The 57,671-nt window shown below is 29.1% G+C and carries 56 protein-coding genes and 1 pseudogene (1 of these 57 running past the window's edge); 21 read left to right on the forward strand and 36 right to left on the reverse strand.

The genetic code is table 11. From position 1 onward, the window contains the following. Positions 1–30: 30 nt before the first annotated feature. Complete coding sequence (metK, locus tag H2279_RS00790; RefSeq protein ID WP_337195269.1) at positions 31–1,230, reverse strand: methionine adenosyltransferase; 1,200 nt, start codon at positions 1,228–1,230, stop codon at positions 31–33. A 168-nt stretch (positions 1,231–1,398) separates the two neighbouring features. Between metK and H2279_RS00795 the strand changes: the two genes are divergently transcribed. From H2279_RS00795 to aat, 12 genes are read left to right on the forward strand one after another with little or no spacing between them, the layout of a single operon-like run. Beyond that, positions 1,399–2,280, forward strand: a complete 882-nt coding sequence (locus H2279_RS00795; RefSeq protein WP_337195270.1) for an aspartate carbamoyltransferase catalytic subunit — start codon at positions 1,399–1,401, stop codon at positions 2,278–2,280. Between the two features lie 9 nt (positions 2,281–2,289). After that, the gene (locus tag H2279_RS00800; RefSeq protein WP_337195271.1) at positions 2,290–4,002 is read left to right on the forward strand and encodes a M3 family oligoendopeptidase; all 1,713 of its coding nucleotides are present in this window, start codon (positions 2,290–2,292) and stop codon (positions 4,000–4,002) included. Then, on the forward strand, positions 4,002–4,439 hold the full coding sequence (locus H2279_RS00805) for a hypothetical protein (protein ID WP_137623441.1): 438 nt from the start codon (positions 4,002–4,004) through the stop codon (positions 4,437–4,439). Before H2279_RS00800 ends, H2279_RS00805 begins: the two co-directional genes overlap by 1 nt. Next, positions 4,436–6,478: an ATP-dependent helicase gene (locus H2279_RS00810; protein ID WP_337195272.1), complete on the forward strand. Its 2,043-nt coding sequence runs from the start codon at positions 4,436–4,438 to the stop codon at positions 6,476–6,478. The genes H2279_RS00805 and H2279_RS00810 overlap by 4 nt, the downstream gene beginning before the upstream one ends. Beyond that, positions 6,475–7,293, forward strand: a complete 819-nt coding sequence (gene truB, locus H2279_RS00815) for a tRNA pseudouridine(55) synthase TruB (RefSeq protein WP_337195273.1) — start codon at positions 6,475–6,477, stop codon at positions 7,291–7,293. The genes H2279_RS00810 and truB overlap by 4 nt, the downstream gene beginning before the upstream one ends. Beyond that, the gene (csrA, locus tag H2279_RS00820; protein ID WP_137623444.1) at positions 7,287–7,514 is read left to right on the forward strand and encodes a carbon storage regulator CsrA; all 228 of its coding nucleotides are present in this window, start codon (positions 7,287–7,289) and stop codon (positions 7,512–7,514) included. Before truB ends, csrA begins: the two co-directional genes overlap by 7 nt. Then, positions 7,511–8,275 carry a 4-(cytidine 5'-diphospho)-2-C-methyl-D-erythritol kinase gene (locus H2279_RS00825; RefSeq protein ID WP_337195274.1) on the forward strand — a complete coding sequence of 255 codons (765 nt, stop codon included), beginning with the start codon at positions 7,511–7,513 and terminating at the stop codon, positions 8,273–8,275. The genes csrA and H2279_RS00825 overlap by 4 nt, the downstream gene beginning before the upstream one ends. After that, positions 8,272–8,739 carry an SsrA-binding protein SmpB gene (gene smpB, locus H2279_RS00830; RefSeq protein WP_337195275.1) on the forward strand — a complete coding sequence of 156 codons (468 nt, stop codon included), beginning with the start codon at positions 8,272–8,274 and terminating at the stop codon, positions 8,737–8,739. The genes H2279_RS00825 and smpB overlap by 4 nt, the downstream gene beginning before the upstream one ends. Next, the gene (locus tag H2279_RS00835; RefSeq protein WP_337195276.1) at positions 8,736–9,341 is read left to right on the forward strand and encodes a TlpA family protein disulfide reductase; all 606 of its coding nucleotides are present in this window, start codon (positions 8,736–8,738) and stop codon (positions 9,339–9,341) included. Before smpB ends, H2279_RS00835 begins: the two co-directional genes overlap by 4 nt. Further along, positions 9,341–9,631 (forward strand): ATP-dependent Clp protease adaptor ClpS, encoded by a 291-nt coding sequence (locus tag H2279_RS00840; protein WP_137623448.1) that lies wholly within the window; start codon positions 9,341–9,343, stop codon positions 9,629–9,631. Before H2279_RS00835 ends, H2279_RS00840 begins: the two co-directional genes overlap by 1 nt. Further along, positions 9,628–11,748 (forward strand): AAA family ATPase, encoded by a 2,121-nt coding sequence (locus tag H2279_RS00845; protein ID WP_137623449.1) that lies wholly within the window; start codon positions 9,628–9,630, stop codon positions 11,746–11,748. The genes H2279_RS00840 and H2279_RS00845 overlap by 4 nt, the downstream gene beginning before the upstream one ends. Further along, positions 11,723–12,370 carry a leucyl/phenylalanyl-tRNA--protein transferase gene (gene aat, locus H2279_RS00850; protein ID WP_337195277.1) on the forward strand — a complete coding sequence of 216 codons (648 nt, stop codon included), beginning with the start codon at positions 11,723–11,725 and terminating at the stop codon, positions 12,368–12,370. The genes H2279_RS00845 and aat overlap by 26 nt, the downstream gene beginning before the upstream one ends. Positions 12,371–12,373: 3 nt before the next feature. Here the strand turns inward: aat and H2279_RS00855 are convergent, their stop codons facing one another. Together H2279_RS00855 and H2279_RS00860 are read right to left on the reverse strand one after the other, a co-directional pair. Then, complete coding sequence (locus tag H2279_RS00855; protein WP_137623480.1) at positions 12,374–12,979, reverse strand: MarC family protein; 606 nt, start codon at positions 12,977–12,979, stop codon at positions 12,374–12,376. A 35-nt stretch (positions 12,980–13,014) separates the two neighbouring features. Then, positions 13,015–13,368 (reverse strand): methionine-R-sulfoxide reductase, encoded by a 354-nt coding sequence (locus tag H2279_RS00860; protein WP_337195278.1) that lies wholly within the window; start codon positions 13,366–13,368, stop codon positions 13,015–13,017. 83 nt (positions 13,369–13,451) lie between these two features. Here H2279_RS00860 and H2279_RS00865 point away from each other — a divergent pair, with 83 nt between their 5' ends. Further along, positions 13,452–14,249, forward strand: coding sequence for a ferritin-like domain-containing protein (locus H2279_RS00865; RefSeq protein ID WP_137623451.1), 798 nt, complete (start codon positions 13,452–13,454; stop codon positions 14,247–14,249). On the opposite strand, the gene pssA is transcribed toward H2279_RS00865, so the two are convergent. The 18 genes from pssA to H2279_RS00960 all read right to left on the reverse strand — a co-directional run bounded on the left by pssA (position 14,246) and on the right by H2279_RS00960 (position 34,211). Continuing rightward, positions 14,246–14,968 carry a CDP-diacylglycerol--serine O-phosphatidyltransferase gene (gene pssA / locus H2279_RS00870; protein ID WP_137623452.1) on the reverse strand — a complete coding sequence of 241 codons (723 nt, stop codon included), beginning with the start codon at positions 14,966–14,968 and terminating at the stop codon, positions 14,246–14,248. The two genes, H2279_RS00865 and pssA, sit on opposite strands and share 4 nt — an antisense overlap. Before the next feature lie 10 nt (positions 14,969–14,978). Then, positions 14,979–15,593, reverse strand: coding sequence for a phosphatidylserine decarboxylase (locus H2279_RS00875; protein WP_337195350.1), 615 nt, complete (start codon positions 15,591–15,593; stop codon positions 14,979–14,981). Beyond that, positions 15,590–17,515: an ATP-dependent zinc metalloprotease FtsH gene (ftsH, locus tag H2279_RS00880; RefSeq protein WP_337195279.1), complete on the reverse strand. Its 1,926-nt coding sequence runs from the start codon at positions 17,513–17,515 to the stop codon at positions 15,590–15,592. The genes H2279_RS00875 and ftsH overlap by 4 nt, the downstream gene beginning before the upstream one ends. Further along, positions 17,515–18,360, reverse strand: a complete 846-nt coding sequence (locus H2279_RS00885) for a 50S ribosomal protein L11 methyltransferase (RefSeq protein WP_337195280.1) — start codon at positions 18,358–18,360, stop codon at positions 17,515–17,517. The genes ftsH and H2279_RS00885 overlap by 1 nt, the downstream gene beginning before the upstream one ends. A gap of 27 nt (positions 18,361–18,387) precedes the next feature. Continuing rightward, complete coding sequence (locus tag H2279_RS00890; RefSeq protein WP_337195281.1) at positions 18,388–18,780, reverse strand: chemotaxis response regulator CheY; 393 nt, start codon at positions 18,778–18,780, stop codon at positions 18,388–18,390. An 84-nt stretch (positions 18,781–18,864) separates the two neighbouring features. Next, entirely contained in the window at positions 18,865–19,755 is an 891-nt protein-coding gene (locus H2279_RS00895) for a PDC sensor domain-containing protein (protein WP_137623457.1), read from the reverse strand. Between the two features lie 2 nt (positions 19,756–19,757). Further along, positions 19,758–21,527, reverse strand: coding sequence for a UDP-N-acetylglucosamine 4,6-dehydratase (configuration-retaining) (gene pglF / locus H2279_RS00900; RefSeq protein WP_337195282.1), 1,770 nt, complete (start codon positions 21,525–21,527; stop codon positions 19,758–19,760). Between the two features lies 1 nt (position 21,528). After that, positions 21,529–22,689 carry a UDP-N-acetylbacillosamine transaminase gene (pglE, locus tag H2279_RS00905; protein ID WP_337195283.1) on the reverse strand — a complete coding sequence of 387 codons (1,161 nt, stop codon included), beginning with the start codon at positions 22,687–22,689 and terminating at the stop codon, positions 21,529–21,531. Positions 22,690–23,145: 456 nt separating this feature from the next. Beyond that, positions 23,146–23,733 carry a UDP-N-acetylbacillosamine N-acetyltransferase gene (gene pglD, locus H2279_RS00915; protein ID WP_337195284.1) on the reverse strand — a complete coding sequence of 196 codons (588 nt, stop codon included), beginning with the start codon at positions 23,731–23,733 and terminating at the stop codon, positions 23,146–23,148. Beyond that, positions 23,720–24,322 carry an undecaprenyl phosphate N,N'-diacetylbacillosamine 1-phosphate transferase gene (pglC, locus tag H2279_RS00920; RefSeq protein WP_137623461.1) on the reverse strand — a complete coding sequence of 201 codons (603 nt, stop codon included), beginning with the start codon at positions 24,320–24,322 and terminating at the stop codon, positions 23,720–23,722. Before pglC ends, pglD begins: the two co-directional genes overlap by 14 nt. Beyond that, positions 24,315–25,445, reverse strand: a complete 1,131-nt coding sequence (locus H2279_RS00925) for a glycosyltransferase family 4 protein (protein ID WP_337195285.1) — start codon at positions 25,443–25,445, stop codon at positions 24,315–24,317. The genes pglC and H2279_RS00925 overlap by 8 nt, the downstream gene beginning before the upstream one ends. An 11-nt stretch (positions 25,446–25,456) precedes the next feature. Next, positions 25,457–27,598 carry an STT3 domain-containing protein gene (locus H2279_RS00930; RefSeq protein ID WP_337195286.1) on the reverse strand — a complete coding sequence of 714 codons (2,142 nt, stop codon included), beginning with the start codon at positions 27,596–27,598 and terminating at the stop codon, positions 25,457–25,459. Positions 27,599–27,601: 3 nt separating this feature from the next. Next, the gene (pglJ, locus tag H2279_RS00935) at positions 27,602–28,699 is read right to left on the reverse strand and encodes an N-acetylgalactosamine-N,N'-diacetylbacillosaminyl-diphospho-undecaprenol 4-alpha-N-acetylgalactosaminyltransferase (protein ID WP_337195287.1); all 1,098 of its coding nucleotides are present in this window, start codon (positions 28,697–28,699) and stop codon (positions 27,602–27,604) included. Next, positions 28,687–29,616: a GalNAc(5)-diNAcBac-PP-undecaprenol beta-1,3-glucosyltransferase gene (gene pglI, locus H2279_RS00940; RefSeq protein ID WP_337195288.1), complete on the reverse strand. Its 930-nt coding sequence runs from the start codon at positions 29,614–29,616 to the stop codon at positions 28,687–28,689. The genes pglJ and pglI overlap by 13 nt, the downstream gene beginning before the upstream one ends. Beyond that, positions 29,609–30,685: a GalNAc-alpha-(1->4)-GalNAc-alpha-(1->3)-diNAcBac-PP-undecaprenol alpha-1,4-N-acetyl-D-galactosaminyltransferase gene (pglH, locus tag H2279_RS00945; RefSeq protein WP_337195289.1), complete on the reverse strand. Its 1,077-nt coding sequence runs from the start codon at positions 30,683–30,685 to the stop codon at positions 29,609–29,611. Before pglH ends, pglI begins: the two co-directional genes overlap by 8 nt. Next, complete coding sequence (pglK, locus tag H2279_RS00950) at positions 30,686–32,380, reverse strand: BC-type lipopolysaccharide transporter PglK (protein WP_337195290.1); 1,695 nt, start codon at positions 32,378–32,380, stop codon at positions 30,686–30,688. Further along, positions 32,374–33,360 (reverse strand): UDP-glucose 4-epimerase GalE, encoded by a 987-nt coding sequence (galE, locus tag H2279_RS00955; protein ID WP_337195291.1) that lies wholly within the window; start codon positions 33,358–33,360, stop codon positions 32,374–32,376. The genes pglK and galE overlap by 7 nt, the downstream gene beginning before the upstream one ends. 59 nt (positions 33,361–33,419) lie before the next feature. Beyond that, positions 33,420–34,211 carry a 3'-5' exonuclease gene (locus tag H2279_RS00960; protein ID WP_137623469.1) on the reverse strand — a complete coding sequence of 264 codons (792 nt, stop codon included), beginning with the start codon at positions 34,209–34,211 and terminating at the stop codon, positions 33,420–33,422. Between the two features lie 66 nt (positions 34,212–34,277). Between H2279_RS00960 and waaC the strand changes: the two genes are divergently transcribed. The 4 genes from waaC to H2279_RS00980 are packed head-to-tail and all read left to right on the forward strand — an operon-like array spanning position 34,278 to position 38,786. Then, entirely contained in the window at positions 34,278–35,306 is a 1,029-nt protein-coding gene (gene waaC, locus H2279_RS00965) for a lipopolysaccharide heptosyltransferase I (RefSeq protein ID WP_337195292.1), read from the forward strand. Next, entirely contained in the window at positions 35,296–36,183 is an 888-nt protein-coding gene (locus H2279_RS00970) for a lipid A biosynthesis lauroyl acyltransferase (RefSeq protein ID WP_337195293.1), read from the forward strand. Before waaC ends, H2279_RS00970 begins: the two co-directional genes overlap by 11 nt. Continuing rightward, positions 36,183–37,733 carry a glycosyltransferase family 2 protein gene (locus tag H2279_RS00975; protein WP_337195294.1) on the forward strand — a complete coding sequence of 517 codons (1,551 nt, stop codon included), beginning with the start codon at positions 36,183–36,185 and terminating at the stop codon, positions 37,731–37,733. Before H2279_RS00970 ends, H2279_RS00975 begins: the two co-directional genes overlap by 1 nt. After that, positions 37,734–38,786: a glycosyltransferase family 4 protein gene (locus H2279_RS00980; RefSeq protein WP_337195295.1), complete on the forward strand. Its 1,053-nt coding sequence runs from the start codon at positions 37,734–37,736 to the stop codon at positions 38,784–38,786. Here the strand turns inward: H2279_RS00980 and H2279_RS00985 are convergent. From H2279_RS00985 to H2279_RS01005, 5 genes are read right to left on the reverse strand one after another with little or no spacing between them, the layout of a single operon-like run. Further along, positions 38,775–40,004 (reverse strand): glycosyltransferase family 8 protein, encoded by a 1,230-nt coding sequence (locus H2279_RS00985; protein ID WP_337195296.1) that lies wholly within the window; start codon positions 40,002–40,004, stop codon positions 38,775–38,777. The genes H2279_RS00980 and H2279_RS00985 overlap by 12 nt on opposite strands. After that, on the reverse strand, positions 39,985–40,935 hold the full coding sequence (locus H2279_RS00990) for a glycosyltransferase family 2 protein (RefSeq protein ID WP_337195297.1): 951 nt from the start codon (positions 40,933–40,935) through the stop codon (positions 39,985–39,987). The genes H2279_RS00985 and H2279_RS00990 overlap by 20 nt, the downstream gene beginning before the upstream one ends. Continuing rightward, the gene (locus H2279_RS00995) at positions 40,928–42,172 is read right to left on the reverse strand and encodes a glycosyltransferase family 2 protein (protein WP_337195298.1); all 1,245 of its coding nucleotides are present in this window, start codon (positions 42,170–42,172) and stop codon (positions 40,928–40,930) included. Before H2279_RS00995 ends, H2279_RS00990 begins: the two co-directional genes overlap by 8 nt. 18 nt (positions 42,173–42,190) lie before the next feature. Continuing rightward, positions 42,191–42,973 carry a glycosyltransferase gene (locus H2279_RS01000; protein ID WP_337195299.1) on the reverse strand — a complete coding sequence of 261 codons (783 nt, stop codon included), beginning with the start codon at positions 42,971–42,973 and terminating at the stop codon, positions 42,191–42,193. Then, positions 42,974–43,777, reverse strand: coding sequence for a glycosyltransferase family 2 protein (locus H2279_RS01005; protein ID WP_337195300.1), 804 nt, complete (start codon positions 43,775–43,777; stop codon positions 42,974–42,976). A gap of 58 nt (positions 43,778–43,835) precedes the next feature. Between H2279_RS01005 and waaF the strand changes: the two genes are divergently transcribed. Beyond that, on the forward strand, positions 43,836–44,774 hold the full coding sequence (gene waaF / locus H2279_RS01010) for a lipopolysaccharide heptosyltransferase II (protein WP_337195301.1): 939 nt from the start codon (positions 43,836–43,838) through the stop codon (positions 44,772–44,774). Here waaF and H2279_RS01015 read toward each other — a convergent pair. The 5 genes and pseudogenes from H2279_RS01015 to H2279_RS01035 form a co-directional block, all read right to left on the reverse strand. Continuing rightward, a complete protein-coding gene (locus H2279_RS01015) occupies positions 44,764–45,528 on the reverse strand; it encodes a glycosyltransferase family 25 protein (RefSeq protein WP_337195302.1) in 765 nt (254 codons plus the stop codon). The genes waaF and H2279_RS01015 overlap by 11 nt on opposite strands. Then, a complete protein-coding gene (gene gmhA / locus H2279_RS01020) occupies positions 45,528–46,088 on the reverse strand; it encodes a D-sedoheptulose 7-phosphate isomerase (RefSeq protein ID WP_337195303.1) in 561 nt (186 codons plus the stop codon). The genes H2279_RS01015 and gmhA overlap by 1 nt, the downstream gene beginning before the upstream one ends. A gap of 1 nt (position 46,089) precedes the next feature. Beyond that, the gene (gene rfaE1 / locus H2279_RS01025) at positions 46,090–47,469 is read right to left on the reverse strand and encodes a D-glycero-beta-D-manno-heptose-7-phosphate kinase (RefSeq protein ID WP_337195304.1); all 1,380 of its coding nucleotides are present in this window, start codon (positions 47,467–47,469) and stop codon (positions 46,090–46,092) included. Then, on the reverse strand, positions 47,462–48,412 hold the full coding sequence (gene rfaD / locus H2279_RS01030) for an ADP-glyceromanno-heptose 6-epimerase (RefSeq protein WP_337195305.1): 951 nt from the start codon (positions 48,410–48,412) through the stop codon (positions 47,462–47,464). Before rfaD ends, rfaE1 begins: the two co-directional genes overlap by 8 nt. Then, positions 48,409–48,946: pseudogene (locus H2279_RS01035) on the reverse strand (D-glycero-alpha-D-manno-heptose-1,7-bisphosphate 7-phosphatase). The gene rfaD and the pseudogene H2279_RS01035 overlap by 4 nt, the downstream one beginning before the upstream one ends. A 137-nt stretch (positions 48,947–49,083) precedes the next feature. On the opposite strand from H2279_RS01035, the gene H2279_RS01040 reads away from it, so the two are divergent. Continuing rightward, positions 49,084–49,386 carry a c-type cytochrome gene (locus tag H2279_RS01040; RefSeq protein WP_137623495.1) on the forward strand — a complete coding sequence of 101 codons (303 nt, stop codon included), beginning with the start codon at positions 49,084–49,086 and terminating at the stop codon, positions 49,384–49,386. Between the two features lie 30 nt (positions 49,387–49,416). Here the strand turns inward: H2279_RS01040 and H2279_RS01045 are convergent, their stop codons facing one another. Together H2279_RS01045 and H2279_RS01050 are read right to left on the reverse strand one after the other, a co-directional pair. Continuing rightward, the gene (locus H2279_RS01045; RefSeq protein WP_137623496.1) at positions 49,417–49,620 is read right to left on the reverse strand and encodes a cbb3-type cytochrome oxidase assembly protein; all 204 of its coding nucleotides are present in this window, start codon (positions 49,618–49,620) and stop codon (positions 49,417–49,419) included. Beyond that, positions 49,613–51,973, reverse strand: coding sequence for a heavy metal translocating P-type ATPase (locus H2279_RS01050; protein WP_337195306.1), 2,361 nt, complete (start codon positions 51,971–51,973; stop codon positions 49,613–49,615). Before H2279_RS01050 ends, H2279_RS01045 begins: the two co-directional genes overlap by 8 nt. Before the next feature lie 137 nt (positions 51,974–52,110). On the opposite strand from H2279_RS01050, the gene rho reads away from it, so the two are divergent. Further along, the gene (rho, locus tag H2279_RS01055; RefSeq protein WP_137623498.1) at positions 52,111–53,409 is read left to right on the forward strand and encodes a transcription termination factor Rho; all 1,299 of its coding nucleotides are present in this window, start codon (positions 52,111–52,113) and stop codon (positions 53,407–53,409) included. A 2-nt stretch (positions 53,410–53,411) separates the two neighbouring features. Next, positions 53,412–54,941: a DNA polymerase III subunit gamma/tau gene (locus H2279_RS01060; protein WP_337195307.1), complete on the forward strand. Its 1,530-nt coding sequence runs from the start codon at positions 53,412–53,414 to the stop codon at positions 54,939–54,941. On the opposite strand, the gene H2279_RS01065 is transcribed toward H2279_RS01060, so the two are convergent. The 3 genes in view from H2279_RS01065 to H2279_RS01075 are tightly spaced (at most 2 nt apart) and all read right to left on the reverse strand, a layout consistent with a single transcriptional unit that may run on beyond the window. Then, complete coding sequence (locus H2279_RS01065) at positions 54,942–57,047, reverse strand: heavy metal translocating P-type ATPase (protein WP_337195308.1); 2,106 nt, start codon at positions 57,045–57,047, stop codon at positions 54,942–54,944. Between the two features lie 2 nt (positions 57,048–57,049). Further along, complete coding sequence (locus H2279_RS01070; RefSeq protein ID WP_337195309.1) at positions 57,050–57,244, reverse strand: heavy-metal-associated domain-containing protein; 195 nt, start codon at positions 57,242–57,244, stop codon at positions 57,050–57,052. Continuing rightward, positions 57,241–57,671 carry the end of a cation diffusion facilitator family transporter gene (locus tag H2279_RS01075; RefSeq protein ID WP_337195310.1) on the reverse strand. The gene runs 526 nt beyond the window's last position, so only the last 431 of its 957 coding nucleotides appear in the window; its start codon lies beyond the right edge, outside the window; its stop codon occupies positions 57,241–57,243. The genes H2279_RS01070 and H2279_RS01075 overlap by 4 nt, the downstream gene beginning before the upstream one ends.

Genomic DNA, 57,671 nt, shown 5'->3' on the forward strand with positions numbered 1-57,671 from the left:
GGCAAATAAAAGCCCATTTTTGCAGGACTTTTATTTTTTTAGTTTTTTAAATTGCTCCAATGCATCTAGTTTTTCCCAAGGATAATCCTTTTGACCAACTTGTCCTCTAGCTGCAACATCAGCATATAAAAAAGTTTCTTTACTTGGCTTATCTAAACCAAATTTATCGCGTATCCAATTAGGTGTTAAAGAGAAATTTTCCATTACAAAATCACTTAAAACCTCATCACTCACACTTGTATTAGTCCCCATGCAATCCACGCTTACAGAAGTTGGTCTTGCAACGCCAATAGCATAGCTTAATTGAACAATGCACTTTTTAGCAAGTCCAGCCGCTACAATATTTTTAGCAAGCCATCTACCCGCATAAAGTCCGCTGCGATCAACTTTAGTGTAATCTTTACTTGATTGGGCACCTCCACCGATTGGAGAATATCCGCCAAAACTATCCACAATAAGCTTTCTTCCCGTTAAGCCGCTATCATGCAATGAAGAGTGATTTACATATTTTCCAGTAGGATTGATTAAAATTCTTGTTTTTTCCGGATTAAAAAGTTCTTTTGGCAAATTCGTATCTAAAATAAGTTTCATCACCAAAGATCTTAAATCTTCAATTTTCATGCTTTCCACACAAGGAGCTGAAACAACTATAGTATGAATGCTTTGTGGCATACAATTTTCAAAATTCTCTTTTGTGTCGTAATCAATAGTCACTTGAGTTTTAATATCGACCCCAAGTTCGTGCGGATGAGCCTTTGCATAAGCATAAATCTTATCACAAAGCATTCTTGCGTAGGAAATGGCTGCGGGCATATATTCATCGGCTTCACAACTTGCAAAACCAAACATTATACCTTGATCTCCGGCTCCAGTTTCCCCATCTTCTTGATCAACGCCTTGATTGATATCAGGGCTTTGTTCATTTAAAAATACCATAACATCAATTTCATCAGGATGTAAGCACTGTTCTTTGCTAAAATGCCCTGCTCCATCATAACCAATATTTTTCAAAACATCTCTAACTAAATTATCGTAATCAGATTTACTGAGTTTGTGATTTGATTTTACCTCTCCTCCAATCACAATCTTATTTCCTGCGACAAAAACCTCACTCGCCACCCTTGAATTTTTGTCATTTTTCAAGAGTATATCCACTATTGTATCAGCGATTATATCCGCGCATTTATCAGGATGACCTGCGCTTACAACTTCAGAAGTGAATAGATACATAAAAAAATCCTTTAATTCTAAAATAAAGCACATTATTATAACTAAAAATAAATTTACACTACGTTAATTCAATAAAATTTATAAATATTAAGAAAAATTTCGATAAAATTAAGAATATTTTTTAGCTTAAAAATTTTAAAATTTTTGTTGATTTTTAGCGAGGCGAGCATGAAACATCTTATCACAACAAAAGATTTTAGCAATAGTGAGGTTATAGAGCTTTTTCAAGAAGCTAAAGAGTTTTTAGATGAAAAACCTAGAGACTTTCTTAAAGAAAAAAGCATTACGACTATTTTTTTTGAAAACTCTACTAGAACTCTTTCATCTTTTGAAAGTGCAGCTAGAAGATTAGGAGCAAGGGTTTTGCGCTTGGATGTTTCAAGATCGAGTTCAAGCAAAGGCGAAACACTTTATGATACTGCTGCAAATTTAGATGCAATGCATCCTCATGCTATTATTGTAAGGCATGCAAATTCTGGAGTACCTCGCATTTTATCTTCATGCGTTCATTGCCCTGTTGTTAATGGTGGAGATGGAAAACACGCTCATCCTACTCAAGCTTTGCTTGATTTATTTACCATTTATGAACATTTTCAAGGAGATATTGAAAATAAAAGAATTTTAATAGTTGGAGATATAAAAAATTCTCGCGTTGCCTCTTCAAATATTGAACTTTTAAGTCGCTTTGGTATAAAAATTACCCTAGTAGCTCCGCCACATTTTATGCCAAATACATCCTTGCCAAAATCTTATCATTTAAACGAAGAATTAATCGAAAACGCAGACATTATCATGAGTTTAAGAACTCAAGTTGAAAGACATGAAAAGATAGTTTATGCATCTCTAAAAGATTATGCTAATGATTTTTGCATCAACCCTAAACTTATAAAAGATAAAAAACTCATTTTACTTCACCCAGGCCCTGTAAATAGAAATATTGATATCAGCGATGAAGTTATGAAAGATCAAAGAGCTTTGATTTTAAAGCAAGTAAAAAATGGTGTTGCAATTAGAATGGCTGTTTTAAAAAAACTAATTTTAGAAAACTAAGGAAAAATAATGACTCAATGGGATCTTAGTATACTTTTTCAAAATGAAAAAGAATTAGAAAATTACACATCTTGCTGCATTAGTGAAACAGAATTATTTAAAAAAAACTATGAAAACAAGTTAGAATCACTCACAGCACAACATTTTTTAAACGCTCTTAAAGAATATGAAAATTTAAATTTAAAACTTTCCAAAATAATGACCTATGCTTATTTATGTTTTGCAAAAGACACTTCTAGGGGTTCTTTTTATGCTAAATATGAGCAAGAATGTCAAAAAGCAGAGGAAAATTTATTATTTTTCGAGCTTGAAATTTGTACAATTAGTGAAAATAAAACTCAAGAATTCATAACATTTTGTCAAGATTATCATTTTTATCTTACAAATTTAATCAAAAATAAAAAATATAATTTGAGCCAAAAAGAAGAACGGGTGATGCTTTATATGTCTAATACCGGAGCAAGTGCTTTTGGTCGTCTTTTTGATGAGAGTATGAGTTCTTTAAAAATATCTTTTGAGGAGCAAGAATTAAGCGAAGAAGAAATTTTAAGCAAACTCTATGATCATGATAGAAAAATCAGAAAAAAAGCAGCAAAAAAATTTACAAAAGCTTTAAATAAAAACATAAATTTACTTACTTTTATTCTCAATATGGTAAAAACTGAACTCAAAAATATTTGTACTTTGCGTGGCTATGAAGATGCAGAAACACCAAGACATTTAAAAAATCAAATTTCTAAACAAAGCGTTGATTCCCTTATAAAAATAACTCAAAAAAATTTCTCACTTGTAGAACGTTTTTATAAAAAGAAAAAACAAATCTTAGGGTATGATACTTTAAAAGATTACGATCGTTATGCTCCAATCGGAAAAGAAACCAATTTTAGCTTTGAAGAAAGTAAAAAAATTATCTTAGAAGCTTTTTATGATTTCTCACCTATTTTTGGAGATATAGCAAAAGAAGCCTTTGAAAAAGGATGGATTGATGTTTTTCCTCAAGATAAAAAGCAAGGAGGAGCTTTTTCTCACTCCGCTACACCAGATTCTCATCCTTTTATTTTGCTAAATTATACCAATAGAAGAAGGGATCTTTTTACACTTGCTCACGAGCTAGGACATACTATTCATCAAAAATTATCCTATAGTGTATCTTTTTTAAATCAAGATACCCCACTAACAACAGCCGAAACGGCTTCAGTATTTGCAGAAATGCTAGTTTTTGATTATGTTAAAAATAAATTAAAAAAAGAAGAACTCATCGCTCTTTATGCTGCAAAAATCGAAGATATTTTTGCCACACTTTATAGGCAAATTAATTTTACTTGCTTTGAAAGACGTATTCATAATCACAAGCACGAATTAAGCAGTGAAGAAATTTCTAAAATTTGGATGGAAGAATCCCAAAAAATGTTTAAAGAAAGCGTGGATTTAACTAAAAATTATGCACTTTGGTGGAGTTATATCCCACATTTTATCCATACTCCATTTTATTGTTATGCTTATGCATATGCACAACTTTTAGTACTTGCATTTTATGGACTTTACAAAAGAAAAGAAAAGCAAAATTTTAAAGAGCTTTATATCAAAATGCTTTCTTTAGGAGGAAGTGTTAGCCCAAAAGAACTTGTATCAATGTTTGGTTTTGATATAGAAAATGAAAATTTTTGGGAAATTGGTATGGCTGAAATTAAACAAATGATCGATGAATTTATGGAGTTGTGATGCTAGAAACTATTTTAAAAAATGAAAATTTTATCAATTTAATGCAAGATAATTGTTTTCGCGTTATACAAAATTTAATTCAAAATAATATAGAATTTTCGATAGTTGCCAATACTCAATTTATAGATTTTAATCCTGTTTTACCACCTGAATTAGATGTTAAAAAAAATCCTTATGCGCTTTTTGTTTTGGGTGGTTATACTTTTAGCTCTATAGAATTAGAAAAAGAATACTTGCAATTTCACGCTGGATTTGGTCCTAATGATTTTGACAGCTATGTTAAAGTTGATCTTGGAGCTATCACTCAAATTCAAGTTGAAAATAGCGTTATCTTTGTTAATTTTAGCCTTTATAAGCGTAAAAATAAGCAGAATTTACAAAATTCTAAAAATATTTTTCTACAAAACCCAAATAATTTAGATCTTTTAAAAAAATGAACTTATTTGAAGGTTTAAATTCTAGCCAAATAGAGGCAGCTTCACATATTGATGGAGCTATGCTTATTTTAGCAGGTGCTGGTAGCGGCAAAACAAAAACCATTACAACTCGCCTAGCCTACCTTATAAAAGAAGTAGGAATTCCAGCCTCAAACACCCTCACTCTAACCTTTACCAACAAAGCAGCAAGCGTAATGAGAACAAGGGCTTTGGCTTTAATCAATAATCATGCCAATCCACTCCTATGCACTTTTCACAAATTTGGACTTATGTTTTTAAGAATGCATATTGAAAAACTTAACCGAAAAAATGATTTTATTGTTATAGATAGCGATGATGCAAAAAAAATTTTAAAAGAAATGGTTGATGATTCCAAAGAAAATATTTCTACTATTTTGCATTTTATCTCCACTTGTAAAAATATCGCTAAAAATCCTGATGAAATTTTAAAAGATTTAAAAACGATAGAAAATTCAGATAAAACTTATATAAAATATTATCAAAAATATCAAGATTATTTAACAAAATACAATTTTGTTGATTTTGATGATTTATTACTTTTACCCTATCAAATTTTGGAAAATGATTTAGAATTTGCCAAAACTCAAAGTAATATTTATCAATACATCACCGTTGATGAATACCAAGATACCAATACTTTACAATATAAAATTTTAAAAAAACTTTGCAGTTCTCATGAAAATATTTGCGTTGTAGGGGACGATGATCAAAGTATTTATGGATGGAGGGGTGCTAAAATAGAAAATATTTTAAATTTTCAAAGCCAATTTAATAATGTCAAATTAGTAAAACTGGAACAAAATTATCGCTCCGTAGGATCGATTTTAAATGCTGCAAATATCTTAATTGAACACAATAAAAAAAGATTAGGCAAAACTTTAGTTTGCACTAAAGATCACGGAGAAGAAATAAAACTTCTTTATAGTGATGATGAAAAAAAAGAAAGCAATAGTATCTGTAAAAAAATCAAAGAATTGCTTAGCAACAATACCCCTGCAAACGAAATCGCTGTTTTGTTTCGAGTTAATGCGCTCTCACGCGCTATCGAAGAAGCTTTCATGCGTGAAAAAATTGCTTATAAATTACTTAGCGGTATGCGTTTTTACGAAAGATTAGAAATTAAAGATTTAATCGCTTATTTACGCTTTCTTGCTAATACCAATGATGATTTTTCACTAAAACGCATTATCAATCGTCCAAAAAGAGGTATAGGAGAAAGCAGTGTTAAAAAATTTGAAGAATATGCCAAAAAAGAAAAAATTTCTCTTTTTGAAGCATTATGCAATCCCAATATTATCAGCTCAAAAAAAACAAATCGTGAAATACAAAAATTTATCCACATTGTCTATGAATTATTAGAATGTAAAAATTTAAAACAACTCATTGATCAGTTTGAAGAAAAAATTAAATTGAAAGATTTTTATAAAGAACAAATCGATGCAGAAGATAGAGTTGCTAATATTTGTGAATTTTATGCCAATCTTAATGATAAAATCAAACAAGATGAAGATCTTAAATTAAATGATTTTTTAAATGAAATTTCGCTTTTGAGTGATCAAGATAATTTGGATGGTAATTGTGTTTATATTATGAGTATTCATGCAAGCAAAGGCTTAGAATTTGATCATGTTTTTATCATAGGCCTTGAAGAAGGTTTTTTTCCGGTAGATAATTCAGATATAGAAGAAGAAAGACGTCTTGCTTATGTTGCTATAACAAGAGCAAAAAAACAACTTCATTTAAGCGTTTCAAACTCAAGATTTTATCGTGGATCGAGAACTAAACTTTTTCCTAGTAGGTTTTTAGAAGAAAGCAAACTTAACCAAAACAAATCTCCTTATTCTATTTCTCAAAAAAATACATCAAATTATCAAAAAGGAGATTTGGTGAAACATAAAATTTTTGGTATAGGGAGAATTACAGGTGTCATTAAAAGCGGCAGGGAAGAAAGATTAAAAATCAATTTTGGCGGCATAGAACGCACCATTTTATCAAGTTTTGTAGAAGGTGCAGTGTGAATAGAATTTTTGCCGCATTTAAACCCGCAGAAATAAGCTCTAATCATTTTTTAAATCAACTCAAGAAAAAATACAATAATAAAAAAGCGGGATATTCTGGAACTTTAGATCCTTTTGCTAAAGGTGTTTTAATTGTCGCTTTTGGGCAATACACCAAACTTTTTCAATTTTTAAAAAAAACTCCAAAAATTTATCGAGCAACCTTATGGTTTGGTGTAAAATCTTTAAGTCTTGATAATAAAAACATACAAGAAATAAAGACTTTAAAACCTTTTAATTTATCAGCTCTTGAAAAAATCAGTGAAGAGCTTTTAGGCTTGATTGATTACTTCCCGCCTCAATTTAGCGCTAAAAAAATTGAAGGAAAAAGGGCCTATGAATTTGCAAAAAAAGGAGAAAATGTTGCGTTAAAATCTTGCACAATGGAAATTTTTTCTTGCAAAATTTTACATTATAATCATCCCTTTTTAAGCATAGAAATCAGTGTTAGTGAAGGATCTTATATTAGATCTTATTGCGAAATTTTTGCTAAAAAATTAGGCATTAGTGCTACTTTAAGTTCATTAGAGCGCATAAAAGAAGGAAAATTTGTCTATAATAACGAAAAAAAAATTAATGTGTTAGAATATCTTGATTTAAAACCTAATTTCATTTGTGATCTAAACAAGCTTGAAAACGGATCTAAGCTAAGTTTGGATGATCTTAAATATCAAGATAGCGGAAATTATTATATAGAAAGTGAAAAATATTTTAGCATTATTAATATTAATGAAAATAAGGTAAAATATCTTTTAAATAAGGTTGAAAAATGTTAATATTATCAAGAAAAGAAAATGAAAGTATTATTATCGGTGAAGGCATAGAGATTAAAGTGGTTCAAACCGGAAAAGGCTATGCAAAAATAGGTATCGATGCTCCAAAATCACTAATGATTTTAAGAAAAGAATTGATGACTCAAATTAAAGATGAAAACTTGCATTCTGTAGTTAAAAACGATATCAGCTTAGACGATCTAAGTAAAAAACTAATCAAATGAAAGCATACGCTAAAGCAAATATTTTCTTAAAACTTATTGGATTAGATACTAGAAGATACCATCTTTTAAGCTCTCGCTTTATATTACTTAAAGATCTTTATGATGAACTTTATTTAAGCGATGAAAAGACTCAAGAAGGTTTTGAAATCATTAGTGATTTTCACTGTGAAGACAATATTATCAAAAAAGCTTATCATTTATTATGCGACTATGGCTATAAAAATCAACTTGAAGAATTATTTAGAAATAAAAGCTTAAAACTTATAAAAAATATACCAACAGGTGCAGGACTTGGTGGCGGAAGTAGCGATTGTGCGAGTTTTTTAATTCTAACGAATGAAACTTTAAATTTAAAACTATCCACTCAAGAATTAATCAATCTAAGCACAAAACTAGGAAGCGATATTGCCTTTTTTCTAAGCGGATTTCACTCTGCAAATGTTAGCGGATGCGGAGAAATTATCAATGCTTTTGAAGATGAAATTCCGAGCCTCAATTGGACTTTTCCACAAATCTTTTGCGATACAAGCAAGGTTTATAAAGAATTTGATAAAAAAAGACATGATTTTAATCTCAATTTAAAACAAGCTAAAATATATGAAAATTTAAGCACTAAAGAACTTCTTCAAGACTATAAAAACTTAGAACTTAATGATTTATTTACCCCTTGTGCATCTTTATATCCTAAAATGTTAGATTATTTAGAAAATCAATATTTTTTAAGTGGAAGCGGAAGTAGTGTTTTTAAGGTTAATAAGTGAAAATTATCGCTAGAAATAAAAAAGCTTTATTTAACTATAGCATTATAGAACGTTTTGAGGTTGGCATTGTTCTTAAAGGCAGTGAAGTGGTGGCTTTACGTGCTGGAAGGGCTAATCTAAAAGATTCTTTTGTTCGTATTATCAAAGGAGAACTTTTTCTTTTAAACGCTCATATTGCTTTATTAAATACGACTCATGCTTTTTACAAACATGAAGAAAGAGGCGCTAGAAAGCTATTGATGCACAGAAAACAAATCGATAAGCTTTTTGGTAAAGTTAGCATTGAAGGATATACGCTTGTTGCATTGGATCTTTATTTTAACAATAAAAATAAAGTCAAAGCAACCCTAGCTTTAGTTAAGGGTAAAAATTTACACGATAAGCGTGAAACCTTAAAAAAGAAACAAGCTGATTTAGATGCTAGAATGGCTTTAAAAAATATCAACAAAGGGATGATTAAATGAAAAAAATTTTAACTCTGGTTTGCGCAAGTGTTATTTTTTTTCTCAGTGCTTGCTCTCATGAAGAAGATGTGAAAAATGATTATATGTTTGAAGAATATAAAAAAGGCGATGAGATCGTTTTGAAAAATATCAATGGTGGTGCTACTAAAACCCTTATTCGAACCGATAAAGGATTTGTTGTTAAAGGGGAGGAAAATAAGGTTTTAATGATTGATTTTTTTGGCACTTTCTGCACTCCTTGCAAGGAAGAAGCTTTAAATCTTAGCAATCTTTGGAGAAATAATTCAGATAAATTTATTATCATCGGTTTAACACACTTTGAAGATGTTAGCGATGATGCTGTAAAAAAATTTGCTAATGATTATGGAGCTTATTATTTTTTAAGCAATAGCTCTCAAAATGATCGCATTATTGCCCAAATCTTAAAAGATATTAATTACCAAAGTATGGAACAATTACCTTTTAAAGTTGTTATAAAAAATGGAAATTATCAAAATCTTAGCGATTATTGGAATAATAATACTCCTGTGAATTTTTATCTTGGAAAAATTCCAACTCAAATAATTCAAGATGATTTAAATAGAATTTATAAAGAAAAATAATGCCAAAAGTTAAAACTCTGGAACAAAGCAAACTCCAAGAACCTAAAATGTTTAAGGTTATATTATTAAATGACGATATAACCACGATGGACTTTGTTATAGAAATTTTAATGAGTATTTTTCATCATAATTTTGAAAATGCAAGCAAAATTATGCTAGAAGTTCATTTAAATGGTAGTGGAGTATGCGGAATTTATACACAAGAAATAGCGCTTTCAAAACAAAAAAAAGTTTTTGAAGCTGCACAACTGGCAAATTTTCCTTTAAAAGTAAAAGTGGAAGAAGAATGAAATATCAAGAAAATTTACAAAAGTATCTCGAACATGCTAGACATTTAAGCTTTATTAATAAGCACGAATTTACAACTTGTGAGCATTTGATTTTTGCTCTAGTTAAATTAAGCGTGGATTTTAAAACCATTTTCAAAGAATGCACCGATAAAGACTTAGAAATTTTTGAAGAAGAGCTTAAAAACTATATAGCAAAAAATAATGAAATATTAAATCAAGAAGTTACACCTACTAATTCTATTATTTTGGATGAAATTTTAGCGGATAATTTTGCTGAAATGAAAATCATTGATTTTCTAGAAAAAATTTTACAGGATGAAAGAACAATATCAAATTATTTATTAAAAAAATACGATATCAATTTAGAAAAAATACAAGAACTCAAACAACACACTCAAGTAGAAATTTTAAATTCTTATACAAACAATCTAACTCTTTTAGCAAAGCAAGGAAAAATCGATCCCTTGATAGGTAGAAAATTTGAACTCGAAAGAATATTACAAATTTTATCTCGTCGCAAAAAAAACAATCCTATTTTAGTTGGCGAAGCCGGAGTTGGCAAAACAGCTATCATTGAAGGACTTGCTCTTGCTATTGTCGAAAAAAAAGTTCCTAAAAAATTACAAAATGCTCAAATTTTTAGCTTAGATATGGCCGGATTACTTTCTGGGACAAAATATCGCGGAGATTTTGAAAAACGTATTAAAGAAATTCTAAATGAACTCGATAAAATGCCTAACGCCATTTTATTCATTGATGAAATTCACACTATAGTTGGAACTGGAGCAACAGGAGAATCACACGCTGATTTTTCAAATCTTTTAAAACCATCGCTTAGCAACGGTAACTTAAAATGCATAGGGGCTACCACCTATATGGAGTATAAAAATACTTTTGATAAAAACAAGCCTTTGAGTCGTCGTTTTGCTAAAATCAATGTAGATGAACCAAGTCAAGAAGAAGCTTTTCAAATTTTACAAGGATTAAAAACAAAGTATGAAAAATTTCATCAAATCAAACTCGATGATGAAATTCTCAAACAAGCAGTCACTTGGGGTAAAAAATTTTTTAACGACAAGTATTTACCAGATAGTGCCATAGATCTTATTGATGAACTTGGAGCCTCTTTTGCCTTAAATCCAAAAAATAAAAAAAATATCACGCTTAAAGATTTGGAGCTTGTCTTAGCTAAAATGACTCGACATCATAAAATGTTTGAATTTGATCATAATAAAGCTTTGGCTAACTTAAAGACGAATTTAAAAACAAAAATTTTTGGACAAGATGAAGTTATTGATGGGTTGGTATCTACATTAAAACAAAGTTTTGCTGGATTTAAAAATTCTAATTCTCCAAGAGGAATTTTTTTATTTACAGGATCTAGCGGGGTTGGAAAAACAGAACTTTGTAAAACTTTGGCAGAATTTTTAGGACTCAATTTAGAACGTTTTGATATGAGTGAATACGCAGAAAAACACTCTCTTAGTAAGCTTATAGGCTCTCCTGCCGGCTATGTTGGCTATGAAGACGGTGGGCTTTTAAGTAACGCTATACGAAAAAATCCTTTCAGCTTGGTGCTTTTTGATGAAATAGAAAAAGCCCACCCTGATTTAAGCAATACCTTTTTACAAATATTTGATAATGCCGAACTTACAGATAATAGCGGACTTAAAATAGATTTTAAAAATACTATTATCATAATGACATCAAATCTAGGCTTAAAAGAGAGTAATGAATTGGGATTTTTAAGTAAAAATGAATCAAAAAGTGATCGCGCTATAAAAGATTTTTTTGCTCCTGAATTTATCAATAGAATTGATAAAATATTGCATTTTAATGATTTAAATGATGAGATATTATCAAAAATTGTACAAAAAGAATTGGATGAAATTTCTGCAAATTTAAAAAATATCAAAATTACTGCCGATGAAAAAACTAAAATTTATTTAGCTAAAAAAGCCTATAATAAAGAATTTGGAGTCAGGTTACTTAAACGCATTATTTGCGAAGAAATTGGAGAAAAAATCAGTGATGAAATTCTTTTTGGCAAACTCAAACAAGGCGGAATAGTTAAAATCAAACTCAAAAAAAATGGACAGCTTGAATTTATATTCTAAATTATTAAAAGCTCCTAAAGATGCACCTGTATTTTTAAGTGCAAAATTAGAAGCAGATTTTATCTTAAAAGCTTATCGTTTTGGACTTTTTCCATGGACTAGCAATCCAGTTACTTGGTGGTGTCCTGATCCTAGATGTATATTAGAACCTAAAGAAATTCATATACAAAAAAATATGAAAAAATTTTTAAATCTTTACGAAGTAAAGCTTGATTATGATTTTTTAAAACTCATCACTTCTTGTAAGAACGCACGTTCTCAAAGCTGGATCGATAATGATTTCATCCGAGCATACAATACTCTTTTTCAATTAGGATATGTTCATACTTTAGAACTCTATGATCATGATGAATTTGTAGGGGGAATTTATGGATTAATCATAGGAAAAGTTTTTTTTGGAGAAAGCATGGTTAGTCTAAGAAAAAATGTTTCAAAAATCGCAATGATAAAACTTTGCGATCTATTATCGCCTTATAATTTCATAATAGATTGTCAAATTTATAACAAACACTTAGAATTTATGGGTGCAAAAAACATCCCTAGAAAAGATTTTCTAAAGATTATTGAAGAAAAATGCTGTCAAGAAAGCGGCTTTGAAAATTTTAAAGGTTTAAAAAAATAAAATTTATAAATGAAAAATATCCTTTAGTCCTATTACAATCATTTTAAATCCCATAGCCGCGATAAACACTTGAGCGATACGAGAGAAAATATGCAAAATAAGTTTTCCAACTATTTTTTCTATAGTTGCTGCAAAATGAAACAAAACAAACATAAAAACAAAAGCTATAACCATACCTCCAAGAGCTATATCAATCCCACAATCTCCAGAAATCACAACCACACTTGCCAAAGCCCCTGGCCCAACAAGCATAGGAAAAGCCATAGGAATTAAACTTTGACGCAAAATTTCTTTATCATCCATTTCTTGATAAAAACTAAAATCTTTCATAATCATTTTTGTAGAAAAAAGTAAATTTTTAATCGCCATGATGATTAAAACCAATCCCCCAGAAACCCTTAATTCATCCAATGAAATTCGAAAAATATATTGCATAAGTAAAGGACCCAAAAATAAAAATACAAGCATAATAACAAGTGCTGTATAAAGTATATATCTAAACAACCTTTTTCTAAGGTTTAAAGGCAAACCATCACTCATAGATAAAAATTGAGTTAAATTCCCAAATGGATTTAAAATAGCAAGTAAGGTTATACTAGAAAAAAACATTAAATAAAATTCAGAACCTAAATTCGATAACACGATCAACCTTTTACAAATTCTAATGAAATTGAATTTACACAATGTCTAATATTTTTCTCAGTAAAACCCTCACCTTCAAAAACATGCCCAAGATGTGCATTGCAATTTGAACACACTATTTCTGTACGCACCCCATCTTTATCGGGAATTCTTTTTACAGCTCCTGAAATTTCATCATCAAAACTTGGCCAACCACATCCTGATTTAAATTTATCCTCTGATTTATAAAGCTTAGAACCGCATTGCTTACAAAGATAAATCCCTTTTTCATAAAAATCATTATACTTTCCACTAAAAGGGGTTTCAGTGCCCTTTAGCAAAATAATTCTTTTTTCTTCTTCGCTTAATATTTTCATTATCATTTTCCAATCTAAAAAATTAAAATTATAACAAAATTTATTTTTTTTAAATATAATTAAAATAAAAATTTAGGATAAAAATGCATCAAGAATTCTTTTCTAATTTGGAAAAAATTTTATACGAACAAGATATTGAAGAAAAATTTAAACAATTTTCTGATTTTTATGATAATTTTAAAAGTCAAAAAATTGTCTTCAATCATGATCAAAATAGCATTTTTAAGGAAAATATATATTCTAATTTAAAACTTATTCATCCAACAAGAATCAGACGTCCAAAATTTGTAAATTCTACCCATTCTTTAGCTAAAATAATCCATTCTATAGCACATATTGAATTTAGTGCTATCAATCTAGCTTTAGATGCAAGTTATCGTTTTAAAAATTTGCCAGAACAATTTTATAAAGATTGGCTAGAGGTTGCTGAAGAAGAAATTAAACATTTTAATTTCTTAAATTCAGCATTGAAAGAACTAGGTTTTAAATATGGAGATTTTAGTGTACATGATAATTTAGAAGCTGCGCTAAAAGTAACTCAAAATTCTTTAAATTTTAGAATGGGTGTAGTTCATCGTGGCTTAGAAGCAAAAGGGCTTGATGCAAATCCTTTTGTGGTTGCAAAACTTGAAAGTTCAAATCATCCTATAAAAAATTTATTAAAAGAAATCTTAGCCATCATTTTAAATGACGAAATCAACCATGTAAAAAAAGGGGATTATTGGTGGAAATTCTCAAATAAAGAACAATATAGCTTTTTAGATATTTGTAATTTATTTCATCAATTTTCCCTTGCTGGAAAAAAACTTAATATAGACGCAAGATTAAAAGCTGGATTTAGCAATGAAGAATGTGAAAACATTGCTAAATTTTACACTTAACTTCTTTTAAATTTAGAATAAATAATCGTATAAAAAGCTCGTATAATTCCATAAAGAACATACAAACTCGCTAAAGTGATTAAACTTCTAAGAGGATAAAGATACAAAAATGAAAATATAATGATTAATATAATTAACACTTTTAAAACACTAGATCGATTAAAATCTAATTTTTTAAAACTTGGATAGCGTATATTACTTACCATCAATAAACCTAAAATTGCTTGTAAAATTAAAAAAGCAATACCATAGGTCTTTAAAAAATCATAATGATAATAACTATAAGTCCAAATCGAACTAACAACAGCTGCTGTAGGTATAGGAAGACCTATGAAAACAGAGGGCTCGTAAGTTCCGGTTGTTACATTAAATCTTGCTAGACGTATCGCACCAAAAACCACAAAAAAGGCCGCGATCAAAGAACCATATCTTCCATATTCAGAACCTATTACCATGTAAAAAAGTATAGCAGGAGCAACGCCAAAAGCAACCAAATCGGCCAAAGAATCAAATTCAATTCCAAATTTTGAAGTGGTTTTTGTTAGTCTAGCTACCCTTCCATCGAGTCCGTCGCAGATTAAAGAAAAAATGATATAAATTAAAGCCTTGTAATAATTTCCTTGTATGGAGCTAATGATAGAAATAACACCCAAAAAAATAGAAGCAGCAGTAAAAAGGTTTGGTAAAATATAAACAAATTGCGGTTTATTGCTATTCATAACAATCTCCTTAAATCAAATAACCCAACAAAGATCCAGATTTTATTTCATCTCCAAGTCCTGCTTGTATCCGTATATTTTTCGGAAGTACCAGTTTTATCTTTCCATCAATTAAAAAACCTAATCTATCCCCAACTTTTAAACCATGAGAAATATTATCAAGTCTTAGTTTTCTTCCTAAATTTCCAGCATAAATTTCCAAAATTATTTTAGATGAATTACTTACAGCATTGATAGAAATTTTTTCTTTTAAAAAATTTAAATTTTGAAATCCTTTATCTATAAAAAGCCCATATCTATATTTAACTTCATCAATATTCATTTCAAAAGGAGCATAAAAAGAACCTGCATTGCAAAAAGAATTGGCGATACTTATTTCTATACATTCTCCAAAATCTTTTCTAAAAGTATTTTCTATTTGAATAATTTGCCCATCTATAGGAGATAAAATTGCTTTTTTATCATGACAAATTAAAATACGATTTGGATTTCTAAAAATAAATAAAAATATCAATAGTGCCAAAAAAAGCACAAAAGAAAAGCTATTTAAAATCCAAAAAAATATGATTAAAAATACAATCAAACCTATACTAAAATAGCCCTCTTTTGCGATATATTTCATTATTTTTCTTCTTTAGTGTTTTCTTCAATGTCTTGCAAACGACTTGAAAGATTATTTTCATTTTCATAATTTTTAATAATCTCTCGCACTTTTGCACCCTCTATTGTTTCTTCTTCATAAAGTGCTGCAACCATAGTTTCAATAGCACCCTTATATGCACTTAGTGTATCTTTAACATCCTTGTAACGTTCATCTAAAGTTTTTTTAACATATTCATCTAAAGACTCTGCTGTTTTCTCAGAATAATCTTTAATGGTTTGTCCGCCACTTAAAAAAGTATTTCTTTGTTTTTCAAGCACCATCAAACCTGCGATTTCACTCATACCATACATAGAGATCATTGCTTTTATGATATCTGTGGCTCTTTCTAAATCATTACTTGCCCCTGTTGAAATTTCTCCTATAAACACTTCTTCAGCTGCTCTACCACCTAAAAGCACATCAACTTCAGCAATGAGTTCATGTTTTTGCATTAAAAATTTATTCTCTTCAGGAGTATTGAGTGTATAACCTAATGCTGCTAAACCTCTTGGGATAACAGATACCTTACTTACTTTTTTTGCACCTTTTGTGGTTTCAGCAATTAAAGCGTGACCACATTCATGATAAGTTACAATTTTTTTCTCTTTATCACTAATACGACGCGATTTCTTTTCAAGTCCAGCTATAGCTCTTTCAACCGCTTCTACTAGATCATTTTGTTCTACATGTTTTTTAGAATCTCTTCCCGCTAATAACGCAGCTTCATTGATAATATTAGCCAAATCAGCACCAGCAAGTCCTGCGGTCAATCTTGCAATATCTTCAACTTTTACTTCAGGAGAAATTTTAACATCTTTCATATGAACTTTTAAAATATCACATCTACCTTTAAAATCCGGTTTATCCACCAAAACTTGTCTGTCAAATCTACCTGGTCTCAAAAGCGCAGCATCTAGAACTTCTGGACGGTTTGTAGCCGCTAAGACAATAACAGGAGAACTTTCCGTTCCAAAACCATCCATCTCTGCCAAAAGCTGATTTAAGGTTTGCTCTCTTTCATCATTTCCACCCATCATACCACTAGCTGCACGACTTTTTCCTATAGCATCAATCTCGTCGATAAATACAATAGCAGGAGCTTCTTTTTTTGCATTTTCAAATAAATCTCTCACGCGAGATGCACCAACACCCACAAACATTTCAATAAAAGAAGAACCAGAGACGCTAAAAAATGGAACATCTGCTTCACCAGCAACTGCTTTTGCAAGTAAAGTTTTACCTGTTCCTGGAGGTCCAACAAGCAATAGTCCTTTCGGGATTTTAGCCCCAAGTTTAATATATCTTTCAGGGTACTTTAGAAAATCAACTATTTCCTTAACCTCTTCTTTAGCCTCTTCAACACCCGCAACATCATTAAATTTTACTTTTGGCTTTTCAGAATTGACTAATTTTTTAGAACTTCCTATACCTAAAATAGATCCCCCCATATTTTTTTGCATACGACTAGCCAAAAACATCCAAATTCCAAAAAATATAAACACAGGTAGCACCCATGAAAACAATATATCAGTAAACCAATTTGTTTCAGAATAAGCTCCATAGGCGATATTTTTACTATCAAGCAAACTCACAAGCTCTGGATCATTAACCTTTTTAGCACTATAAACCGTATTTTGGGAACCTGAAACAGCTTTTATAGTGGTTTGTCCTATGCTGACTTGATTAATCTGACCACTTTCTATTAATTTTTTAAGTTCAGAATAAGGAATATTTTTATGAGTTTCTCCGCCATTTAACATACCGCTAAATGAGGAATTTCCATCAAATAATCCTTTAAAAATGACTATCATTACAATAGCAAAAACCGCAAAAATAAAAATAGGATTTTTATTAAAAAAACCGTTATTTTGCGGATTACCTTTATTGTTTGAAGAATTATTCATTAGATTTCCTTTTTATTTTTATATACAAAAGAGCACCATTCATTGATTTTAATTTCATCAATAAGCTCCAAATCTTGAAATTTTTCTTTAATTCTTGTCTGATATTTGTCTAAAATTCCAGACAATATAAGTATAGCATGATCTTTTAAATGTTTTTTAATATCTTTTTCTAAAATCAAAATAACATCTGCAATAATATTTGCTACAATTAAATCATATTTATGTTTTGCCTGATCAATAGAACCTTTCCATGAATTTTCAAAACAAACCTGATTGAGTTTGGCATTTTCTAAAGAACTATGAATAGCTAATTCATCAGTATCGCATATTTCAACCTTGCAACCTAGTTTTGACATTGCAATACCTAAAATCCCACTACCACAACCCAAATCTAAAACTAAATCATCTTTTTTTGCAAATTTTTGTAAAAATTTTATACAAGCATAAGTACTCTCATGGTGACCCGAACCAAAAGCCAAAGCAGGATTTATTTTAATATTAATATAATTTTTCTTTTCTTCTTGCCAAGTAGTATGAATATAAATTTGATCAATTAAAATAGGTTTGATATTTTTTTTATATTCTTCTATCCAATTTTTATTTTCTTTTTCTTCGACAGTTTTGTTGTAGAGAATTTCTTCTTTTGTGTTAAATTTTTCTTTCAGTTTTTGAGTAAAAATTTCAAGAGCCCATGAGAGTTCTTCTAAACTCTCATTTGAACGTATATAAATACCTTCATCTTTTTCTTCTATGGCTTCAATACCTAAATCAAAAACAAAATCAAGAAATAAATTTTTATATTGTTTATCTACTTTAAAAAATAATTCATAATAAATTTTTTGCATCATAGTGCCATAAAAAAGGCTTTATTTTTATTCAGCTGAAGCCTCATTAGAACCTGTTCCTAAAACATCTTCAAGTTTTTCTTTTAATACCTGAGGAGTAAAAGGCTTAACAATATAATTATTAACACCAGCTTTTAAAGCGGTAATCACTTCGGCTTTACCACCTTCTGTAGTTACCATAATAATTGGCATATCTTCATATTTTTTTTCAGCACGAACTTTTTTAACAAGCTCTAAGCCATTCATTTCTGGCATATTCCAATCGGTAATTAAAACCTGAACATCTTCATTCTTAACAAGTAAATCCCAAGCCTCAACTCCATGTTCAGCCTCAAGAATATCATTATGTCCAAGTCTTGTTAGGGTATTCTTAATAATCCTTCTCATGGTAGAACTGTCATCAACAACTAACAATTTCACAATTTGTCCTTTCAAAAATTTATTTTGCTATTGATTTTTTAATTTCATTAACCTCGTAAAAAAATAATTATAACATTTTTTTCCTTAATTATTCTTATATTTTACTGCAAATAAATATATACTAAGTCCTATTAAAAGAAGATTAATGCCTCCAATAAGATAAAATACATAAAGCATTTGCGATAAATCACTCGAAACAAGTTTAAAAACAAGCATTAAAGCCTCTATAGCTAACGCTATAATAATAGATCCTAAAAATCTCACCATGGTTTTTTGAATCCCATTAATCTCTTTTTTTGTTTTTCCAAAAACCTCTTCTTCTATAATTGTTTTTGTTAAATCAAAAATAGCCAAGGCTAAAGTTATAGCAATGGTACTTTGAAAAATAACCTGTATGCCAACTTCTCCTTGAGGATGGAATAAACTAAATAAGCCTTTTTGAAATAAAAAACAAGTGATGATAAATAAAACTGCAGCAAAACAAAAATAAACTATACGACTAAAATAGGTAAAAATAGTTTCAGAATAGCCAGTTTCTATCATTTTTAAAATATTTGTTAAGCTGATATCAATGCAAACAACAAATAATAAATTATCCTTGTTATCATAAATAGGCATTGAAGCGGTAACACATAACTCATTGTTTAAAATTGAAGGGTAAGGATCGCTAAGAGTGCATCGCTTAAGATTAACAGCTCTATAAAAATAAGCTTTCGAACTCTTATCTTCCCCATCTCCTATTTCAAATTCTTTTTTTAATGCTATAGCGTTTCCAATTTGTCTTCCAGAAGTATCAAGTATATACAAAGCATCAAAAACTGAAATATCATGCTCGATTTTGTCTAAAGCAGCTCGTATGCTTTCAAGACGAATATCGGGAAGTTTATTGGGCAAATTTCTTGTTAGAATATAAGTCATATAAGCTCTAGCCTTATAACGATTATCTTCAAATCTTTGCATGTCTTTAATAAACATGTTTAATTACCTCCAGCATTGTGTTTAAATTCAGGCACTATTTCTTTTAAAAGACTAATTATATCTTTATTTTGCTTAAGCCTCTCAATTTGCACATTTAAAATATTTAAATCGATTTTCTCATTTTTTACCACAAAAATACTTTCATACTTTGTTTTAGCGTCATTTTCATCGATTAAAAGCTCTTCAAAAAGCTTTTCCCCTTTTCTAAGTCCTACGATTTTAATTTCCAAGTCAGGACGATTTGAAAGCAAAAGCATTTTTTTAGCTAAATCCATAATCTTAACAGGTTTTCCCATATCAAGCACAAAAAGTTCTCCACCTTTTGCAATAGCCCCAGCCTGCAAAACAAGTTGCACAGCTTCATTTACAAGCATAAAATAACGCACGATATCAGGATGTGTTAAGGTTAGCGCTTCTCCATTTTCAATTTGAGCTTTAAATTTAGGAATCACACTTCCACTCGATCCTAATACATTACCAAAGCGCACACAAGCAACTTCAAAATCAGAACCCGAAGAACTTAGTGTATAAAGCTCACAAACTCTTTTAGTACATCCCATGACACTTGTTGGACGCACAGCTTTATCTGTGCTAATCATTACAAATTTCTTAACACCGTTGGCCTTAGCACAATCGGTTAAAATTTTTGTTCCTACTATATTATTGATCACAGCAGCATAAGGATTTTGCTCACAAAGTGGGACATGTTTATAAGCAGCAGCGTGTAAAATCAATTCAGGTTGATATGTTTTTAATGCTTTATCAAGAGAATCTTGATCTAAAATGCTCATCATTAAAGGAGTGATTTTTTCTTTGAAATTTTGCAATTCCTCATTGATTTTATAAAGATTAAATTCGCTATGATCAAGCATTATGAGATGCTTTGCACCAAATTTAATGCATTGTTTGCAAAGCTCACTTCCTATAGTACCACCTGCCCCGCTTACCAAAACGACCTTATCTTTTAAAAATGCCGCTACAGCTCCATCATCTAAATCTTTTGGCTTTCTAGCTAAAAGATCTTCTATGCTAATATCTCTAGTTTTATTTTGGGTAAAAGAAAATATTTTAACATCTATAATGCCATAGTCTATTAATTCTTCAAAAAGCTTTTTTAAAGATTCTTGCTCTAGCTTCAATGCAATAATAGCTGTTTTAATGCCATCTTGAATATATTCTTTGATTTTGCTTTTATCTTGAACGATAAATTTGTCACAATAAGTTCCTATAAGCTCTTTTCTCTCATCGATCACCCCAACAGGATAAAATCCTAAACTTCCCTCTCTTGCACCTTTTAACAAATGCAAAGCCTTAGAAGTTGCCCCTATAACGATGCAAGGATTTTCTTGCTCGGCTTTGGAAGATTTAAAATCTACAAGCATTCTTTTGCTGATCCTTAAAGTTCCTATAAACATATAAGATATAACAAAATCAATCCCTACGACACTTCTTGGAAAAGGGTTGAAAAAATCACTAAAAAAATAAAAAATGATTAAAAAACAAAACTCAGCTAAAGCTAAAGCAAAAAAAATTTTTCTTGCCTCACTTAAAGAAAAAAATCTCCAAGCAACCTTATAAATTCTAAAAATAAATAAAAAAGCTATTTTCAAAAAAAGTAAAATAATTCCTGCTTTAAACATGCCTTGATAGAAAATATTTGCAATATCTCCACTAAAACGTAAAGAGAAAGCCAAATATATAGAAAGAGAAAATAAAACAATATCAAAACATAAAAAAAAGATTAATCTTTTGCTTTTATAAAAATCCATATCATTCCTTTATACTTTTAAGGATTAATTCTGAAATTTCTTTTACATCATTTTTTTGCATAGCTGTTCCACTTGGCAAACAAATTCCTTTTTGAAAAAACAACTCACTATTTCCATTAATATAAGCTTTACAATCTTTAAAAACTGCTTGAGTATGCATAGCCTTCCAAAGTGGGCGTGTTTCAATCTGCTCTTTTTTTAAATCATCTATTAATTTAGAAATTTTTGGATGTAAAGGTATATTTTTTTGAGAAATGTTGATATTTTTTTCGCAAGAATTAAGCTCTTTCATATCAAAATCAATCAAAGCAGTGCTAAGCCAACGATTACTTCTTGAATCTTTTAATTCATCCAAAAAAGTTAATTTATCTCCTAAAAATTCTTTATACCAATTATAAATTTCTCTTTTTTTAAGTACTCTTTGTTCTAAAACTTCCATTTGTGCTAAACCGATAGCACCTAAGACATTGCTCAATCTATAATTATACCCATAATCTAAATGTTCATAATGCAAACAATCTTCCCTTGCTTGAGTGCTATAAAATCTTGCTTTTTCGACTTTTTCTTTATCTTTGCCAATAAGCATACCACCGCCTGAAGTTGTGATAATTTTATTACCATTATAAGAATAAGCTCCAAATTCTCCAAACGTTCCCAAAGCTTTTTCCTTGTAAAAACTTCCTAAAGCTTCAGCAGCATCCTCGATTAAAATAATATTATTTTCACTACAAATTTGCACAATCTCATCCATCTTTGCAGAATTTCCATAAAGATGAGTTAAAATCAAAGCTTTTGGTTTCTTTTCACATTCTTTAATAGCACGTTTTAAAAGACTTACATCAAGATTATAAGTTTCATCACAATCTATAAAAATAGGCTTTGCCTTAAGATAGCAAATAGGTACTACTGAGGCTATAAAAGTAAAAGATGAAGCTAAAACTATATCATTTTGTTCTACGCCTGCAACCCTTAAAGCTAAATGCAAAGCCGCAGTAGCGGAGTTAAGCGCCAATGCATTTTCACTCTTGCTATATTCTTTAACACTTTTTTCAAAACGATTTACAAATTCACCCAAAGGAGCAATATAATTACTCTTAAAAACTTCTTCAATATATTTTAATTCATTACCACTCATATGAGGAGGAGAAAGAAAAAATCTCATTTTTATCCTTTTTATAAAGAGCTTTGTATTTGTTATGCATTGTATCTAAAATAATTTACCAAAAATCAAACATTAAAAATTCTTTTTGCAGGTAAAATTTATTTTGCACCACTTTTAAAGTTTTTTAAATCTTCTTTTTATACATAACCTTTAAAACACATATTTTTTATATTTGGTTTTTATAATAAGAGTTGGTGCTTCTTTTTTGCAAAATAATCAAATTTCACCATTTCATAAAATTCTACATCTTCTCGTTTTGCAAAATGCATATAAAAAAGATTAAATTTGCGAGTTATATAAATTCACTTACACAGTGTTTTTAAATTTTTATTTTCCAATTCAAAGAAAAAAGGACGTTGATAAAAGCCTTCGAATTTATATTTAGAGAGTTTTTCAAAGGATATGATATATATTTACTAAATTTATAAAAATCCATCCTAAAAGATGAAAGATTTGTTATATCCTTCTTGCAGGTACTCCTACAAAAACACCTTTTTCATTTTGACTTTTAATCAAAGTTGATCCTCCACCTAAAATACTATCATCAGCTAAACTTAAATTTGGCAAAACACAAGAATTAATCCCCAAAAGACAATTTTTTCCTATTTTTACATTGCCTGCACACTTAGCCCCAACACTAATGTGTGAAAATTCTCCAATTTCACACTCATGTTCAATTACACTTGAGGTATTTAAAATAACCCCTTTTGAAATTTTTGCTCTTGCATTTACCACAACATAAGGCATGATTAAAATTCCAGCATCTTCTTTTATAAAAGCACTAGGACTAATGATCGCACTTGGATGAATGAGATTGACTATTTTAAAACCACTTTGAGAAACTTTTTCAAAAAAATCTTTTCTTAATTGATTATTCCCTATAGCGATAAAAAAATCATATTTTTCTAAATTTGGATCAAAAGGCTTTGCTTTGAAATCATCTAAAAAAATGCATTCTTTATAACCTAAACTCAAAGCAACATCTTTGCAAACTAATCCATGCCCACCCGCGCCATAAATGTAAATTTTTTCAGTTTTTGCCATTGAATTTCTCTGTAGTAACGTGTCCTTCTTTGCTCACTCCGCTTCTTTTTAAAACTTTTAAAGCGGTTAAAAACATAATCTTTAAATCAAAGAAAAAACAAAGATTTTCTACATAATAAACATCAAGCTCAAATTTCTTTTCCCAAGAAATAGCGTTTCTGCCATTTACTTGTGCCCATCCTGTAATACCGGGACGCACACTGTGACGCAATTTTTGTTTTTCATTATAAAGAGGCAAATACTCCACTAATAAAGGACGAGGCCCAACAAAACTCATATCACCTTTTAAAACATTGAAAAGCTGTAAAAGCTCATCCAAACTTAAAGATCTTACAAGTTTTCCAAAAGCCTTTAAACGCTTTTCATCCGGCAAAAGTTCTCCATTTTCATCCCTTTCATCGCTCATTGTTTTAAATTTATAAATTTTAAAAATTTTTTCATTTAAACCTGGTCTATCTTGAGTAAAAATAACACTTCCTTGAGTTAGTTTTAAAAGCAAAGCTGTTATAAAAATAATTGGAGAAAACAATACAAGCAAAAATAAAGCTAAGCAAAAATCAAAAATTCTCTTAAAAAAATGATTATACATTACTAATTGCCCTTTTATAAATTTCCAAATAATGCTGCGCTATGATATTTTCATCATATTTTAAAGCATCATTAGCTGCATTTACACCTAAATTATCTCTTAATTTTTCATCGCTCAATAAAAGTTCGATCTTATCACTTAAATCTTTAGCATCTCCCGTTTGAAACCAAAGTCCATCATAAGCATTTGAAATCGCCTCCACACATCCTTCACAATCACTCACTACAATAGCTTTTCCACAGGCTTTAGCCTCTAAAACACTCACAGGAAATCCTTCTTTATAGCTTGGCAAAACAAAAATATCGCAATTTTGCAATAATTCTACCATATCATTTCTAGAACCCAAATAATGCACACAACCTGAATTTAAAAAATCCAAACTCGCGCAAGAAGGATTATCATCTCTTCCACCTACTAAAATAAAATTGGCTTGTTCTTTTAACAATCTTGCGCTCTCATAAAATTCTTTAATTCCTTTATGCCATAAAGCCCTTGCTATCATTAAAACGATGGGTTTTTCGTCGATACAAAAATTCTTCCAAAAAATTCTTTTTGACTCGTGATTGATTTTTATAGGGAAAAATTTTTTAAGATTAATACCAACTGATTTAATGATAAAAATTTTTTCTTTCTTAAGTCCTAAATTTCTCATAAATAAAGCGTTACTCTCATTTACAAAGATAAAACCATTAGCAAGCTTAAAAGAAATTTTATATAATAAATTAATATTCCATCTTATCATCTTACTTTTAAAATTATCATCGATGTAAAAAGAACCAAGGCCTTCTACTAAGCCAAAAATATATTTAATTTTGGCTAATTTAGCAGCCATAATTCCAAAAGTATTGCTTTTGTGTGCAGCACACTGAATAAGATCTAAATTTAAATTTTTTAATACCTTTTTCAAATGAAAGAAATTTTTAAAAACCACAAAAGGATTTAAACTAGATCTTGAAAAATCATAAATAACAAGATTTAAATCTAATTCTTGAAGTTTTTGCGTGTATTCATCCTTTGGAACTATGATAAAAATCTCATGACCTTGTTTTTTTAAAGCTTTAATAATTGGCATTCTAAAATGATAAATACTCGCCCCCGCATGAGATAAAAAACCTATTTTCATATCAATAAAACCTAAATTTTTAATTTAAAAACTTTAACATCTTGTGTATTAATCACCAAATCAAACAAGCTCTTATCATAATTTCCTAAAAAAAACATTTGCACAAAAGCACTGCTAAACATAGTCTTATCCATCAATATAAATTGTATATACGGAATAGGACTATTTTTGATATAAAAAAGATAATATTGTCCGCTTGGATCAATTGGAATTTCTTTATAATCATTTTGCTGCACCGAATTTAACTCTATAAAGCTATGGATCATTGAAACATCATTATCGATTTTTAAACTTCTAAAATCATCACTCAAGGCAACGCCATTGCTTAAAATGATTTCTCCATTTTCCCTACCCAAAGGATAAGCTGTGCTGAAAACAAAAGGTTGGTCTAGTTTTCCATTATTAAGATTAATCAAAGAAAAACTAGCAATTGTTGAAAAAATAGACGCCATTCTAAAAGGCATATATATATAAACATCTCTTGTTTTTGGAGTATCGATTTTAAAATCCGGCTTAGATAAAGAATATAAAAACAAATCGACATTACTCTCGTTATAATCCTTCATCATCGCCTGCAAAATATCTTTTCTTAAAAGACTATCATTAGAGGCATAAAAACTTTTTTCCGTATATTCAACGCTCAATCTTGCCATATTAGCCGCAGATCTTTGATCCTTGGTTAAAGCAAATGAAGGAAAGAAATTATCTTTTCCTAAATGCTTACCACCATCAACCAAAGTTTTAACATCACTATAATAACGGATAGGATAGCCATAATCCCACCAGGCCACAACATAATCTTCTCTATTTGCAATCTTTTTTAATTGATCTAATTGCGTTGCTTCATTTTTAGAAAAAACCGTTGGCGCTCTATAAACATAAATGTGAAACAAAGCTGGAGTTAAAGATAAAAAAACAAACAAAATGATAACAAAATTTACTGCCATTGCTTTGTATTTTTTTAAATTTATCTCCCTTAAAGAATAGACCAAATAGCCAAAACCAAAAGCTAAAACAGGAACAGCATAAATTGTAAAACGAAGCCCACTTTTTAAAGCTAAAAAACCTAAAAAAAGCATAGGTAGAGTTAAAATAATACTTTTATGCTTTATAATAAACCAAATAAAACCTATACAAGAAGCAAGAAAAACAATTTCACTAGAACTGATTCTTTTCATAAAAACTCTCGAATCAATACTTTCAACCTCTTGTATAGTTTGATTAACGTTAAAATACATAAAACCATGCGTTAAATTAACGCTTTCATCCGATCTAAAAATATAAAATTTAAGTTGATAAAGTATAGGATCTATTCCGCCACTGATAATTAAAAAAATAAAAGTGAAAATTCCTAACAAAATTAAAAATTTTATTTTAAAGTATTCACTTTTAAGCGCATAAAAGCTAAACAATAAAACAACAATAGAGCTTTGATAATACCAAGCAATATTAGGCAAAGTCATCAGCATCAAAATGATACTCATATAAAAAATAGTTTCTTTTCTATGAAAAATTAAAGAATACAATAAGAAAAATCCTATCAAGCTAACATTTAAAGTATAACTTGAAGGGTACCACCAAAGATAAACCCTGACAAAAAATGGCAAACATATCAAAGAAAATAGATCTTTTCTTAAAACCAGTCGTATCATAAAAAATAAAATAAAAAGCGGCAAAACAACGACAAGCATATCTGTATCATAATATCCAGCCATAGTTCTATTATAATAACTATTAGCTATACTTGCCAATAATGCGGCTATAAAACCAGCAAGAGAGCATTTGTATTCATTTGCGATTAAAATAATAGGTACAACAATCAATGAAGATAAAAAAACACTCAAGTATAAAATAATTGTTTCAAAACTAAAAGGAGTGATTTTATAAACCCAATAAGTAAATGCTGATAAAGAAGCATCATAATATGATAAATCATTAGGCTGGTGAAATCCTGCTATCATATCTCTTGCACCTTCTGCAAAAGCATAGCCATCGTTTGAAGTTATCATAAGTTGGTTATTGAAAAAGTACTCATTAAACTGACTCGCCCAAAAAATCCAATAAAATCTACAGGCTATACTAAAAATATAAGCACTTAAAATCATTAAAAATAAAATTGTATGAGGGTTTTTAAAATATTCTTTTTTAAACATACATTATCCTATTAAATATTCTAGAGCATTTCGTGCAATTTTAACTTTATCAAAATCAAGAGCTCTATTTTTGGCTTTATTTTTATAAGCTTGTCTTAAATTTTCATCCTCAATCATGGTTTTTAAACCTTGAAACATAGAATTTTCATTATCCACTTCTACCAACAAACCAAACTCATCATTTCCAAAAAGCTCTTTAGCACCACTTTTATGATCAGTGCATACCATAGCACACCCACAAGCCAAACTTTCAATTAAAACATTAGAAAAGCCTTCAAATACCGAAGCAAATGCAAAAAATTCGCATTTACTCATATATTTATAAGGATTATTATCAAAGCCTAAAAGTAAGACTTGATTTTCCAAGCCAAGCTCCTGTATCAAATTTTCTAATTCATTTTTTAAAATTCCCTCGCCTAAAATAACAAGCTTTAAATTTGTTTTAAGTCTTGCATAAGCACGGATAAGCAAAGCGTGATTTTTCCCTGCATCTAATCTCCCAACACTTAAAATAAATTTATCTTTTAAAACAATTTCCTCTTGAGATTTTTTTTCTATATTTTCTAAATCTATAGCATTATATAAAATTTTACATTGTTCTTTTTGGATTTTAAAATTTTGAACTAGATCTTCTAAATTTCCTTTAGAATTTGGTAAAATCAAATCCGCCTTAGGATACAAACAAGAAATCAAAAATTTATTCGCCCAAGAATTAAAATTCTTTTTTTTATACATCACGCTTGGAGTGGTACATTCATTGATAACAAGGCGGGTTTTATTGCCAAAAATTCTTGCCATTAAAGCTATATAATTTGGACGATTTAAGAATACAAATTCGGTATTTATATTTAGTCTTTTACACATTTTTTTATATTTTAAAGCCAAAAATGGAAGTTTAATCAATTTTAAAATCGCATTTTCACTAGGCTTAGAATGTTCTAAAAAATGGATATTGCATTTTGGTATTTCATAAGAAATTTTCTCATTCATTAAAATCAAATGCACTTCAAATTTAAGATTTAACATAGGAAGTAAAGTTGCTACAACTCTTTCAGCACCACCACTTCCTAAAGAATAAATAAAAATTGCTAATTTTTGCATAAACTCGTCCGTATTTTAGATAATTTTTTAATCATACTACTTGGAATTATACTTAAAATGAGTAATATTAAAGCAGGTATATTTATCTTGATGCTCAAACTTTTAAATAAACAACGATAAAGCTCTTTAAATTTTCCTCCAAGTTTTGCATAATATGCCGCCATCTTATAATAACTTGCACACATATTTTTATAATCTTCATCGCCAGTTTGCTCTAACTCATTTTCCAAAATTCTAGCAAGTTCTAAATAACCAAAATAAACCCTAATAGCGTTTTTACTTGCCGCTAAAGTTACGCTATCGCTTCTATTTAAACGATAAATTCGAAAGGCTTGGTGAATATAAAAAGTTTTTTCCTTGTATAGGTGTATCCAAAGTGTTGCTTCATTTCCATAAAATTCTTCATTAAAACGCTGATTTTTTAGTAAAGATTTTTTAAAAATAGAAAAAAACTCTCCGTGAAATTTTCCCATCAAAAAATCTTTCTTACAAAGTTCTTGATCTTTACTTAAACCCTTTCCACTAAATTCTTGAGTGAGTTTTCCTTCCTTTTCTATAAAACAATTTCCAATAACATGAGAATAGCCCTCATCAATTTTTTGCATTAAAATTTCTAAAGCATGAGGTAAAAGCTCGTCATCATCATCTAAAAAGCTTATAAATTCCCCATGAGCATGATCTAAGCCATTATTTTTGTTTCCATTAGGTCCTGCTTTGTATTTATCGTTTAAAACATATTTTATGCGATTATCTTGCTTTTGCATTTCTTGTACTATATCTTTTGTTTCATCATCTGAATGATCATCACTAATGATAATTTCTAAATCTTTATAATTTTGCATCTGTATGCTTTTAATGGCTTTTTTGAGTAAATTTGGACGCTTAAAAGTAGGGACGATGATTGAAATTTTAGCCATGAGAAACTTCTTTAATCAATTTTAGCCATTGTTTTTTTATCTCATTAATATCAAAATTGATACATCTTTTTTTGGCATTTTGTATTAAATTTAATCTAAAATCTTCATTTTGCAAAATCCATTCAATTTTTTTTGCCAACATTTCTTCATTATCACATTCTACCAAAATACCATCTTTATTATCTTCGATCAAATCTTTAGAACCATCATGATACAAAGTTGAAATTCGGCACACATTAAAATACAAACTTTCTATAAGCACAGTTGGCAAACCCTCAACAAAAGAGCAAAGACAAAGTATTTTAGCCTTTTTATAAAGCTCTTTAACATTTTCTACTCTGCCTAAAAATTCCACCCAAATATGCATTTCTTTGGCTTTTTTTTCAAGCATAGATCTTAATTCCCCATCACCTGCTACTACAAAACGATAATTTTTTTGTATATTTTGATCTAATTTAGCGATTGCTTTTAAAAACATCATAGGGTTTTTATTTGCATCCAAGCGACCTACAAAAAGGACTAAATTTTCTTTTTCAAAAGAAGAATCAAGTGAAATTTCAGTGCTAAAATGACAAGGGTTTAATAAAAGTTCAACCCTTTTGACAAATTTTTTATAATAAATTTTATCACTACTACCTAAAACACTTAAAGCATCACAATAAGGATAAGTCAAACGCCTTAAAAATCTCCAAATTTTAGATTTTAAATAAGCTTGATTACTATGCTCGCTAATAATAAGTGGGGTATTAAGCCCTATTTTAGCGATAATACAAGCGATATTTGTAGTATCTAAAAAAGAAATAAATACATCGCTTGGAGTTTGTTTTAAAAATTTTCTCAATGTAAAAAATTTCTTAAAACGACTTGCAATTTTATGATAAATCGTATCAAATCTAAACTCTGGCAAGGTTTTAAGATTGATATTATTTTCCAATGGATAAAAAGAATTTCCTTGGTGAAATTTTATGATATTCACCTCATGTTCCTTACAAAGTGCATTTGCTAAGGTTACCAAAACACGCTCTGCGCCACCTGAGTTTAAAGTCGCTATAATAAAAGTAATTCTCACTTAATCTTCCTTAATCAACTCACCATGCTCTAAACGATAAATACTATCACAATTTGTTATAGTAGAAAGACGATGTGCGATGATAATCATCGTTTTATCTTTTGAAATTTTATAAATTTCATCCATAATCTTAGCTTCACTTTTAGTATCAAGTGCTGATGTTGCTTCATCAAGAACTAAAATTTCAGGCTCTAAATACAAAGCTCTAGCAATAGCTATGCGTTGTTTTTGCCCTCCGCTTAAATTGCTTCCACCATCTCCAACTTTTGTCCAAATTCCATCAGGAAGATGCTTGATAAAATGTTCCAAATTTGCTTGTTTGATCACTCTAAAAAGCCTTTCTTCATCAATCTCATCTCCAAAGCTGATATTTTTAGCGATGCTGTCATTAAAAAGATAGATATTTTGAGGGATATAGCCTATTTTTTGGCGATATTTTTTAGCGTTTTTAGAATTTAATTCCACCCCATCAACCAAAACCCTTCCTTCTTTTGGACTTAAAAGCCCTAAAATAATATCCACTAAAGTGCTTTTACCACAACCGCTCTCCCCTATAAAAGCGATTTTTTCACCTTTTTTTATCTCTAAATTTAAACCATTAAAAAGATTTTTTTTACCTTTATAGCCAAAACTTAAATTTTCAAGTCTAAGTTCTTTTTTAAAAGAAATTTCTTCATCGCCTAAATTTTCTTCTTCTTGTTTAAAAATTTGATAAATAATATCCAAAGAAGAACAGTAATAAATCAAATCATGATAACTTGTAATGATACGATTTGCACTTGGCATCAAACGATAAAGCGCTAAAACAAAAATAGAAATTGTAGCCAAAATACTAGAAATATCACTTTCATTTTTTAAAACCAAAAAAATCACGATAAAAACAAGGATGCAAAAACCCACACCCTCTAAATAAATTCTAGGAATGGCACTCATGCTTTCATTAGTAATATTTGCTTTAGCAAAAGCTTCGCTTTGAACTTTAAAAAGATTTAAAATTCCATCTTCTTTGGTTTTAAGTTTAATAAGTTTAAAATTATTTAGATTAGTGTTTAAAATTTCAAAAAAATTTTTCATTGCTTCTTCGCGTCTAAGCCCTGCTTTTTTGATAATAGGGCTTAAAATTTTAATTAAAATCAATGCATTAAAAACCATAAAAATACTTAAAAATAAAGTGATTTTATAATTAATTAAAAGCATTAAAACATAAAGCAATATCACAACAAAAATTTCACTCATCATCAATAAAAATGAAGAAACCATCGTGCTTAGATTATAAACTTCTCCTGTGATGGATTTTAAAATTTCAGATTGATTTTTTTGAGTAAAATTTTCATAATTAATATTTAAAAATTTTGCAAAAACTTTATAGGCGATATTATGATATCTTCCTTTGGAAAATTTAGCCAATAAGTGAAAATAATAACTATTTAAAAGAGCTCTTAAAACATAAAAAATAATCAAAACAAAGCCAAAATAAACAATGATTTTAAATGTTGGCAAAGCTAAATAATTTTTAATTTCTATCAAATAATGATTACGATCAAAATAAGAAAAATCACTCGCTAAAGTGATAAAAGGCATCACTAAAGAGATTGCAAAACTTTCTATAAAAGAAATTAAAACTGAAAAAAAAAGCAAAGAAAATAAAAATTTTTTATCCTCTTTGCTTAAAATGAAAAATAGTCTTTTTAACACTGTTTTTCCCAATCATAAGCTGATTTGCAGATTAAATCCAAATCATCAAATTTTGGTTGCCAAGAAGTTAAAGTTCTTATTTTTTGTGCATCAGAGATCAAAACACTTGGATCCCCTTCTCTACGAGAAGCAAGTTCTACTTTAAAATCAACCCCAGTTACTCTTTTCATAGACTCAATCACTTCTTTTACACTAAAACCATGTCCATAACCCACATTAAAAATATCGCTTTCATGATTTTGCAAATACTCTAAAGCAGCCAAATGTGCACTTGAAATATCATCAACATGGATATAATCTCTTATACAAGTTCCATCTTTTGTATCATAATCATCGCCAAAAATAAACATTTTTTCGCGTTTCTTTGCTGCACATTCTGCTGCTACTTTTATAAGTAAAGTTGCCTTTGGATAACGTTGGCCTATATGAAAATCCATACAAGCGCCCGCAACATTAAAATATCTTAAAATACAATACTTAAATTCAGGATGAGCTTTATTAGCATCTTTTAAAACCTCTTCACTCATTAATTTGCTTCTGCCATAAGGATTAATAGGTGCCAAAGGACTATTTTCACTCACAACCGGAGTTTGAGGTTCTCCATAAGTTGCAGCCGTAGAAGAAAAGATAAATTTATTCACACCTGTTTCTATGCAAGTTTTAATCAAATTAGTCGTGTTTACGGTATTGTTCATGTAGTATTTTACAGGGTTTTGAGTGCTTTCAAAAACCTCTATACTTGCTGCAAAATGAACAATGGCATCAAATTTTTCCCTTTCAAATAAAGATTTTACCTCTTTAAAATCACTCAAATCTAATTCAAAAAATTTAAAATCTCTTATGCTTTGCAAATCGTTGATTGCGATTTTTGATCCCTTAGAAAGATTATCTAAAACACAAAGTTCATGATCTGTTTTTAAAAACTGCCTTAAGGTATGAGAACCGATATATCCTGCACCGCCACTAATAAGAATTTTCATCATTTTTCCTTTCTTGATCACTAATAACTTTTTAAATTCTAATATATTTATTTTAACGATTAAATTTGTATTTTAGAAATTTCATTTTCACACGCTTTACAAAAGACTTCAACATAAGAACGATTAGCCTTTTTTGTTTTTAAAAATTCACCCATGGTATCTAAAAAGCCAACATAATCCTCATCATTAATATTTGCTTTGATTAGCTCATATTTTAAAAAAAGCATATAGGTGTTTAAAACATCGCTTTCACAATACTCATGAATTTTTTCAAGCTTATCTTCATAGTATAAACTCATCACCTCATCACCATGCACATCATATTTTCCTGGCAAATCAGCCATGGCACAAAGCACATCAAGCTTCATCCCCCTAAATCCTCCAAAGCTTTCAAACAAATCACAATGCTTAAGCTCTGAAAAACGCGTTTTATAATTATTCCATTTATCACTTTGCGTATCAAGATAATTTGCCGCTTTAATATTGTATTTTAAAGCCCTTAAAACCAACAAAGGCATATCAAAATTTTTTCCATTATAACTGACTAATTTTGGTTCGTATTTTTCAATAAAAGAAAAAAAATTATGGATCATTTCTTTTTCATTATCACCATCTATTTTATTCACTTTAATAAATTTACCAAAACTATCAGCAATCACTGCACAAATACTCACAATCTTATGATAAGGTAAAGGCAAAAACTCATTTCCACTTTGCTCTTTTTGCCATTCTAAGGCTTTTAAGCTCACCTCCAAATCATTCCCCTTAAAAGCTAAAGTTTTGCGGATCAAATCAACATCAGGTATGCTCTCACAATCAAAAATACAAATATAGCCCTCATTTTTAATCATAGTTTAACCTTCTTTTGTAAAATTATTTGTTAAAATCATAGCAAAAAAATTACAATATAGGTTTGAATGAAAATAGCAATCGTTCGTTTATCCGCTTTAGGCGATATTATACAAAGTGCTGTAGTGCTGCAATTTATAAAAAATTTCAAAAAAGATATAGAAATTCATTGGTTTGTAGATGAAAAATTTAAAGGCATACTCAAAAATCATCCGCTCATTGATAAACTCTATGCCCTACCCTTAAAAGATAAGCATTTTTTTAAAAGCTTGAAAATTTTGCTTAAGGCTAGAAAAAACAATTATAATGCGGTTATTGATCTACAAGGACTTATAAAATCAGCCCTAGTGAGTCGAATTTTAAGTCGCAATAATTTTGGCTTTGATCAAAACAGCTTAAAAGAAAGTTTTGCACACAATTTTTACAATCAAAAATTAAATATAGATTATAATGAAAATGTTTTTGTTCGGTATCTAAGCCTTAGTTCTTTTACCCTTAATGAAGATTTTAATCCAAAAGATTTAGCCTTTAAAAAAGATGTTTTTTGTGTGGATGAAAATTTAAAACAGCTTTTGCATAAAAAATTAAAACTTGATCAAAATACAAAAAATATACTCATACATGTTGGATCAAGTGTGGGAAATAAAATTTATCCTAAAACAAAAGTTACCCTTCTTTGCAAACTCATCATTCAAGAATTTCCTGAAGCCAAAATTTTCTTATCTTGGGGAAATGTTAAAGAATTTGAATTTGCTAAGGATGTGATCAATTTAAGTGCCATTGATGAAAAAAATATAGAACTTGCCCCAAAATTCAATCTAGAAGAACTTATGGCCTTTACAAAAATGATGGATTTAGTTATTGGTAATGACAGCGGTCCTACTCATCTTGCTTTTGCTTTAAATAGGCCTTCTATTACCATATTTGGAGCCACTCCAAGTTATAGAAATGCCTATAAAACAAACATCAATAAAATCATAGACGCAGGCAAAAAAATTACAAATTCTAAACATATCGATAAAAGTGATTTTTGCATTATGCGTATAGAAGAAGAGGATATTTTAAAACTGATCAAGGAAATTTTTGATGAAAAGTAAAGATTGGCTTTATCTTTTTGCTTATTATACGCTTAAATTTTTAGTGATGATTATGCCTGATTTTATTCTTGATTTTTTAGCTTTTATCGTTGCAAAAATCGTTTTTAAGATCAATCATAAACATCGAAAAATTATAGATATCAATCTTCAAATTTGCTTTCCTGAAAAAAATCAACTCCAAAGAGATGAGCTCTCTTTTCAAATTTATCGCAATTTTGCTAATTTTGGATTAGATTGTATTAAAAATCAAAACACAAGCAAAGAAAAAATTTTAAATAAAGTTGTGATCGACAATGAAGAAATCATAAATGAAGCCTTAAAAAGCCAAAGAGGTATTATATTTACAACTGCACATTATGGAAATTGGGAACTTTTAAGCCTTACTTATGCTGCTAAGTTTGGAGCTATTTCCATAGTAGGAAGAAAGCTAGAAAGTCAAAAAATGGATTCTATTTTGGCCAAAAATCGAACTCAATTTGATATAGAGCTTATCGATAAACAAGGCGGTTTAAGAAAAATGCTAAATGCAATTAAAAATAAACGAGTATTAGGCATACTCACTGATCAAGACTGCACTGACAATGAAAGTGTCCGACTTGATTTTTTTGGTAAAAAAGTCAATTATCAAATGGGAGCTAGTGTTTTAGCTCAAAGAACAAAGGCTTTAATTTTACCCGCTTTTGTGTATCAAGGCGAGGATAAAAAATTTCATATCCGACTTTTTAAAACTATAGATCCTTTAGAAAAAAGCATCGAAGAACTCACACTTTATCAAGCAAATTGTTGCGAAGAAATGATTAAATTTAAGCCTGATGAGTATTTTTTCTTTCATCGTCGTTTTTCAAGTCATGATGAAACAATTTATAAGGATATTTAATGAATTTAAAACAAATCAGTGTTTTTATCATCGTTAAAAACGCACAAAACACTATACTAAAATGTTTAAATTCCCTAAAAGAATTTGATGAAATTATCTTACTTGACAATGAAAGCACTGATGATACTATAAAAATAGCCCAAGATTTTCAGCTAAAATACAATAATTTAAAAATTTACAAAAGCGAATTTATAGGTTTTGGGCCTTTGAAAAATCTTGCCTTAAGTTATACTAAAAATGATTGGGTTTTAAGTATAGATGCAGATGAAATTTTAGAAAAAGAATGCATAGAAGAATTAAAAAAGCTTGATTTAAAACCAAATAATATCCTTGCATTACCAAGAAAAAACCTTTATCAAGAAGAGTGGGTTAAAGCTTGTGGGTGGTGGCCTGACTTTGTTTGGAGAATTTTTAATAAAACGCATACTCATTTTAATAAAAATTTAGTCCATGAAAGTCTAGAAATCTTTGAAAATACAGAAAAAATTTATTTCAAGCATGGACTTAAACATTATGCTTTTAACAATATAGCTCATTTAATTGAAAAAATGCAATATTACTCCACCTTATGGGCTAACCAAAACTTACACAAAAAAAGCAGCATTTACAAAGCCAATCTAAGGACAATTTGGACTTTTATAAGAAATTATTTTTTTAAAAAAGGCTTTGTTTATGGCTATAAAGGCTTTATAATTAGCATTTGCAATGCCTTAGGAGCTTTTTTCAAATATATGAAATTATATGAACTACAAAACAAAAAACCAAAAAATTGTGCACTAATCATCACTACTTACAATCAAAAAGAAAGACTGGCTCTAGTTTTAGATAGCATCAAACACCTTAGCTTAATGCCTGATGAAGTTATTATAGCTGATGATGGAAGCAAAAATGATACAGCAGATTTAATCAAAAAATATCAAGAAAACTTTCCTTGTGAATTAAAACACGTTTGGCAAGAAGATTTGGGATTTCGCGCAGCAAAAAGTCGCAACAATGCTATAAAAGCGTCTCATTGTGAATATATCATTTTAATTGATGGGGATATGATTTTAGAAAAAGATTTCATAAAGGATCATTTAAAATTTTCTCAAAAAGGTTTGATTTTACAAGGTTCTAGAACCATTTTAAATGAAAATGAAAGCGATAAAATTTTAGAAAATCAAAATTTCAAACTAGCTTTTAACAAAAAAGGATTTAAAAATCAAAAAAATAATTTCTTAGCTAAAGTAATTTATAAATTTTCAAAAATTGATAAAAAAATCTTTAAAAAAACAACGCTAGTTAAGGGTAGTAAAACATGCAATATGAGTTTTTATAAACAAGATTTTGAAGCTATAGAGGGCTTTAATGAAAATTTTATTGGATGGGGTAGAGAAGATAGTGAATTTGTTGCGAGATTTTTATTTAATAATGGAATTTTTAGAAGAATCAAATTTAGCGCCCTAGCCTATCATATCTATCATCAAGAAAATGATAAAAAGATGCTACAAAGCAATCATGAAATTTATCTTGATACTATAAAAAATCAAAAAACCACTTGGAGAAACTAAATGAATATTTTATTACTCATTGGAGATATCACCATAGGTGGAGGTGCTGAACGCGTTGTGGTTAATCTTGCTAATGCTTTTTTAAAATATGATCACAAAGTAAAAATACTTAGTTTCTATAAAGAAAATGAAAATATAGCTTATGAAATAGACAAAAATATAAAAGTTGATTTTTTGAATTTAAAATCACAAAAACAAATGAAAAGAAATCTTTTTTATAAAGCATTTTACAAATACTATGAAAGCTATCTTCTAAAGAGAAAGTATAAAGACATGGACATTATGATTTATAATAATTGTCCGCAATTTCCTCTTTTTAAAAATAAAAACACAAAATATATTCATTTTGTACATTCACATTTTAAAAAATACAGAAATAAAAATAACTATTTTGATGCTTTAATTGTGCTTTCAAATAAACAAATCCATCTTTGGAAACAACATCATAAAAATGTTTTTACCATTCCTAATTTTTTACCTTTTATCTCATCAAAAAATAGCGATCTCTTTCAAAAAAATGTTCTTAGCGTGGGTAGATTTACTCCCAATGATGAGAAAGGATTTTTAAGACTTATAGAAATTTGGGAAATTGTTCAAAAAAATGACACTTATAAAGATTGGACTTTAACCCTAGTTGGCGATGGAGAGTTAAAAGAAAACATTAAAACCTTAATAAAAGAAAAAAATCTTGAAAATTCTATTATCTTAAAACCTTTTACTAAAGAAATTGAAAAAGAATATCTAAAAGCAAGTATTTACGTAATGACTAGCCATTGGGAAGGTTTTCCTATGGTACTACTGGAAAGCACTTCCTATCAGATTCCTAGCATAGCTTTTGATATCAATACAGGACCTAGCGATATCATAGATAATGAAAAAAGTGGATTTTTGATTAAAGATGGAGATTTAAACGAATTTGCTAATAAACTTTGTCTTTTAATGGATGATGAAAATTTAAGAAAAGAATTTGGAAAAAATGCCAAAGCTAAAGTTGAAGAAAATTTCAGCAAAGAAAAAGTAATGGAACAATGGAATGAAATTTTAAATTCTTGATCTAAAATGATATTTTTTAAAATTATAAATCATCTTTAAGGCTTTTAAATAAACCCCAAAAAAATCTTTCTTATGTTTTCTAGCGTGTAAAATACTTTCACCAAGCATACAACAAAGCCCAAAAATATCGTCATTTATTTTAGATGCTTGATCCATACAAAATAAATCTTTTTTTGCGCTTTTTACAAGGTGGTAAATCTTAAAAAGATTGACTTTTTTCACACTTCTTAAAAGCTCATATCCTAAGCCGGCATAAAGCAAATAATCCTTAATGTCTTGCTTTTCTCTAAGCAATTCTTCACCAAAAACAGGTGTTTTATTTGCCATATTCCACCAATAATCATTGATATTATTACCCTCGTAATCAAAATAAGATTTTAAGAATTTCCAAGGTTTTTCGCCATAATGAAGAATTTTTGGATTTTTAAGTGCCTTGTTGAATTCTGTCCTTGTATAATTGAGACGATTTTTTTTCTCATCTTTGCAAATGGTATAAAAAAGAGTGATAATATTAAAATTATAAGCAAAATCAAGTTTATGTCTTAATCTTGTTTCTATTGTAGCGTTTAATAAGTCTTGATCGGCTGCTTTTATATAATAGCACTTGCTTGCCAATTCTTCGCATTTTTGCTCGATACTATGCTTTTTGTATTCTTCTAAATTGATCAGCAATAATCCCGAATTAAAATAATTTTCATCAAAATAAAAAATTTTCTTTTTATCGTTTTCTTTAAATTTTATTTTTGATTTTTTAGAGCCAGGATCCCCTACAACCCCTACTATTTTATCCTTTAAATTTATAGAAAAAAGTTCCCTTATGTCGCACATGCAAAGCATGTCAGAGTCTAGATAAAGGCATTTTTTTATACTTTCATCAAAAATAGAACTCAATCTTAAGCGATAATAAGGCAATTTTAAACTATGTGCAGCACCGCTCGTAGGAAAATTTTCAAAATCTTCATCATTTTTTATATGTATGATAATTTCACATGGAAAAATTTCATTTAAAGCATTTTGTAAATTTAAAAGTTTTTCTCTAGTTTTATCGCTTACAAAATTACTCAATATATGAAAAAAATACTTTTCATTTTTTATATTTGAATTTTTATAAAAATCTTGAATTTTTTTATTTTTGTCTGTATTTAAGATAATACTTGTTATCAAAACTGATGTGTATTTTATATAATTTTCATCTGCACTAAAGACTAGATGATACATTTTTTTCCTTTAAAATACGATATACTTTCCTTTTCTTTATTTTTACCATCTTTCTTTCAATTCTCAATTTAAATTTATGCAAAAATCTTTTTTCTAAATATTTATAAACCAAATCAAAATAATGCATCTTCAGCCAATAAAATATAGATAAACAATAATAAAATAAAAATTTATTATCAATCTGATTAATAAAGATGGACATAAAATTCATACAATTATCTAAATCTTTAGCATAAGAAATATTCTTTTGAATATCTATAGTTTTTGTACTTGAATTTAAATTACATGTGTTATAATTATATATTTTTTGAGAGATAGTTTGGATATTATTGATATAATTTAAACAAATAACAAAAAATAAAGCATCTTCTGCCATATTAATTCTTAAAAATTTCAATTTTTCATTTTCTTCAAAAATTTTCAAATAAATTTCTTTTTTATAAATTTTAGACCATATATTCCAATTATACTCAGTTAATCTGCTAATTAAAAAAAATACAAACTCTTCTTGATTAAATTTTGCATCAGTAAAAAAATCAAATTTTTCAATATATGTTGGTTTTATATTATTGTAATTAAAACATATTAAATCAACATCATTATTGCTATCTAAAATTTTTACACATTCTTCGCAAGCATTTAATTCCAAATAATCATCAGGATCTAAAAACATGATATAAAAAGAATGACTTGCTTTTACACCCTCATATCTTGCCCTTAATAAACCTAAGTTTTTTTCATTATGGACAATTTTTATTCTCTCATCTTTTTTAGCATACTCTTTAGCTATATCTATACTTTTATCATTACCACAATCATCAACTACTATGATTTCTATATCTTTAAAAGTTTGGTTAATACAACTTTGCAAAGCTTTTTCTATATACGGCTCTACATTATAAGTAGGCAAGATGATTGAAATTTTAGACATGATTCTCCTTAAAAATAGGCATTTTTAACCGTAATATTATAGTATATAAAAATATCAATAAAAACAATATATTATTATTAATTTTTATAAAAAAAAGTTTATTTTTAGAATATTCGCAGAATTCAAGCCAAAAAAAATCAATTTTAAAAAAAGATATTTTCATAAAAATTGGAATTTTATCGCATTTTAGCATATCCTTATAGACACGATTATAAAAAGAAGGTAAAAACTTTTTTTTAATTAAAAATAATTCACTTTTTTTAATATTTTTTTTATTACTTTCACAATATTGAATTAAAATCATCAACATCTTTAAGCACGAATAAGTGCCTATGTGACGTTCTATGTTTTTACACTTTCCAAAAAAATCATTAAGATATTTAGGATATTTTTGTATTTTAGCACTATTATAATTACAAGTAGAATTATCTCTGATTCTATAAAAATATAATTCTTGATTTATCATATATATAAAATTAATTTTCAAAAAAAGTATTATCCCAAATATTCGATCTTCCCCAACTATATTATTTTCAAATTTCAAATGAATTGCTCTGAAAAAATTAAAATCAATCATTCCAAAGCATACAAATTGGAAAAAATCATCTTTGCTAAGCTGTTTATTTATCCATTCATATTTTGAAATTACAGTTTTATTGCTATAATATTGCTCAAAAATTGTTTTTGTGGAAATATCAACATGGGTTTCAATCAAAACCTTTTCTTTAAACCAAACCACTTCAACCCCATCCATTCTAGGGACACATTCTTCTATACAGTCTAATTCCCAATAATCATCACTATCTAAAAAGATAATATAATCTATATCAGGGATTTTAAAATTTAAAAGTCCATCTTTGTTTTTAAAGAATTTAGAACTTTTATAAACTTTATATATTTCATAAGGATTATTTCCTTCTATGCTAAATTCTATTAAAGAATTTTCTTTAATATCACTAGTGATATTTTTAAGTTCATATTCTTTACTGAAATATTCTATGCCTACATTTTTTGCGCTACTATGTCCGCCATTTTTCTTATCAAATAAAATAAATCTTTCATCTTTTAAAGTGTATTCTTTAGCAATGTTTAATGAATTTTCATCAGTGCTTCCATCATTAACTAAAACAACTTGTAAGTTTTTATAAGTTTGATTGATAACACTGTTTAAACATTCTTTTAAATAATCTTGTACATTATATATTGGTATAACTACGCCAACTGTTTTGCTTTCCAATTGCAAATAAACCTCTTTTTATATTTGTACTTCAACATTCTTACTCAAATCTTTTATTTTATACTTTTTTAATAAATCCGAATAGATCCCATTTTCATAAAAATAATTTTTATTCATCTCATACACTCTCCACATCTCTGAAAAAAGATGAATAAAAGGTTGGTTTGTATCTAAAACAACCTTTTCTTGGATAAACTCTCTAGCCCTTATCCAAGAAATTTGACATGTTCTTTTATAATCCCAAGCATAATTTTTTAGCTGGTTTTTTTCAACTTGCTCTGCTAAAAATGAAGGACCTATAACTCCCCAAGGAATTTGTTTTTTATGATCTATGATTTTTTCTACTTCATTTATAAGAATTTTACCAAAATCACAATTTTGAGGAAATTTTAAAAAAGAAGTTGTAACTCTTGGAAAATTTTCATCCTCATCAATCTCTTGAGAAAAGATATACTCTTGATCTAAATCAATGTTTTTTAAACAAATCATATCAAGATCAACCCAAACTCCTCCTTTGATGTAAAGCATTTTATATCTAAAATAATCACTAAAGGCAGCTACACCAGCTCCTCTATCATCACTAAAATATTCATCAAAAGAAACGATTTCATTAGCATCTCTAAGCTCAAAATCATCAAATATTTCATTGAGTTTATTAAAAATTTTATCATCAAGATTGTAAGTATAGAGTATAAACTTATAGTTATTATCCAAAAAAGATTTTATAGATAATAATTCCATTAAGCCTATACCCTTATATAGGGGGGGGGTATACCAAAAACTACTCACTTCTTGTTTCATTTACAACCTTCCTTCTAAACCCTTAATTTCTTTTTCCAAATTCAAAAAAAACTTTTCGTTAAATTCCCAAAAATCATTTTTGATTGTTTTTAAGATCTCTAAGCTTTTCTTTTTATCTTGATAATTTTGCCATAAAATTTCTTTATTTTTATTTTCATACCTACCTTTTTCATTAAATTCATAATGATAAAGGCATTCTTTAAAAACAGCTATTTTTTCACACAACATAAAATAAAAATAGCAAAAAAGTACATCCTCTCCATAACAAAGTCTTTCAAAAATATCAATTTTTTCAAAAATTTTAAGGATCAGATCTTTTTTAAAAACCTTTGCCCAAACCGACCAACAATAATGCTTTTGATTGGTTAAAAACTCTAAAAATTGCTTTTTGGTAAAAATTTCATCTTTTTTAAAACGATAAAATTGCTTAGTTTTTACCCTATGAACAAAAGCATCAAAACAAAGCAAATCTAACTCAGACTTAATGCTACAAAAAGCCACCTCACAAGCTTTTAAAGGCAAAAAATCATCCGCATCTAAAAACATCACAAAATCAGCACTTGATTTTAAAACTCCTAAATTTCTACTTGCAAAAGTACCTAAATTTTTATCATTTTTAAAAATTTTTATTCTTTGATCTTTTTTTGCAAATTCTAAGGCTATTTTTAAGCTTTTATCTTCGCTTTTATCATTAATAATTATAATTTCTATGTCTTTAAAAGTTTGGTTGATGCAACTTTGTAAAGCTCTTGAAAGAAAATTTTGAGCATTGCATACAGGGATAATAAGACTGATTTTTGGCATAATTTTCCTAATTTTTTGTTAAAATTATAAAAAATTTTATCTAAATTTTAAGGTTTTCATGAAAATTTTCATCCATCTTCCCACTTGGTTAGGCGATGCTGTGATGGCTTCAGTAGCTTTATACGGCATAAAAGAATATTTTAAAGACGCTGAGTTTATCCTTTATGGATCTTTTGCTTCCACCCAGCTTTTTAAAAATTTTTCCCATTCTAAAATCATCATAGAGGATAGAAAAAAACGCTATAAACAAGCCTTAAAACTACGCAAAGAATTTAAAATAGACTTTGCCATCTCTTTTAGATCGGCCTTATCTTCTAAAATCATTTTAAATATATTAAGAGCGAAAAAAAGATATTTTTTTAACAAGCGTAATTTTAAAGAAGAACATCAAGTTTTAAAATACCTTTATTTTGTAGAAAATTCTTTTAATTTCAAAATTCATTCTAAAGAACTGCGACTCCCAATCAAAGCAAGATTTCCACATCCATTGATACTTAAAAATGGTAAAAAAATTCTAGGGATCAATCCAGGAGCTACTTTTGGAAGTGCTAAGCGTTGGGATGCTAAGTATTTTGCCGAGGTAGCAAAAGAATTTTCAAAAAGCCATGAAATTTTAATTTTTGGTGCAGGTAATGGCGAACAAATTCTTTGCGATGAGATCGAAAAGCTTTTAAAAAAATCAAACATTAAAGCTAAAAATCTTTGCAATAAAACAAGCATTCAAACCTTATGTCAAAATATAGCTTTTTGTGATCTTTTTATCACAAACGATAGCGGCCCTATGCACATAGCAGCTGCTTATAAAATCAAAACCATAGCTATCTTTGGTCCTACCAAATTTACTCAAACCTCGCCTTGGCAAAATCCTAACGCAAAATTAGTGCATTTAAATCTAGACTGTATGCCTTGTATGCAAAAAACCTGCCCTTTAAAACATCATAAATGCATGAAAGATTTAAAACCTGAATTGGTTTTAAAAAAAATCATTAGCAATTAAAAATACTTTTATACTTTATAATTTTATTAATCTTTTTCTTGTAAGACATTTTTAAAAATATAAAATATAATCTACAGACCTCTCTTATTATTTTTTTGAAAACACATATCTTTCTATCCCTTTCTATTATAGTAGTAGGTATATTAGTAAATTTTATCAAAGATGGCGTATATACTATAGTAAAAACTCTAGAATGATAATACATATCTATAAGATTATCTATAGGCTTAAACCAAAATCTTAAACGAGAGATTAATTTTAAAGCAGCACTAGGTTTTAAAAAATATCCTTGCATTCCACCAATGCTTTGTATTGTAAATGAAAAATTATCTTTCAATGAAGTCATTTTTGTTTTCGTTATATAGCAAAACCTTATATATTCATAACGACTTTGTATTAAATCGTCTAAATACCCCCCCCCGCTATTTAAAAACTCATCACTAAATTCCACATCATCTTCTAAGATGATAATAGGTTCATCAAGCTTAATGCATTCTTGCCATAATTTATAATGACTAGCAAAACAAGCTTTCTCACCATCACTAAGCTCTCTACCCAATACCCAAGAAGCCCACCAAGGAAAATGTTCTTTAAATTCTAAATGATCATTATTTTTTGCATCAACAGCTTTAAAAAATATAAACTCTAATTTTTCTTTTAACTCAGGATTGTATGCAAAAAGCTTATTGATTTCATTTCGCATATGTTCCTTTCTATCCTTGGAGCGTTCTAAGTTGATAATAAAAACTTTCATCAAAACTTCTCATCAACCATTTGACAAAGTGCATGGATGATTAAAATATGTATTTCTTGAATTCTTGCTGTATCATTACTTGGCACAACAAGATTATAATCACAAATTTCATTCATTTTGCCACCACTTTTTCCACTTAGTCCTATGCAAAGCATTTTGAGTTCTTTCGCTTTTTTAAAAGCCTCTAAAACATTAGGACTATTTCCACTTGTTGATATTCCCACTAAGATATCTTTTTCATTTGCCAAAGCCTCAAGCTGTCTTGAAAATACAAACTCAAATCCGTAATCATTGCCTATAGCACTAAGTGCTGAAGTATCAGTAGTTAAAGCTATACCCGCTAAAGCCTTGCGTTCTTTTTTATAACGACCGCTAAGTTCAGCGGCAAAATGCTGAGAATCTGCAGCACTTCCACCATTTCCACAAATAAGAATTTTGCCGTGCTCTTTTAAGCACTGACATATCAATTCACCTACTTTTGCAATTTGTCCTTTAAGAATTTCACTCGCTTTTAATACTTCTTGATGCTCTTGCCATTCTTTTTCTATAAGATCAATCATTTTATTTCCTAATTTTTTCTATAATTTTACTCGTGCTAAAACCCTCTTCAAATTCGATCAATTCAACCCTTGAAACAAGATCAGCCCCTACAACTTCCTTACCTTGATAATCAGCACCCTTAACCAAGATATCAGGCTTTAAATCTGCAATTAATTTTAAAGGTGTATCTTCATTAAAAATCACAACAAAATCCACAAAATAAAAAGCCGCCAACATACAAGCTCTTTGAAACTCTGAATTTATAGGTCTTTCACTTCCTTTTAAGCGGCGCACACTCTCATCAGAATTTAGCCCTACTATTAACACATCACCTAGTTTTTTCGCTTTTTGAAGATACTTTATATGCCCAAAATGCACTATATCAAAACATCCATTAGTAAAAACGACTTTTTTATTTTTATCGCTTAAAATTTTCATAAGCTCATTTTTACTAACAATTTTTTTCTCCAAATCACTTCTTTTAAAGCTTTTTATCTCATCAAAACTCACACTCACACTACCCACTTTACTCACAACAACCGCTGCTGCCTCATTGGCAATTTCACAAGCTTTAAAAATATCCACTTTATTTGCTAAACAAAAAGCTAAAACCGCGATCACGCTATCCCCTGCTCCGGTAACATCATATACTTCCAAAGCCTTAGCTGGTGCAATGTGTAATTTTTGATCATACACTGCAATTCCCGCTTCTGAAAGAGTGATCATGGAATATTTTAAATTAAAATCATCTTTTAATTTTTTAATGCCTTTTTCTAAATTCTCTCCATCTAAATTTTTAAATTTTAAAGCCTCTAAAGCTTCTTTTTTGTTTGGAGTGAGTAAAGTTGCGCCACTATATTTGCTAAAATCACTCCCTTTTGGATCGATTAAAATAGGAATGTTTAATTCATTAGCCTTTTGTATAAATGCTTTGCATACCTTAGAAGTTAAAACCCCTTTGGCATAATCACTTAAAATTACTGCTTGAAAATCCTTAATGTATTTGCAAAATAAAGCGATGAGTTCTTCTTCTAAAACTATATCATTTACATCTTCTTCATCAAGCCTTAATACTTGCTGATTATGTGCCATAATACGATTTTTAAAAGGAGTTTTACGCCCCGTTTCGATCAAAAACTCACCCTTTAAATTCTCTTTTAAAAATTCACTATTTTTATCATCTCCTATAACACCCAATGCAAAAACATCCGCTCCTAAGCTTTTTAAATTCACATAAACATTTGCAGCTCCACCAAGTCTTTGATCTTGCTTTAAAGTTTTTGCCACTAAAACAGGGGCTTCAGGACTAATACGCGAACAATCACACCAAGTGTAATTATCCACCATAAAATCTCCGATAATAAGAATTTTAGGTCTTTGCTGACTTAAAAATTCAAGCATTCACTTCCTTTTCAAAAAGTCGTTTAATTTCATCTAAATAATCTTTAATTCCCGCCTCAAGACTAAATTTTGGCTGATAAGCCCAATCCTTAGAAAGATCAGCTTGAGTATGAAATTGATAAGCTTTAACATAAGGATTTGGGATATACTCGCAAGGTAAATTTGTGCCTAGTTCTTTTTGCAAAATATCAACTATATCTTGAAAAGTCCTTGCTACACCACTACCTACGTTATAAACTCCGCATTTAGAATCAAGCGCAACCAAATTCGCATCAATAGCATCTTTAATATACACAAAATCTCTATAAATTTGATCACTCTTTTCAAATAAACGAGGATTTTTACCTGCTAAAATTTGATGGCCAAATTGCACCACCATAGAGGCGGTTTTATTTTTATAAAATTCACCTTTTCCATACACATTAAAATATCTAAGTCCGACAAGATGAGCTTTATCATAATATTTTCTTGCGATTTTATCCATCATAAGTTTTGAAAATGCATAAGGGTTTTTAGGATCTTCAACTCCAACTTTTTGAGGACTTGGCTGATTGCCATAAACTGAAGCAGAACTTGCATAAATCAATTTTGCATTGATATCTATACTCAATTCTATAAAATCTTTAAAAGTATTTAAATTTGTTGTTAAAACTTTATTTTGATTATAAACTGTAGTATCTGAAATAGCTGCTTTATGAAAAATCACATCGGGCTTAAAGTTTTTAATCTTTTGTAAAGTTTTTTCATCTTTAATATCCCCAACGTAAAGCTCACCATCAAAATCAAGCAAATTTTTAAAATGTCCAAAACATTCTAAATTTCCATTATCTAAAAGTTCATTGCTTGACATTTTATCAATGATTAAAATTTCATGATCTTTTTGCAATTCTAAAGCAAGTCCAGATCCTATAAAACCTGCTCCACCCGTAATGGCTATTTTCATTTATTTTTTCCTTTCTCAAAAAAACTTAAAACTTCTTTTAAATTTTCAAATTGCTTAAAAAAATTTCCTTCTTTTTTTTCTTGACTAACCAAAATCAAAGTTTTGATGTTTGCATTAAAACCCGCTTGCATGTCGCTTAAATTATCCCCTATAAATACAGAATTTTCCATATCTATATCAAATTCTTTTTTAGCCTTTAAAAGCATACCAGGCTTAGGCTTTCTGCAATCACAATCTTGTAAATGCGGACAATGATAAATTTTAGAAAAATGAATTTTTTCCTTTTCAAATTCTTTCAAGAAAAAATCACAAAGCTTAGAAAAATCTTCCTCGCTATAATACCCTCTTGCGATACCTGATTGATTTGTAATGATAAAAAGCAAATAATCCTTTTTTAAAAAATAACGACACAAATCAAAAATACCTTCACAAAATTCAAAATCTTCAATTTTATAAACATATTTTTTGTCGATATTTATAACACCATCTCTATCTAAAAATAACGCTTTTTTCATAAAAAATATTATAGTATATTTTAAAAAAATATCAGCTTTTAAAATAAAAAATATTGCAAAAAATAAAAATATATTCTTTGAAATGATTAAGGAGATTATAAAAATATAAGATATATAATAGCTTTGACATTAAATTAAATTAAGGAGAAGTGTCAAATGAAAAAAATGTTAGTAATCTCTGCATTAGCATGTATCGGTGTTTCAGCTTTTGCTGCTGATGGTGCAACTATATTTAAAAAATGTGCGGTATGCCACGGTGCAAAAGCAGATAAAGTTTATTTAAATAAAGTTCCAGCTCTTAAAACTTTAAGCTTTGAAGAAAGAGCACAAGCACTTAAAGAATATAAAGCAGGCACAAGAAACAAATTTGGCCAAGGTGCTATTATGAAAGTTCAATTAAATAGCTTAAGCGAAGCTGATTTAGAAGCTGTTGATAAATATATTGAAACTTTAAAATAATTTCAAAGCTTTCATTTTTATAATGAAAGCTCAATCTTTTTTATCTTTTAAAGCCTTTTTTTTACGATTTTCAAGCTCTATAGCATCACGTAAAGACTCTTCATCATCATTTAAAGTAACAAATTTGTAATCATCATCAAATTGTTTAGTTTTTATTCCCCAAAGCAAGATAGCTAAAATCACACAAAAACCAAGAATTGAAACAGCTATCATCATCGTAATCACACTATTCATTTTTTATCCTTAAAGCATTTAAAACCACCATTATACTACTAAAAGACATAGAAATCGCTGCAATTAAAGGATTGATAAGTCCTAAAAAAGCCAAAGGTATAGTACAGGCATTATAAAGTAGAGAAAGAGCTAAATTTTGCTTGATGATTTTATAAGTATTTTTTGAAATTTGTATAGCATTTTTTAAAGAATTTAAATCATTTTTTAAAAGCAAAATATCACTATTTTCGATCGCCAAATCACTTCCTTCGCGCAAACTTACAGAAACAGCAGCGTATTTTAATGCCAAAGCATCATTAACCCCATCACCCACAAACAAAACTTTTTTATTTTGACTTAGTTGCTCTATGGTTTGCATTTTTTCTTCAGGCAAACAAGCAGCTTTAAAATCTAAAATTTCAAGCTCATTAGCAATTTTTTCAACTGCTTTATAATTATCGCCGCTTAAAATCATCACTTGAGTTTTTATAGATTTAAGATAAGTGATCAAGTCTTTAGCTCCTTCTCTTAAAACACTTGAAAATTCAAAATAAGCCAAAACCTCATCATTTTTAGCAAAAATAAAATGAGAATTATTAAATCCTTTATCAAAAACTATGTTATTTTCTTGTAAAAATTTCAAATTTCCACCTAAAAAAACTTTATCGCTTATTACAGCCTTAATGCCCTTTGCTTGTATATTACTCACTTCTTTAAAATCCAAATTTAAACGTTTAGCGTTTTTATTTTTACTTAAAAATTGCGCGACACTTTTTGAAATCGGATGATTTGAAAGCGAAACAAAGGTATAAATTTCATCAATATTTAATTTTTCATGCAAGAAAAAATCTTTCACCTCTAAATTAGGCTTAGTTAAAACTCCTGTTTTATCAAACACAACCATATTGCATTTTGAAAGATCTTCAACCACACTTGAACTCTTAAATAAAATTGCTTTTTTTAGTGCTCTACCAAGTGCTACAAGATTGCTAACTGGAGTAGCCAAAGCTAAAGCACAAGGACAAGCTATGATTAAAACTGAAATGGCATTGATTAAAGAAATTTCAATTCCAGTCTTATAATAAAAAAACCACACCAAAAAGCATATCAAAGCAAAACTTAAAACCACGCGAGAAAAATAAGAAGAAATTTGAGAAACCAAACTTTCAAGTTTTGCTTTTTTCATACTTGCAAATTCCAAAAGCTTTATGATTTGACTTAATTTAGAATCATTATAAATTTTACTCACCTCATATTCAATACTTCCATCTAAAACAATACAAGCGGAATTGATCACATCTCCTTGCTTAACCAAACAAGGCTCGTTTTCTCCACTTAAGGATGAAGTATCTATACTTGCTTCACCTTTTTTACAAATCCCATCGATTAAAATTTTATCTCCACTTTTGAGTAAAATCCTATCCCCCACACACACTTTTTGCACTTCTTTAGGACTAAAATCTTTTCCATTAAAAACCATAACCTCATTTTGCAAAAAATCATTCAAACCGTCTATAGTGTCTAGAGCGCGTTTTTTGCTAAACATTTCAAGATATTTTCCTATAAATACAAAGCAAATAATCATCGCAACCGAATCAAAATAAACCTCAGAAGATCTTGTAAACATAGCCCATAAAGAATAACTATACGCCAAAGTAGCGCCGCTAATGACTAAAGTATCCATATTAAGGCTTTTAAGTTTTAAAGATCTCAAAGCACTTTTATAAAAATTAGATCCGGTATAAAAAAGAACAGGAGAGCAAAGAATGAATTCAAAAAAATTCAAAATATCTTTTGTATCTCTATCCATACCGCTAAAAAAACCAGCATATTTTGCTACGGCAATCCACATGATATTCATCACACAAGCAATACCCACTACAAGCTTAGAATAAAATTCCCTTTTCATCAAATCAGCTTTTTTCGAGCTTTTAGCAGGATTATACGCACTTGCTTTATAGCCTATGCTTTCGATTAAATTTAAAATTTGACTCAAAGAAATGCTTTCTTTATCGAAAACTATCCTTGCTTTATGGCTTAAATGATTGATATCTAGTTCTAAAATTCCTTGCTGTTTGATTAAAATCTTTTCATTAAGCCACACACAAGCTGAACATTCAATACCATGAATCATAAGATAAATTTCACTAAAACCTTCCTTAGTTTGAGTGATAAATTCATCATAATTTTTATTTGAAAATTCTAAATTTACAGGCTTTAAAGATCGATCTCCTAATCTTTCATAAAATTCATCCAAGCCCGTTTCATGCAAGATTTTCCAAACACTCTCACATCCTTTACAACAAAAAAATTTATCTTTATAAAGAATCATTTGGGATTTTTGATAACTTAATCTACAATGTTCACATTTCATAATTAATCTTTAAAAAATATTTTTTTATAATTATAAACAAATATATGCAAATTATTTGACAAAAAGTATATTTTTTTATTAAAATCACAATTTTAATTTACTACTGCAAATGACTGCATAATTTCTTGCGAGGGCTTATGGAAAAAGAAAAAAAACAACATCAAAGAACCCATATTCCAGTTGAGGGTTATAAAATAGAAGACTTAAAATTACTTGATTTAGAAAATTTAGTCAAAATTGCAAACGAATGCGAAATAGAAAATCCACGCGAATTTCGTCGCCAAGAACTTATTTTTGAGATTTTAAAAGCACAAACTAAAAAAGGCGGCTTTATACTTTTTACCGGAATTTTAGAAATTTCAAGTGAAGGTTATGGCTTTTTAAGAGGTATGGATTCTAACTTAAGCGATAGTGTTAATGATGCTTATGTTTCTAATTCTCAAATCCGTAAATTTGCATTGCGTGTAGGCGATATCGTCACAGGACAAGTTAGAGAACCTAAAGATCAAGAAAAATATTACGCACTTTTAAAAATCGAAGCGATCAATTACATGCCTTTACAAGAAGCTAAAGAAAGGCCATTATTTGACAATCTGACTCCGATTTTCCCTACTGAAAAAATCAAACTCGAATACGATCCTATGAAATTAACAGGACGCGTTTTAGATCTTTTTACTCCTATAGGAAAAGGGCAACGTGGGCTTATTGTAGCGCCACCTAGAACAGGTAAAACAGAACTCATGAAAGAATTAGCAGCTGCAATTGCTAGAAACCACCCAGAAATGCATTTAATCGTTCTTTTGGTTGATGAAAGACCTGAAGAAGTAACCGATATGCAACGTTGCGTTAAGGGTGAAGTTTTTAGCTCCACTTTTGATTTACCTGCTTATAATCACGTTCGCGTTGCAGAACTTGTTATAGAAAAAGCAAAAAGAATGGTTGAAACAGGCAAAGATGTCATCATTTTACTTGATAGCATCACAAGACTTGCTAGAGCTTACAATACAGCAACTCCTAGCAGTGGAAAAGTTTTAAGTGGTGGTGTAGATGCAAACGCACTCCATAAACCAAAACGCTTTTTTGGCGCCGCTAGAAATATAGAAAATGGTGGATCTTTGACTATCATAGCTACAGCATTAATCGACACCGGTTCTAGAATGGATGATGTGATTTTTGAAGAATTCAAAGGAACGGGAAATAGTGAAATCGTACTTGATAGAAATATTTCTGATAGAAGAATTTATCCTGCAATTAATATCATCAAATCAGGAACAAGAAAAGAGGAACTTTTGCAAGGTGTTGGAGAACTTCAAAAAATTTGGGCAATACGATCGGCTATTTCTCAAATGGATGATGTTGAAGCACTTAAATTTTTATATTCTAAAATGCTAAAAACTAAAGATAATGTCGAACTTTTATCTATAATGAATGAGTAAAAATGCTTCAAGCACTAGCCGTTAAATATAGACCAAAAACCTTTGATGAGCTTATAGGGCAAAAAACTGTTAGCACAAGTTTAAAATACGCACTCAATAACAACCGCCTAGCCCATGCTTATCTTTTTTCAGGTTTAAGAGGTAGTGGAAAAACCTCTAGTGCTAGAATTTTTTCTCGAGCTTTGGTTTGCGATCAAGGGCCTAGCGATACTCCTTGTGGAACTTGTAAGCAGTGTATCGCGGCTTTAGAGGGAAAACACATCGATATCATAGAAATGGATGCGGCAAGCAATCGTGGTCTTGAAGATATACAAGCTTTGATCGAACAAACTAAATACGCTCCTTCTATGGCTCGTTTTAAAATTTTCATTATCGATGAAGTGCATATGCTTACCCCTCAAGCTGCAAACGCACTTTTAAAAACCCTAGAAGAACCGCCAAGCTATGTAAAATTTATACTTGCAACCACCGATCCTTTAAAACTTCCCGCTACGGTTTTATCAAGGACTCAACATTTTCGCTTTAAGCAAATTCCACAAAGCGAAATTCAAAATCATCTTAAAGAGATTCTCATCAAAGAAAATGTTCGTTTTGAAGAAGAAGCTTTAAAATTTCTTGCAAGAAGTGGCAATGGATCTTTAAGAGATACGCTGACTTTGCTTGATCAAGCTATTATTTTTTGTCAAAATGATATTAGCGTACTTAAAATCACTGATATGTTAGGCTTTTTAGATCCAAATAAAATCAAAGAATTTTACCATGCTATTTTGACTAAAAACAAAGAAAAAGTTTTTGAGTTTTTAGATGAGCTTAAAGAACATGAAGCCTCTAGCGTTATAGATGAGATGCTATTTTATCTTAAAGAAAGTTTTTTTGCTAAAAGCACTGAATTTTCAACTCTAATTTATGAAAGATTTTTCCGTATTTTAGCTCGTGCTAAAAATATGATTTGCGATGATGATGGCTTTACGCTTTGTGTGATGGCTTTTATGATGATGGAAGCAAGTTATCTTAAAGAAATTGATACACAAATCAATGAAATGGAGCAAAAAAAAGCTGAAAATATCACTCCAAAAATCACACCGATTTTAGAACAAAAAATTGAGGAAAAACCAAAAGCAAAAAATGCCTATGAATTGCTTTTAGAAGCTATATACGATAGAGATTATGAACTTGGGGAATGTTTTGAAAAAAGCACTCGATTTATCAGTTATGAAAATGAGATTTTAACGATAAGTTCTAATGCAACAGGGGAAAATCGTACCCAACTTAATAAAGGCTTTAAACTCATACAAGAGCTTTTAAAAGATAAATTAGGACAAAATGCAAAAATTGCTGTGCAAAAAGAAATAGTCATTGATGAAAGCAAACTCCAATCCATCACTCAAGAACCTAGCACTCTTTCAAATTCAAAACTCGATCTTAATTCATCTTTTAATGAACTCAAGCAAGGTGCTAAAAAATTTAATCCCGAAGAAGATGTTAAAGAGGCTTTAAAAGATTGCTTTGGAGAGCCTCAAATTCAAGAATAATCAAATATTTTTTAACCGCAAAGAATTAAGCACAACTGTTATAGAACTAAAACACATAGCCAAAGCTGCAAAATGCGGACTTAAAGCTATGAAAGGCACAAAACCTGCTGCGATAGGAATACAAAGTGTATTATAGATAAAAGCCCAAAAAAGATTTAATTTGATTATTTTTCTTGTTTTTTTAGAAAGAGAAAAACAATATAAAATATTTGCTAAATTTTCCTTAATCAAAATAAAATCCCCTGTTTTTTTAGCCAATTCATTAGCCTTTGAAAAACTCATACTCACACTTGCTAAAGATAATCCCGCTGCGTCATTTAAACCATCTCCTATAAACAAAGCTTCTTTAGAATTTTTAATAATTTGAAGTTTTTCTTCTGGCTTTAATTGCGCATAAAAATCATCAATATCTAATTCTTTGGCTATTTTTTCAACACTTTCTTGATTGTCTCCGCTTAAAATAACACTTTTAATCCCTTGTTTTTTTAATCCTACTATGAGTTCTCTTGCGCCCTCTTTTAAAGAACTATCAAGCAAAACTCCCCCTAAACAATGAGAATTTTTTGCGAAATACACCTTGATACTGCTTAAATTTTTAAATTGATTAAAAAAATGATCGCATTCTTTAGTATCTACGCCTTTGCTATCTAAAAAATACCGACTTCCTATAAAATACGTATCATCATTTTCTTTATAAATTATACCTGCGCCAACGACAATCTCACCCTCGCCTTTTAACTCAACATGGATATTTTTACTCAAACTTTTTGCAATAGGATGAGAACTTAAAGTCTCTATCTCACAAAGTTTTTGAAAATCATCTTGATTTAGATTGTGCTTAATGATCTCTAATTCTTCTTTAGTTAAAGTTCCGGTTTTATCAAAATAAGCAAGTTTGATTTGGCTTAACTTTTCTAAGGCGCCAGGATTTTTAAGCAAAATAAAATTTTTAGCCGCATTTGAACTTGCTACAACTAAAGCAATAGGCGTTGCAAGACCTAAAGCACAAGGACAAGAGATCAAAAGCACAGCACAAGCACGCAAAAAAGCTGTATTTAAATTTGCCCTAAAAAGCCAAAATAAAAATACACACAAAGCTAAAATGATGATAGATGCAACAAAATATTTAGAAATTTTATCCGCTAAAGTTGCCAATGGAGTTTTTATATTTCCTGCATAAAAAACTAAATTTTTAATTTGTTCTAAAGTGCTATCCATTGCTTTTTTATTTGCTTTAATTTTTAGCATACCATTTAAAACAATACCACCTGCTTGCACCTCATCGTTTTCTTTTTTTAAAACAGGAAAAAATTCTCCATTTAAAAAGCTCATATCTATTTCAGCACTTCCGCTTAAAATCACCCCATCAGCAACGATACTTTCACCTTCTTTGACTAAAATAACATCTCCGGCCTTAACAAAGGCGCTAGAAATTTCCTTAACTTCATCGTTTTCAAGTAAAATTCTTGCCTTTTTTGTATCAATTTTTTCAAGATTTTTTTGATAGCTTTCTGCCTTGAGTTTGATTTTATTTTCAAGATATTTTCCTAAAAGCACAAAGGAGATAATCATCATAGCACCGCTAAAATACAAATGCTTTTCATCAAAAATTCTAAAATAAATCAAACAAGAATACACAAAAGCGCTCATCACTCCTAAAACAATAAGAGTGTTCATATCTAAATTTTTATTTTTCAATCCCAAAAAAGCATGAGAAAAAAAATCTCTCCCACAATAAAAAATCCCAAAAAAGCTTAAAAACATTTGCATATTTTGTGAAAAAAAACTTTGATCAAACATTTCAAAATACATCACAACAACACTTAAAACTATGCTTAAAAGTAAATTTTTTCTAATCTCGATATGTTTTTTTATTTTATACTCTTCCAAGCTTTGCTCATCTTCTAAAATTTCAAAGCCCAAATTTTTTATTTTTGCTAAAATTTCTTTGCGTTTTTCATCCTTTTGGATGAGAAAAATTCCACTCGAATTCACATAAGAAACACTAGCATCTTCAACACCTTCTATTTTTTTACATGCTCTTTCTATGGCATTAGAACAATTAACACAGGTCATTTTTCCTATTTTTATGCGAAATTCTTGCATTTTTACATACGCTCTACGATTTCAAATCCCAATTCTTGAAATTCATTTTTAAAATTTTCTAATCTCTCTTCTTGCAAATTTACACTTAAAATTTTATTCTCCAAATCTATATCGATTAAACCATATTCATCTTGCAAGGAATTTTTTATCAAATTGACGCAATTTATACAATTAACATTTTTCACTTTAAATTTCATTGATTTTCCTTTCTTATGATACTTGGTTGTATTGTAATATGTCCTATATTAAAATGCTCTAAAAGCTCACTTGAAAGCTCTTGATAAAGCTTTTCAAATTCTAATAATTCTTTGATATCTACTTCGATATGTAAAGTTGCCACAAACATTTTATTTGTAATTTCTACGATATGTAAATCCAAAATTTTACTCACTTGATGGTGCTTTAAAATCAACTCTTCAACACTTTTTACATCCACAGGCGAAGTCTCTAATAAAATATTGATACTTTTTCTTAATAACTTAATCGACCACCTTAAAAGTAAAAGAGATAAAATCAAAGCTAAAATCGTATCAATATAAACAATTTGAGTATAATAAACAACGACTCCACCTATAATCACAACTAAAGATCCAAGCAAATCACTCATCATGTGCAAAAAAGCGG

The organism is Campylobacter sp. B0100352/1 (assembly GCF_020135855.1).
Lineage (GTDB): Bacteria > Campylobacterota > Campylobacteria > Campylobacterales > Campylobacteraceae > Campylobacter_D > Campylobacter_D taeniopygiae.

Excerpts from the sequence above, each read along its gene's own strand:
- metK (WP_337195269.1), bottom strand. The coding sequence starts at position 1,230 with ATGTATCTATTCACTTCTGAAGTTGTAAGCGCAGGTCATCCTGATAAA.
- H2279_RS00795 (WP_337195270.1), top strand. The coding sequence starts at position 1,399 with ATGAAACATCTTATCACAACAAAAGATTTTAGCAATAGTGAGGTTATA.
- H2279_RS00800 (WP_337195271.1), top strand. The coding sequence starts at position 2,290 with ATGACTCAATGGGATCTTAGTATACTTTTTCAAAATGAAAAAGAATTA.
- H2279_RS00805 (WP_137623441.1), top strand. The coding sequence starts at position 4,002 with ATGCTAGAAACTATTTTAAAAAATGAAAATTTTATCAATTTAATGCAA.
- H2279_RS00810 (WP_337195272.1), top strand. The coding sequence starts at position 4,436 with ATGAACTTATTTGAAGGTTTAAATTCTAGCCAAATAGAGGCAGCTTCA.
- csrA (WP_137623444.1), top strand. The coding sequence starts at position 7,287 with ATGTTAATATTATCAAGAAAAGAAAATGAAAGTATTATTATCGGTGAA.
- H2279_RS00825 (WP_337195274.1), top strand. The coding sequence starts at position 7,511 with ATGAAAGCATACGCTAAAGCAAATATTTTCTTAAAACTTATTGGATTA.
- H2279_RS00835 (WP_337195276.1), top strand. The coding sequence starts at position 8,736 with ATGAAAAAAATTTTAACTCTGGTTTGCGCAAGTGTTATTTTTTTTCTC.
- H2279_RS00840 (WP_137623448.1), top strand. The coding sequence starts at position 9,341 with ATGCCAAAAGTTAAAACTCTGGAACAAAGCAAACTCCAAGAACCTAAA.
- H2279_RS00845 (WP_137623449.1), top strand. The coding sequence starts at position 9,628 with ATGAAATATCAAGAAAATTTACAAAAGTATCTCGAACATGCTAGACAT.
- aat (WP_337195277.1), top strand. The coding sequence starts at position 11,723 with ATGGACAGCTTGAATTTATATTCTAAATTATTAAAAGCTCCTAAAGAT.
- H2279_RS00855 (WP_137623480.1), bottom strand. The coding sequence starts at position 12,979 with ATGTTTTTTTCTAGTATAACCTTACTTGCTATTTTAAATCCATTTGGG.
- H2279_RS00860 (WP_337195278.1), bottom strand. The coding sequence starts at position 13,368 with ATGAAAATATTAAGCGAAGAAGAAAAAAGAATTATTTTGCTAAAGGGC.
- H2279_RS00865 (WP_137623451.1), top strand. The coding sequence starts at position 13,452 with ATGCATCAAGAATTCTTTTCTAATTTGGAAAAAATTTTATACGAACAA.
- pssA (WP_137623452.1), bottom strand. The coding sequence starts at position 14,968 with ATGAATAGCAATAAACCGCAATTTGTTTATATTTTACCAAACCTTTTT.
- ftsH (WP_337195279.1), bottom strand. The coding sequence starts at position 17,515 with ATGAATAATTCTTCAAACAATAAAGGTAATCCGCAAAATAACGGTTTT.
- H2279_RS00885 (WP_337195280.1), bottom strand. The coding sequence starts at position 18,360 with ATGCAAAAAATTTATTATGAATTATTTTTTAAAGTAGATAAACAATAT.
- H2279_RS00895 (WP_137623457.1), bottom strand. The coding sequence starts at position 19,755 with ATGTTTATTAAAGACATGCAAAGATTTGAAGATAATCGTTATAAGGCT.
- pglF (WP_337195282.1), bottom strand. The coding sequence starts at position 21,527 with ATGGATTTTTATAAAAGCAAAAGATTAATCTTTTTTTTATGTTTTGAT.
- pglE (WP_337195283.1), bottom strand. The coding sequence starts at position 22,689 with ATGAGATTTTTTCTTTCTCCTCCTCATATGAGTGGTAATGAATTAAAA.
- pglD (WP_337195284.1), bottom strand. The coding sequence starts at position 23,733 with ATGGCAAAAACTGAAAAAATTTACATTTATGGCGCGGGTGGGCATGGA.
- pglC (WP_137623461.1), bottom strand. The coding sequence starts at position 24,322 with ATGTATAATCATTTTTTTAAGAGAATTTTTGATTTTTGCTTAGCTTTA.
- H2279_RS00925 (WP_337195285.1), bottom strand. The coding sequence starts at position 25,445 with ATGAAAATAGGTTTTTTATCTCATGCGGGGGCGAGTATTTATCATTTT.
- H2279_RS00930 (WP_337195286.1), bottom strand. The coding sequence starts at position 27,598 with ATGTTTAAAAAAGAATATTTTAAAAACCCTCATACAATTTTATTTTTA.
- pglJ (WP_337195287.1), bottom strand. The coding sequence starts at position 28,699 with ATGCAAAAATTAGCAATTTTTATTTATTCTTTAGGAAGTGGTGGTGCT.
- pglI (WP_337195288.1), bottom strand. The coding sequence starts at position 29,616 with ATGGCTAAAATTTCAATCATCGTCCCTACTTTTAAGCGTCCAAATTTA.
- galE (WP_337195291.1), bottom strand. The coding sequence starts at position 33,360 with ATGAAAATTCTTATTAGTGGCGGTGCAGGATATATCGGTTCTCATACC.
- H2279_RS00960 (WP_137623469.1), bottom strand. The coding sequence starts at position 34,211 with ATGATTAAAAATGAGGGCTATATTTGTATTTTTGATTGTGAGAGCATA.
- waaC (WP_337195292.1), top strand. The coding sequence starts at position 34,278 with ATGAAAATAGCAATCGTTCGTTTATCCGCTTTAGGCGATATTATACAA.
- H2279_RS00970 (WP_337195293.1), top strand. The coding sequence starts at position 35,296 with ATGAAAAGTAAAGATTGGCTTTATCTTTTTGCTTATTATACGCTTAAA.
- H2279_RS00975 (WP_337195294.1), top strand. The coding sequence starts at position 36,183 with ATGAATTTAAAACAAATCAGTGTTTTTATCATCGTTAAAAACGCACAA.
- H2279_RS00980 (WP_337195295.1), top strand. The coding sequence starts at position 37,734 with ATGAATATTTTATTACTCATTGGAGATATCACCATAGGTGGAGGTGCT.
- H2279_RS00985 (WP_337195296.1), bottom strand. The coding sequence starts at position 40,004 with ATGTATCATCTAGTCTTTAGTGCAGATGAAAATTATATAAAATACACA.
- H2279_RS00990 (WP_337195297.1), bottom strand. The coding sequence starts at position 40,935 with ATGTCTAAAATTTCAATCATCTTGCCTACTTATAATGTAGAGCCGTAT.
- H2279_RS01000 (WP_337195299.1), bottom strand. The coding sequence starts at position 42,973 with ATGAAACAAGAAGTGAGTAGTTTTTGGTATACCCCCCCCCTATATAAG.
- H2279_RS01005 (WP_337195300.1), bottom strand. The coding sequence starts at position 43,777 with ATGCCAAAAATCAGTCTTATTATCCCTGTATGCAATGCTCAAAATTTT.
- waaF (WP_337195301.1), top strand. The coding sequence starts at position 43,836 with ATGAAAATTTTCATCCATCTTCCCACTTGGTTAGGCGATGCTGTGATG.
- H2279_RS01015 (WP_337195302.1), bottom strand. The coding sequence starts at position 45,528 with ATGAAAGTTTTTATTATCAACTTAGAACGCTCCAAGGATAGAAAGGAA.
- gmhA (WP_337195303.1), bottom strand. The coding sequence starts at position 46,088 with ATGATTGATCTTATAGAAAAAGAATGGCAAGAGCATCAAGAAGTATTA.
- rfaE1 (WP_337195304.1), bottom strand. The coding sequence starts at position 47,469 with ATGCTTGAATTTTTAAGTCAGCAAAGACCTAAAATTCTTATTATCGGA.
- rfaD (WP_337195305.1), bottom strand. The coding sequence starts at position 48,412 with ATGAAAATAGCCATTACGGGTGGAGCAGGTTTTATAGGATCTGGACTT.
- H2279_RS01040 (WP_137623495.1), top strand. The coding sequence starts at position 49,084 with ATGAAAAAAATGTTAGTAATCTCTGCATTAGCATGTATCGGTGTTTCA.
- H2279_RS01045 (WP_137623496.1), bottom strand. The coding sequence starts at position 49,620 with ATGAATAGTGTGATTACGATGATGATAGCTGTTTCAATTCTTGGTTTT.
- H2279_RS01050 (WP_337195306.1), bottom strand. The coding sequence starts at position 51,973 with ATGAAATGTGAACATTGTAGATTAAGTTATCAAAAATCCCAAATGATT.
- rho (WP_137623498.1), top strand. The coding sequence starts at position 52,111 with ATGGAAAAAGAAAAAAAACAACATCAAAGAACCCATATTCCAGTTGAG.
- H2279_RS01060 (WP_337195307.1), top strand. The coding sequence starts at position 53,412 with ATGCTTCAAGCACTAGCCGTTAAATATAGACCAAAAACCTTTGATGAG.
- H2279_RS01065 (WP_337195308.1), bottom strand. The coding sequence starts at position 57,047 with ATGCAAGAATTTCGCATAAAAATAGGAAAAATGACCTGTGTTAATTGT.
- H2279_RS01070 (WP_337195309.1), bottom strand. The coding sequence starts at position 57,244 with ATGAAATTTAAAGTGAAAAATGTTAATTGTATAAATTGCGTCAATTTG.